We start from the raw sequence: 57,671 nt of genomic DNA on the forward strand, positions 1-57,671 counted from the left end.
ATCTGTGATATTCCCAATATGCGAACCTCTTAAAATTCCAATTTCATTGTTGTATTGGCTAAAGAATACATTTAAGCCAAATTTTTCCCTGTTGTATCCGGCTCCTCCTGAAAAATTTAATTCATTTAATCCTGTATTGGTGAGAAAATAATCTGGGGTATGGAAATCTCCAGCTTTTTTACCACTTCCCTGAATTCTCCAGCCAAAACCTTCCATATTTTTAATCCCCCCTTCAAGTTTACCAGCAACTACTCCCTGTCTGCCATTGGTAGAGCCAGACAGTTGAACTTCTCCCTGTAATCCCTTTTTTCTGGGAAGTTTAGGTGGATTTAAAATAATCACTCCTCCCATGGCATCAGCTCCATATTTAACAGATTCGGCACCTTTTATTACCTGAATATTTTCAGAAACAAAAGGATCAATTTCAGGAGCATGTTCTACTCCCCACTGCTGTCCTTCCTGCCGGATACCATTATTTAAAATTAGAATTCTGTTGGAATGCAGGCCATTAATAATTGGTTTGGATATTCCCGGACCTGATTTTAAGGTATTTACACCCGATATACTTTCAAGTGTTTCACCAAGTGATTTTCCACTTTTTTGGTCAAGTTCGAACCCTGAAAGAGTAGAGTAAGAGTTCATAGTCTCTGCCTGCCTGACTCCTTCCACAGTTATATCATCAAGTAATTGTGCTGCCTTTTCCAAATGAAATGTTAGTATTTCATTGGAAGGAACTGCTATTGTCGTTTCAAAAGATTCAAATCCGAGGTTGTTGATTTGAATGGGGTAGTTACCTTTAGGCAGGTTTTTTAAATAAAAATTACCATTCGTATCACTAATAGCCCCTTCATTTATGGCAGGAAGCCATATCGTGGCTCCAATGATAGGGTTTTCTTCACTATCCGAAAGTCTTCCCTGCAAGGAGTATGTGTTTTGTGCTGTTGTTTTTAAGGGCAGCAAACCTAAAATTAAGCAAATTAAAATCAGGCCTGTTTTCAATGATTCCATTGACCAAAAATTTGGGGGTGGAAAATATTTTTTACCAGCTTATTTCCATACTAATTTTTAGGAAAATCAAGTATTAAGGCTGGGTTTTAGGTCAGGAAATTAAGGCGAAGGGTGGGGCGCGACTGCCGGCTTTAATTAAATTACAGGAAGAAATAAATTGGATACAAAAGGGCTTTGCTTGAATGAGATCCTTCTTTACCCCATTTAATTGAACATTATTTACAATACTTACCTGAGAAAAAAAGTAGTCACAAAGATTACAATGATCATTCTCAAAACTTGCAGGTGTAACCAAGGTATTCAAAGAGCTACCCTTTTCCAGGTGATTGGAAATATAGGTGATTACCTGATGATCATTATGAATATCCTCTAAAATCTGGTGAATTGGCAAAAAGGCACACTGCTGGAAGATAATCAACAATGTGACTATCCAGGAAATAAAGATATGTTGTTTTTGCTTTTTCATCCAGATGCAAAAGTATTGCAAAAAGCATCTTAAATCAAATGACTTCTGAAAAAACAATTTTTTTTAGGCGTGCGCTAAATTTTCCAGTATCCAAAATCGCTATGGTTTGTGTATCGGAAGTGAAACAGGACCTGTAACAATATTGATACACTAAAATATTCAACTAATGTAAAGATATATGGGTAAATTATTGATTTGTAATTAGTTATGAATGGTGGATTTAGGATTGTACCTTTAGAGAAGAATTAAGAGACAAGTAAATAAGGGAATCAAATGATTTGGCATACCATCCGATTTGTAATAAGAATACTATTAAGGCAAAAGTTCTATACCATTCTCAATATTCTGGGTTTGTCTGTAGGGATTGTAAGTTGTATTCTTATTTTATCTTATGTAAATGATGAGCTGACATTTGATCAGTTCCACCAGAATTATGAAAAAGCATTTCGGGTAAATACCTTTTGGGGAAATGATCCTTCCACGGATATTTTTGCTACTACTCCGCCACCCTTAAAAGAAGTTATTCAAACACAAATTCCAGAAATTGAGTATGTAGCCAGGGTAGCAAAATCTGGAGATATTACCATGCGGTTTCCTGAAATAGATGGAAATAAGTTCTCAAATCAGGTTTTTAGAGAAACTAATGTTTTTAATGTAGAAAAGGATTTTTTAAGAATTTTAGATTTCAATTTTATTCGTGGGGATATTCGCACTGCTTTGTCTCAACCAGAATCCATGGTAATTAGTAAAGCTACCGCCTTAAGATATTTTGGGCAAGAAAAATTTGACAATCATGAGATTGTGGGTAACAAGATAGAAACAGGTGGGGATGGTAATTTAAAAGTTATAACAGGGATAGTTGATCCACCGGAAAACACTCATTTTTCTTTTGATTTTTTGTGTAGTGTAGATGGGAATAATGCAATTATGAATAATGACTTGTGGGTTTGGAATATCGTTTATACCTATTTTAAATTGAAGCCTGAAATTGAAACAGCAGCTTTAGGAAAGATACAAAATAAACTGGATCAAATTGCAATGGAATATTGCCGCCCTGCGTTTTCCAAAAATTCTTCTGGTAAAGATCCTCTCCATGCGGAAATCTCTGGTATCACTTACCAGCTGCAGCCGGTAGCAGATATTCATCTTCATTCCCATTACCTTAGGGAATTAAAAGCCAATGGAAATCTACTGATGGTAAATGCCTTAATTTTAATTGCATCTATCATTTTAATTTTAGCCGTAATCAATTTCATTAATTTATCAATTGCGCAATCTTTGAAAAGATTAAAAGAAGTTGGAGTAAAAAAAGTTTTAGGTTCCGGGAAACCAGCTTTGGTCTTACAGTTTTTGGTTGAATCAGTTTTACTAACTCTTTTAGCCACTGTTCTGGCTTTTGGAATGGCAGAGTTGTTAAGAGTGCCATTTAATGGTTTAACAGGAAAAAATCTCTCTTTTAATTGGATATCAATTCCTTTATTTTTTCCCGTGATGATTGCTGTTTCTGTGATAATCGGACTGCTCGCAGGAGCGTATCCGGCAGTTTTATTTTCAGGTTATTCACCGACAAAGATCCTAAAAGGAGTGTTTAAAAAGCATAAAAGTGAAAGCCATTTTTTGAAAAGTGGATTGGTGGTCTTTCAATTTGTAATCTCCATTGGTCTTATAATCTGTACTATGGTAGTTCAGGATCAGGTAAAATTTATGTCTCAAAAAGACCTGGGCTTTGATAAGGAAAATGTAATTATTATTAAAAATGATATGGAAATTGACGATGGGTGGGAGGAATTTAAAGATTACCTCAAACAAAACCCAGCAATTAAGGAGGTAAGTTTTGCCACAAATTTTCCTACAAAGTCAAATTTACCCATACGTGATTTTTTAGTTGAAGAAACAGGGACAAGAACCGGAATAAACTGGACTTTGATTGATGAAGATTATCAGAAAGTACTAAAAATGGAAATGATTTCCGGAATGAGTTTTTCTAAAAGTGAGGCTTTAGCAAAAAATGGGTTGATATTAAATGAAAAAGCTGTAAGCCTTTTAGGTTTAAAAAATCCCATTGGAAAAGTGGTGATAAAAAATCCAGGGGAAAATGATGAGGAAAGGCTTGAAGTAATTGGTGTAGTAAAAGATTTTAATTTTGAATCATTTCGTGAGGAAATTAAACCGCTGGCATTCCAGTATTATCGTCCTCATTTCCTGAGTGATTTTATTGCAGTAAGGACAGCTCCCAAATCCCCATTAAAGCAGTCTTTAAATTGGATAGAAGAAGGTTGGAAGGAATTCCAGGAAGAAGATCCTTTTGTGTATTCCTTTTTAGATCAGGATTTTGATTATCAATTTAAGTCTGAGAAACGGTTTGAAAGTATATTAGAATTTTTTGCAATTTTGGCAATTTTCATAGCTTGTCTTGGGTTATTGGGGTTATCCTCATTTACAATTAAGCAAAAACAAAAGGAAATAGGGATTCGAAAAGTTTTAGGGGCTTCTCCCTGGCAGCTTATTTTTTTACTATCGGGGAATTATATTAAGTTGGTCCTTTTGGCATTTTGTATAACCATTCCTATGAGTTATTATCTAGTCACATTATGGCTTGAAGGTTTTGCTTATAAAGTTCCAATAGATTTTTCATTATTTATGCAGGGAGGCATTTTTACCATGATTTTGGCATGGCTTACGATTGCTTTTCACTGTGTAAAAACAAGTCAAATGAATCCTGTAAATGCCATCAAAGCAGAATAAACAAGTGATATTTTGAGATAAATAAACGTGGTTATACTTCGCTTGATTCCAGTTTTCCGTTCAACCTGACCGTTAGGTTATTGTTAAGTTTTTTTTCCAGTGAATTTTCTGATTTCCTAATAATTTTTTTCCAGGCTAAATATCCACCTCCTAGATTTTTGATAGAAGAAAAATGATTGCTTGCTAAAATTAAGGCTGCCAGATATCCTCTTAATCCCCTTTGGCAATAAACTATTGTGGTTTTATCGACATCCAGAAGTTCAATATTTTCCCTAAGTTGGTCCAGTGGAATGTTTTTAGCCTGGGGAATTTGACCAAATTTCTGCAACTCAGAGGGTTCACGTACATCTACCAGTTGATAATCTTCCTTTGTGGCCTTGAGAAAAGAATCAAGTTCACAAGCATTCCATTCCTCAAAGTGAGTAGAGTTGGCATTATCTGCAATATATCCTGCTACAATAACAGGGTCCTTTGCTGGGGAATAAGGAGGAGCATAGGCTAAATCCAGGTTTGGTAAATCATCAATTTTCAGTTTTGCATAGATACAAGTGCTCAGTACATCAATCCTTTTATCCACCCCGGATTCTCCAAAAATTTCTGCTCCAATTATTTCTTTCGAGTCCGGATCGTGATAAATTTCAATGAATATGTCTTTGGCATTTGGATAAAACCCAGGAGTAGATTTGGCGATAAAAAAATTGGATTTGAAAGGGATTCCATTTTCTTTAAGTGATTTGGCATTTAATCCGGTTCGGCCAAGCGTATAGTCAAACACCTTTACAATACCGGTGGCGTATCCTCCTTTGTAAGAATTATTCCCTCCAGCTGCGTTGGTCCCTGCCGTTCTCCCCCCTTTATTTGAGTGAGTACCCATGGGAAAATAATCTTGTTTTCCGGTTATTTGGTTTTTTATACTAGCACAATCTCCGGCCGCATAAATATTTGGAATACTGGTTTCCATTTTTTCATTTACAACCAATGCCCCATTTTTCAGGTGCTCAGCACCTTCTGCTAACAACAAGTCGGTATTTGGTTTTACCCCTACACTTACAATAAGGTAATCACAATTAATTTTTTCGCCATTATTTAATAATATTTCTCTGGTGTTTTTTAAGAATTCAACAACAAACACATTGGTTTTTACAATTACGCCATGCTCTTCTAAAACTGATTTAGCCATTCGTCCAAACTTGCTTTCCCAAATTGGCAAAACCTGCCCGGAGAGCTCAATTACAGTCACATTTTTCCCTGCTTTTACCAGGTTTTCGGTAACTTCAATGCCAATTAACCCGGCCCCAATGACTACAACATTTTGTGAGTTTTCTAAAACTTTATCTGCAATTATTTTATCAAAATTTTCTATGGTTTTGCAATGAGACCAGTTTTGAGAAGTTTCTATACCTTTGATAGGGGGAGTGTTGGCGTTGGTTCCAGTGGCAAAAATTAGTTTATCATAAGGGAATTTATCTCCTTTTTGGGTTATTATCTCCTGAGCTTTGGAATCAATGTCTATTATTTCTTCATTTAAATGTACTTCTATTTTGAACCTGTCCCTCAGTAATTTGGCACTAACCACCATCAACTCTTCTCTTGATTTAACCTTACCTGAAAGGGCATAGGGAATTCCGCAGGTAGCATAGCTTAAAAAATTTGACCTTTCAAACAAAATAATCCTGCTGTGTTCATTAGTACGTCTGGCCTTGGCAGCAGCAGAAGGACCAGCTGAAAGCCCTCCTATAATAATGATCGTTTCCCTTTTCATGGTTCAGAAAAATTGATTATAGATTCTGGTAAAGGAAAAAATATTTTAGCCGGATTTAAATGATAATTGTCATACTAGCAGATGATTTTTAAGAAAGATCAATTATTGTTTTTACACTGAATAACAACATGTGAGGGAGATAATAATGAATGGTAATAATTTTTTTAATTTTTTTTAACAATTTTGCAGCGTTTCAAAAAAAACCACCGTAGAGATTGAAAATTTGGCTTATTATAATTTCAACCTGCTATTTAGAAAATAATTTTTTAGATGTGTAAAATTAATTTTTGTACCATAAATTACATGAACGTAATGGACGTGCATATTTCAAAAACTCTCCATTTGCTATTTTACAGGCTATTTCAATTTTTTTTTATGCTAAAAAGAGGAATTACCTACATGCATGCTGAATTTTTAAAATTGAAATTAAATCAAAACTATTTAGTTAATAGTTTTGAATCGATTTAGGAGAAGAGGAGCAACTTCAAATTTTTTAAACAAAGAAATCTCATAAAATTAACCTAACGCTGTGCCACAAAAATTTACAAGATACTCCAAGTACATTAGGTATATCCAAACCATTGTTGATGCTTTTTTATTAAACTTGTCTTTTTTTATTGCTTACCACTACAAATTTGATGAGAGTTTTAATTGGACAATTAGCAATGAATACTTTAGGCTGTTAGTATTTTTTAATATTGTTTGGGTGTTGCTTCTTATAATTTGCAAGCCTTATAACATTTCACGTATTGCAGCCAGCATTGTTTCAGGTGTCTATGGATCATCTATTACCTTGGTAGTGCTACATGCTCTGGTGGTGGTTTCCTCGTGGGTTGTCTTTAAAACCTATTATTTTTCAAGAGAACATTTATTTCTTTCATATTTTGTTTTTCTATGTTTTCTTTTAGTATGGAAATTTTTGTTTGTTTATAGTCTTAAATATTATCGCCTTAAAGGGTATAATAATCGGAATATCTTAATATTAGGAGGTGGTCAACTGGCGGATGAACTTAACATGTTTTTCAGGAGGCATCCAGAATTAGGATATAAAGTGAATAAACTGGGTATTGGAGGAAGTGAAAAAGATTTTAATCTTGAGATGATTAAAGATTTTGCTGAAAAAAATGAAATTCATGAAGTTTATTGCTGTTTGCCTCAGCTAGAACATTCTTTAGTTCAGCAGGTGATAGATTACGGAGAATCGAACTTCCTTAAAATTAAATTGATCTCAGATTTTAGAGGGTTTATGGCTAAAGGAATTGATCTTGAATATTTAGATTACATTCCTGTATTAAATATTAGTAAATCCCCACTTGAGGATTACAAAATCCGATTCGTAAAAAGGTCTTTTGATATTATTTTTTCCTTAATGGTTTTAATCGTTGGTTTTCCTATTTATTTGTTGGTCGGTATTATTACTGTTCTAACTTCGGATGGACCAATGTTTTATAAACAAGAAAGAATAGGGCGATGGGGCCAACCTTTTATGATATTTAAGTACAGGAGCATGTACGTGGATTCTGAAATTCAGGGTCCTAAACTTTCTTCTGATTTTGATCCAAGGATTACACCTTGGGGAAGGTTTTTAAGAAAAACAAGATTAGATGAAATACCTCAATTTTATAATGTGCTTATTGGCGATATGTCCATTGTTGGTCCCAGACCAGAAAGACAACATTTTATCGATCAGATAATCAGAATTGCCCCACATTATAAAAAACTACATGCCGTGAAACCAGGGATTACTTCAATTGGTCAGATCATGTTTGGCTATGCCGAAAACGTAGAGGAAATGGTGAAAAGGTTACGGTATGATATTCTGTACTTAAATAATATTTCTATTGGTTTCGATATGAAACTTGTTTTGCTTACTGTGAAGGTAATGTTTCAGGCCAAAGGAAAGTAAAATACATTTTTGATTTTGGGATTTAATGCAACTCACTTTTGGGTTGCTTTTTTTGTTTCAAAGAATTTGGGAATTATTTCTTGCTTTAAAAAATAGATAAATATTAAACTCGTTTATCATAAAACTTTTTAATATTCTAACTAATATTTTTTTTGTCTAGGAAACTCAAACCCATCTGGATTTCATGCTATTCTCAGTTCTTCAATCATTAATTGCACTGGTTTTAAGTTTAGTGCTTTTCCCTTTTGCGATAAAATTTTTCAAAAATTCATTAATTCTCGATAAACCCAATGAAAGAAAAATTCATACTGTTCAGAAACCTTCTATGGGTGGAGTGGTCATTTTCTTTACTGCAATTATTACAATTCTAATATGTAATGATTTAAATACAATCTATGAATACAGGAATATATTGATTGCCTTATTTATCGTGAATCTTACCGGGATTTTTGACGATTTATATAATTTAACTGCTCGATACAAATTATTAGGCTTAGTCCCAGCAGTTATTCTTGTAGTGGTGGTTGAGGACATAAGAATTAGCTCATTCTATGGATTATTCTGGTTAAATGAAATTCCTTTATGGGCGAGTTATATGCTCACTATTTTTACGATTATTACCATTACAAACGCATTCAATTTAATTGACGGGCTTGATGGGCTTGCAGGAACTCTTGCAACTGTTGCTTTTATCACCCTGGGGATATGGTTATATTTTTCAGGGGAGACTTTTATGGCTACTATATTATTAGTTTTTGCAGGAGGAATAATTGGCTTTTTAAGGTATAATTGGGAACCTTCAAAAATTTTTATGGGGGATACCGGGGCATTGACACTTGGCTTTTTGCTTACAATATCCTTAATCTCCTTTATCGAGAAAAATCAATTACCAGGAGTAGAAAATACTTATTTATTTAATAATGTAGTTACTGCCGCAATTTGTGTGATCATAATTCCATTTTTTGATACACTCAGGGTTTTTAGTATCAGAATATTTAATGGCCGGTCGCCATTTTCTCCCGATACAAATCATTTGCATCACCTCACCATGAAATTAGGGTTGGGACATGCATACTCAACTTTAGTGCTGGCTTTTACGAATATTTGTTTTATCATTTTAGCCATTTACTTTAAGCATGTTGATGATAATTTTTTCTTTTATTTTATCTTTCTTTTGGGGCTTAGTGCGAGTTTATTACTCCATTTTTTGAGTCAAAATTCAAAAAGTGCTACCAGCCTGAAGAAAACAGAAAATACTGCTGTATTTGAACCTAAAAAGAAAGTAGCTTAAGAAATTAACCTATAAATTTATTTAATAGCCATTCATAAACCTTAAAGGGTAATAATGCTCTTATCCAAAATTGGGGACTGTACCTTGACCCCACTTTTGTTCTGAGTCTTTTAATTTTACCTTCAGTGATTTTGGTAATTATTCCGGTTACTTCACTGACTTTGCTTTTTAATCGCTGATTTCGCTTTTCCACAAGCTTAAACATTTTACTAGTATAAGTATAATTTGCTCTGGATTCATCCATGACATGTTTTCCTATAATCATGTTTTCCCCAATAGCTTTTGTTGGAAAAGGGCCTGGTTCTACCAAAAATACTTTTATGTTTTGGAAATTTAGTTCGTAGCGTAAACATTCTGAAAATCCTTCCAAAGCCCATTTACTGGAATTATAGGCAGAACCACCCGGAACAGCATTTAATCCGGCCAAACTGGAAATGTTTATTATTTTAGCCTGAAGTCCTTTTTGAAGAAGTGGAAGCATTAATTTAGTGACATTGATTACCCCAAAATAATTGGTTTCCATTTGCAATCTGTATTCCTCCAAAGTTAATTCTTCGAAGAAACCTGCTACCCCAAAACCGGCATTATTAATCAGCGTATCTAACCTTCCATATTTGGTTTGGATATAAGTAACAACTTTCTGTATACTATCAAGAGCTGTCACATCAAGTTGCATCACTTCAATATCCAGATCATTTTCTTTTATTTTTTCAACTAAAGCAGTTTTTTTCTCCAAATTACGCATGGTTGCAATGACCTGATGCCCTCTTTTGGCTAGGGTAATTGCAGCATCTAAACCAATTCCGCTTGAACAGCCTGTAATTAGAATTATATTTTTCATACTTTAAAAAGTAAATGATTGGTTGGTAATAACAAACTTACAATTTGTTACAACTGATTGATACGGAGATGTAATAACTCAATATTAAAAAAGTACTGGAACTTAAAAAAGGGAAATTAAAAGGAGAATTTTCTAATTCTTCCAATTAATTTCCCTTTTTAAATACTTGTGGGTCATTTATAATTCTAAAAAATTGAATACAATTTTTCCAGAGTAAGTTCTCTAAAATCATCAATTACCAAATCTGTATCAGCAAGTTCCTTGGCACTATGTGTAGTGGCTAATCCAACTACCTTTGCCCCAGCTCTTTTTGCAGATTCAACTCCTGGCAAGGAATCTTCAAATACAATACAATGTTCTGGAAGGTATCTTAGTGCTTCTGCTGTTTTAAGATAAACCTCAGGATCTGGTTTTCCTTTGGAAACATGAGAAGAATCTAAAATAATTGGATAGTATTTTTCAAGATTAGTCATTTTTAATGTGAAATCAACATTTTCTCTTGGAGCAGAAGTGGCGACTGCCTTTGCAATACTATTCGATTCTAAAAGTTTTAAAAAATCTTCTAAACCGGGGAGTGCTACAATATCATCTTTATAGATTTCGCGAAAAAGTGCTTCTTTCTCTACACTGTATTTTTCGATATCTTCTGCAGAAAGATCTTCTCCAAACAGGTAGGGAATCCATTCGCTGTTCCTCCTTCCATATAAATTTTGTCTCAGCTCTTCCTCAGTAAAGGTTTTACCATATTTTTCCGAAAATTGATTAAGGGATATTTTATGAAAGGGATTGCTATCTACAATAACACCATCCATATCGAAAATTGCTGCGAAATCCTTCATTATTTTATTGTGAAATTTGATGAATTGGTTGCAAAAAACAAATTTTAACTTGAATTTTACAACTCGAAATTAAATTTAATTGTGGTTTTTTTAATTGGTTTTATTTGTACTTTTACGCAGGTATAATCAATAATTCTCATTTTAAAACTTGTATAAAATGTCTGAGATTAAGGTTGCTATTAACGGATTTGGTCGAATTGGAAGATTGACTTTTAGAGCACTTTTGCAAAAAGGTGGTGTGGATGTAGTTGCGATAAACGATTTAACTGACACAAAAACACTTGCACATTTACTTAAATATGACTCTGCTCATGGTTTATTTCCAGGAACAGTTGAACATACTGAAGATAGTATTGTTGTAAATGGCAAATCAATTAAGGTTTATGCAGAAAGAGATCCAGGTCAATTGCCTTGGGGATCATTAAATATAGAGGTTGTTTTAGAATCAACTGGAATTTTTACTAATCCAGAAGGTGCCGGAAAACATATTTCTGCCGGAGCTAAAAAAGTTGTTATTTCTGCTCCAGCAAAAGGTGACATCAAAACTGTAGTATTAGGTGTTAATGACGAAACATTAACTGATGATATCAATATCATGTCTAATGCTTCATGTACTACCAACTGTCTTGCTCCTATGGCAAAAGTGCTTGACGACACTTTTGGTATTGAGAAAGGATATATCACTACAACTCACGCATACACTGCTGATCAGAGAATTCAGGATGCTCCTCACAGAGATTTAAGAAGAGCAAGAGCTGCTGCTCAATCAATTATCCCTACTTCTACTGGTGCCGCAAAAGCTGTTGGTTTGGTATTACCTCATCTTCAAGGAAAATTGGATGGTATTGCCATGAGGGTGCCAACCATCACTGGTTCTGTAACAGATTTAGTGGCAATCGTAAAGAAAGAAGCTACTGCTGAGGCTATTAATGCTGCAATGAAAGCTGCTGCTGAGGGCCCATTAAAAGGAATATTACAGTATACTGAAGATCCTATAGTTTCTGTTGACATTATTGGAAATACTCACTCTTGTATTTTCGATTCTGGTTTAACTTCTGCTCAGGGAAATTTAGTAAAAGTTATTGGATGGTATGACAACGAGGCAGGTTATTCTAACAGAGCTGCAGACCTTATTTTAAAAATAGGTTAATTTTTGTCGACATACACTAGCAATATGGGAGGGAGACTTTTTGGTCTCCCTTTTTTTGTGGAATTTTTGAATAAATATTGAATCTATTTGGCCTCAAACCGGTTTAAGCCAAGAAAACATTAAATCACTTTATGAAGAATTTAATTTTATTACTGGTATCTGGAATATTTTTCATTTCCTGTTCGAATGAGCAAAAGGGACAAAATGGTAGTCAACAGGTGAAGGAGAATAATACAACTACAGATTCAAAGGCACAGGAAATAGTAGATAAAGCCATAAATACTCATGGTGGAACTAAAATTACAAACTCCATTATTTCATTTGATTTTAGAGATAAGCACTATGTGGCCACCAGAAATGGAGGGAGTTTTACGTACGAAAGAATATTTGAGGATTCTGTGGGAAATAAAATCCATGATGTTTTAACAAATGATGGATTCAACAGAAATATAAATGGCCAGTTAGCAAACATCACTGAGGAAAGAAAGTCTGCCTATTCCAACTCGGTAAATTCAGTGATTTATTTTGCACTGTTGCCTTATTTTTTGAATGATGGGGCCGTAAATAAGGCTTATTTAGGAGAAGGGGAAATTGCAGGTGAAACTTATCAAAAAATAAAAATTACCTTTGGAAAAAAAGGAGGGGGAAAGGATCATGAAGATGAATTTGTTTACTGGTTCCATAAAGAAAGCAATACCATGGATTTTCTGGCATATAATTATCAGACTGAAGGAGGTGGGGCCAGATTTAGAAAAGGGTATAATATGAGGACCATCGAGGGGATACGGTTTGCTGATTTCGTAAACTATGCTCCCAGGGAAAAAAGGATGGATGTTGAAAATTTTGATTCACTTTTTGTAGGAGAAAAATTAGATGAATTATCCCGAATTGAATTGAAATATATCAAGGTTTCTGAGATGCCACAATAAAAAATTGATATAAATTCTGATCTAATTTTTAGAGTTCTATATTTGCATAAAAGATTAATTTAAAAGGTAATTTATTTAACATGGCAACTGACTTAAAGTTTGATGAAAAACCAGGAGTAATTACTGGTGATGGCGTTCAGAAATTATTTGCATTTGCAAAAAGTAAAGAATTTGCACTTCCAGCTGTGAACGTAATCGGTACTAATACTGTAAATGCAGTAATAGAAACTGCCAGAGATTTAAACTCTCCGGTAATAGTTCAATTCTCAAATGGTGGAGCTCAATTTTTTGCCGGAAAAGGGCTTTCAAATGAGGGCCAAAGATCTGCAATTGCTGGTGGAGTTTCCGGTGCTCATCACGTACACGCAATGGCTGAAGCTTATGGGGCCACTGTAATTCTGCATACTGACCACTGTGCCAAAAAATTATTGCCATGGATTGACGGTTTGCTAGATGCTGGTGAAGATTTTTATAAGGTTCACGGCAAACCATTATATAGTTCTCATATGATTGATCTTTCTGAAGAATCACTTGAAGAAAATATTGAAACTTGCAAAAGGTATTTAGAAAGAATGAGCAAGTTGGATATGACTTTAGAAATAGAACTAGGGGTTACAGGTGGTGAAGAAGATGGAGTAGATAACACTGACGTAGACAGTTCAAAACTCTATACTCAACCTGAAGAAGTTGCCTATGCTTACGAGGAGTTGAAGAAAGTGAGCCCAAGATTCACTATTGCCGCTGCTTTTGGAAATGTACACGGGGTTTATAAGCCTGGTAATGTGAAACTTACACCAAAAATTCTTGATAATTCTCAAAAGTATATTCAGGAAAAATTTGGTACTAAAGAAAAGGAAATTGATTTTGTTTTCCATGGTGGTTCAGGATCAACTGTAGAGGAGATCAGAGAAGGGATTTCTTATGGGGTAATAAAAATGAATATTGATACCGACCAACAATGGGCTTTCTGGGACGGAGTGAAAAATTATTATAAAGATAAGGAAGGATACCTTCAAGCGCAGATTGGAAATCCTGAAGGAGATGATGTTCCCAACAAAAAATTCTATGATCCTAGAGTTTGGTTAAGAAAAGGAGAGGAAACTTTTATTGCCAGATTGAAAAAGGCATTTGAAGATTTGAATAATGTAGGGACTTTAGGATAATTTTTTAAACTATTATTTTTTTAAGCCGTGCATTATTTTGTACGGCTTTTTTATTTATCATTTTGAGGTATTTTTCAATTATATTTCTTTTTGTTATTAGCCTTTCTGGTTTTGCACAGGAAAAAAAAGAATTTTATGAAGATGGGTCTCTTAAAGCAGAAGGCTACCTGAAAGTTGGAAAAAAGGAGGGCAATTGGAAATTTTATTACCCTGATGGAACCCTAAGTGCTGTTCAACAATTTTCTCAAGGTAAATTAAATGGAGAATGTCAATTTTTTGACTTTGAAGGAAATTTACAAACCAGGGAATCGTGGGAAATGGATGTGCTGGAAGGAGTCTATACCGAATTTTATCCTAATGGGCAGGTGAAAAAAACAGGAGAGTTTGTGAATGGGGTATATGAAGGACTATGGCTATTCTACTTTCAAAATGGAAATAAACGGCAGGTTGCCCAATATAAAAATGGGCTTCCTCATGGAGAATGGGAAATTTTTAATGAAAAAAGGATATTAATTCAAAAAGGAAATTACACAGAAAATAAAGAAGATGGATTCTGGCAGTTTTTTAATGAAAAGGGATCACTGCAATTTGAAGGGAATTACGAAATGGGTGAAAGGGTAGGAGATTGGTATGAATATACCCGAAAAGGGAAAAAGAAACTAATGAAATTTTAAAAAGAGACTGAGTTAACTAATTTCAGCCTCTTTTTTTATTTAAAATTTTATAGTTTGGATAGATCTATAGGGTCAAATGAGGTAAAGTAACTTTCGGGAAGTGTTTCAAATACGTAAATCTCACTCAGTTGCCTGGGACCACGATCCCCTGAAAGTTTTATTTTTCCAAATTCCTTATAATTAGCCCAGGGTAGGGTAAAACCTGGTTTTTCGTCATCATAATTTTTATAAAAAGCCCATTGATTTACTAAGTTTGTTTGATTATCGACAAAAACGTGATATTTATTTTGAGGAGTTACCCCAACTTCTTTAAAAGTCAATTCTAAAACATCAGATGGATTATTCATTACCGTATCAATTCCAAGATATTTTAGAGTTACACCTGAATCTTTTAATTTAAAAGGCATTACTAACCAGTAAGAATCATTTATCCAGATTTCTTTTCCCCTTTTCAAATATTTTGATAAAGAATCAGGATGCGTTTGTTCCATTCCGTCTTTAAACACTTTACCCTCCATATTATGGATGTTTACCAGGATTTTGAGGTCATTATTTTGGTTTTCAACTCTTACATTTCCCGTAAATTTATCCCACAATAATTTTCTAAAACCTAAGAAGTTCCAGGCAATGTATCTGGTATTATCCCAGTTTTCTCTACCACCCATCGCTTTCATTACCTTATCGGCAATTTCTATGGCTTTTGGATCTGAATTTGTGGCATCGAAACCCTCCATAGGAGGATTCCCCTTTATTTTTCCTGTAGATTCCTGAATTTTCTGTGCATCTGAACTTTGCTTGGTTTTATTACAAGCGATAATACTAAACAGGAGGAGGGTGGCAATTAGCCATTTTTGAGGAGATAAATTGGTCATGTTAGTATTTTAAATCTTAGTTTAGAAAAAATATCGGAACTGTCAATCCCGTCTAAATGTAGTTTTGAAAAGTAAAATCAATAATTAAAACTAACCATCCAAAAGTTATTTCGGATATTCCTCAAATATAAAAAAAACCACAGTAAAAAGTTTCTACTGTGGTAATCTCATATCGTTCAATTGGAAAAAAAGATTAATCAATCGCGTAAAGTTTGGTTTTGATCAATTCCATGTTAAGAATCTTGAGTTCAGCCAATTCAAAATTCTTTTCTTCTATCCATTTTGTTTTTGGGTAATTGTCATTTGAATGTACCGAATTATAGCTAATATATTTGGTGCCAAGTTCCTCAAATTCCAACTTTAAAATATCCTCAATAATTACAAAATTCATTTCGACATTCGAATTTAACTCTTTTAAAACTTTTGAATCATCGAGTATGTGTCCTTCGAGGTTTTCATGAAATGCTTTGTATTCCATTTCAAGAATTACTTTTTGATTTTCATTATAATGGTGGTTTTCTGCTACTTCATTCCAAATTTCCTCAGAAAGTGGATTTTCGATTGAGGTTGTTCCTAAAGTACTTGCCCACTGAACAATTAATTTTTCGTCCGTTTCATCCAGAGAGTTGAGATCCTTGTTAAGATAAATAGCCCATAAACGCATATCTTTGGGGTTTTCTCTAATTTTTGCCCAAATTTCCGGGTTTTGAAGAGGATCGGAAACAAGGTTTGAACTTTCGGATTGAGCACTTGCTAAATTTAAGGAAATAATGGAGAGACAGATCAAAATGATCCAGGAAATTGTTGGTCGCATAATAGTAGGTTAATTGTTTAAGGATTATCAAAGTTCCTGAAAATATTATGCATAAATAATTAATACTACCTTCTAGTCAATGAATGGTGATTTTGTAATATGTAACAATAACCCTATTCTCATCAATAAAAGACTTTAAAAATTTATATTTTTTCTTTAATTAGTTATTGAACTGGGAAAATTTTTCGCCTCAAATTACCAATCATGTATTATTTGGGTAGTTTAAATATTTATTTCACCAATTATAGAATAAATGTAATATTATGCCCAATATCAAAGACTAATTCACCACTTTTGAATTCCAAAAACTAAAATTATTATCCATCAATTGAATCATTTCTATAAACCATATCCTTTTTTGGGAATTTTTATCCTGCCAATTAAATTACTATATCATCTTTTATAAGTGATTCCAATTTTTATTATTTTTATAAGTACAATTGAGTTTTAAGAAACTGAAATTTTCGTTTGTACATACGAAAGTGGATATTGTCAGAATAATTATTCGATTTCCTAAAAAAAACAATTGGATTTAATTGATATAATTGGCAGTTTGTTGTTTTTAGAGATATAGGATAGAAAGAAGAAAAAAATGTTAGACAGAATTAAAAACCTACTAAGGGCTGAATTAAACGATAAATTTGAAAACTTTTCAGGTTTTAAAGAAAAATTTGAAGACCTGGAAATTGATGAAATTTTAAAAAAATTCAGTAAGCAAGAGGCGAAGGAGCAAAAGCATGAATCTAAGCAGGAAGATTACTCGTACTCAAATACAGATGATTATCAATACCAGTCTTCTCAAAGTTATACAAACAACAGTCAAAATCAGCTCGAATTAGAATATTATAAACGGTTGGAAATTCCATATGGATCTCCTTTTGTGGAGATTAAAAAAGCCTACCGAAAGCTGATGAAAATTTACCATCCCGATCTTTATCACAATGATCAGGAAAAATTTAAAATGGCTAAAGAAGTGTCTCAAAAATTAAATGAGGCCTATGTTTATTTTGAAAAGAAGCACAAAAAATAGTATAGAATTTTAATTTAAGTAATTGTCGATTAAATTTAGGAAAACAAAGAAAATAAGTAAAACGATATGTTTGGTTGGTTAAAAAGGTTATTTGGAATTGCTCAGGCTGAAGCCCATTCTGCAATTAGTAAATTGGAAGATCCTGTTAAGATGACAGAGCAGGGTATCAGAGATCTAAAAAATGATTTAAATAAAAGTTTGCAAAGTCTGGCTGAGGTAAAAGCCATGCACATAAGAGGGAAAAAAGAACTGGAAGTTGCTATTCAGCGTGAACAGGATTATGAAAATAAGGCTATTTTATTACTTCAGAAAGCAGAATCTGGGGAGATTACTCCTGAAGAAGCCGACAGATTGGCCTCTCAGGCATTAGCTAAAAAAGAGCAAGTAGGAAAAACAGTAGCTGCTCACAAGAAAAACGTACAGCAATATGCTCCAATGGTGAAAAAAATGGAGACTAATGTGCAGCAACTTAAAGATCAGATTTTAAGTTGGGAAAACGAATTGAAAACCCTTAAAGCCAGGTCAAGAGTTAGTGAGGCCACTAGCAAATTGAATAAACAAATGGCCCAGATCGATTCTACTGATACTATTGCCAGGCTGGAAAGGATGAGAGAAAAAGTTTCGGAGCAGGAAGCATTGGCCGAATCATATGCAGATATTGCTGATGCAAATACCAGTATAGATGATGAAATTGACAAGGTTTTAGGTCCTGGAGCAGGAGAAAATTCTGATGCTTTGGCTAAATTAAAAGCTAAAATGGCTACGGAGAGTTTAAAAAGTGCGGGAAATAAATCAACTGAAAGTACCTCTGAGGGTGAAAGCGCCAATCAGGGAAGCCCTTCAGGTGAATTAAGTGATCTTGATAAACTGAAAGAGAAACTAAAAAATACCAAGGAAGGATAATTCTATTTGGTATCAGAAGAGTAAGTCATTTAGTTTTTCTGATTTTGGAGAATAAAAAAGGAACCATCTGATTTTCAGGTGGTTTTTTGTTTTTAGGATTGGATTTATAATTTCTTTCGTAACTTTTCCTTTAAGTTTTGATTCCCGGTAATTTGGCTAAAACAAAAAAGTCATCAAATATAAAAAATAACTCAGGTCAGTTTTATTTTGCTCAATGGATATAAAAATATTCTTCAGCAAACGCCATTTTATATAGTAGATGTTAGGATAATTTGAGGCTGATTTCAAATGGTTTTTTTAAGAAAAGATGAATAGATTATGATTGCTAAAAATATTCTTTAAATAGTCAGTTTGGATAATATCCTGTTGTTTGTTTATCAAGAAAAGAAATATATCGAATCCAATTACCAATTAATGATAGATTATTATAAAATTTTAGGAGTAGGAAGTGGTGCTTCTGGAGCTGAAATTAAGTCGGCTTATAAAAAATTAGCTATGGCTTTTCATCCGGACAAAAATCCGGGAAATTTGGAAGCTGAGGAAAAGTTTAAATTAATAAATGAAGCCTACCAGATTCTTTCAGACCCTGATAAAAAAGGACAGTATGATTTGAGCCTGGCGTTTGGGTTTGATGAAAATATCAATTATTACCCACCTAAGTATAAAAATTACACTCCTGCTCAAAAAGTAGCAAAAACACCCAGAAAACTTAACTACTTATATGTTTATATTTTTTTGGGGTTTGCAGTTTTTATTTTTGGAGGGTTTCAATTTTTTACCTTTATGGAAAAGAAAGCCGCTGAAAGTTTTTATAATGATGCTTTGGCTTTTTATGAGAAAAATAAATTTTTAGAGTCTTTAGAAAACCTCCAGTTTGCATTGGGTAAAAATGAGGAATTGGCTAAGGCTCAATTTTTATATGGAAAAATATTATCTGAGGAATTTAATAAGCAGCCTGAAGCGAATCTGTTTTTTGAAAATGCGGTAAATTACTCAGAAGAAGAAATTCCAGAATATTATTTGGAAAGAGGAAAGTCGAGGGATAATTTGGGGTGGTACCATCAAGCTGTTTCGGATTATAAAATGGTTATTTCTCTCAACCCTGAGATTAAGGAAACTTACCTGCTTTTGGGTAGGATTTATCTTTATAAATACCTGGATTTAAATAAGGCAGAAAAATTCCTGAGCAAGGCGCTTGAGTTTTACCCTAATTCATTATCTGCCAACCTGGAAAAGGCGATATTATTCCAAAGAATGAATGAATATGAAAAGGGGTATGATTTGCTTCAGAAGGCATTAGAAATAAATCCAAAGGAGAGCAGGGTATATTATTTTATGGCTCAGCATTACCTAGAGTTCGAAAAGGATACACTCTCTGCATGTAATTTTTGGGGAAAAGCCATTGAATATGGTTTAGGAGATGCCAGAAACCAGATTTCTAAATTTTGCGATCAAGAAAAAACAATACCTGAAGGTGTAGAGTGGAGTTTTTAATTCTTTTGAGTTGTCCTTTTCATGGTTTAAACTTATCTTTCCTGTAAGATGAAGTTAAAAAACTGACACAGATCATTGAGCTAGTTTTTTGATTTTCCATAGTAAATTATACTTGTCTTTTCCTACCAATTGAGTTTTTCATTTTGTCTTAAAATAAAATGTAATGTTTTTAAATCCAGAAAATTTTGTAAGTGCATTGAGTTTTTTGGGACTTTTCATATTTACCTTTTTAGTGGCCAGGTGGGTAATTTCAATAATTTCCCCATTTAGTATTAACGAGGAGATAACCAAAAATAAAAATGTAGCCTTGGCCATTAGTCTTTCGGGTTATTTTATTGGAATGACTGCTGTTTTTATCGGAGTATATGACCGGCCTTTTTCAGGAGAATGGATGGATGATATTCAGCACATTGGCGGGTATTCTTTGTTAGGGGTAATTCTGCTAAATATTTCTCAGTTTATAAATGATAAACTCATTCTATATCAATTTTCTAATCACAAGAAAATAATTGAAGACCGTAACCTTGGCACTGGAATAGTTCAGGCTGCTTCATACATTGCCTCCGGACTTGTAATTGGGGGAGCCTTAAATAGCCCGGGAGGAAACATTATTACTTCACTTGCTTTTTTTGTTTTTGGTCAGGCTTGCCTGGTTTTATTTTCTCTTCTTTATGAATGGCTAACTCCATATTCTGTCCACAGAGAAATTGAGGAAAAGAATACCGCTGCAGGCCTGGGGTTTTCAGGAGGGTTTATTTCTATTGGAATCATTGTCATGAAGGGTGTTTCCGGAGAGTTTTTAAGCTGGTCGGATAATCTTTCTTTATTAGCTTTTAATGTGGAAATAATTTTTATTTACCTCATTTTTGTAAGATTCTTTTTCGATAAAATAATTATCCCGCACGTAGATTTGAACAAACAAATTTCAGTAGAAAAAAATACAGGTGCCGGTTTATTGGAATTTATTATCAGTGTTAGTTTTTCCCTGGTACTTTTTTATATCATCAACCATTAAAACGGAAAAAGCCAATGGTTTAGAACCCTATAAATGAGTTTGCATTTAACTGGCTTCACTCACCCCAGCACTTTCAAAACTTGCCATATCATTTAAAAAATTAACCGAAGATTGAATTAGTGGAAAGCAAACTGCCGCCCCTGTACCTTCTCCAAGCTTCATTTCTAAATTTAGAATAGGTTTCGCCTTAAAAAATTCCAGGAGTTTCTGATGGCCTTTTTCTGCAGAAGAATGGCAAAATATACAGTATTCTAAAACTAAAGGGTTGATGGCATTTGCGGCCAAAAGAGCTGAGCTTGCAATAAATCCATCAACCAAAATTACCATTCCCAAACTGGCTGCTTGTAGGAAAGCTCCGGTCATTGTGGCAATCTCAAATCCTCCAAATGTTTTCAAAATATTTAGTGGATCAGTTAAGGGTTTATGTTTGGATAAACAATTCCCAAGGATTTCAGTTTTACGGTTAATTCCGGGTTGACCCAGTCCGGTGCCACTTCCAACACAATCAGGTAAAGGTACTTGGGTGAAAAGATGCATGAGTAGGGCTGCAGATGATGTGTTACTAATTCCCATTTCTCCAAACCCTACTGTATTACAGCCATTTTGGTGGATTTCAGAGATAAGGTTTGCTCCATTATTTATCGCTTTTTCACACTCCTCACGGGACATGGCTGGATTGTTAAGGTAATTTTTGGTGCCATAAGCAATTTTTAAATCCCTAAACATTGGATATTCTTTTCCAAAATCCGAAAAATCGAAATTAACTCCGGTATCAGCTATTATTAATTCTAATTGATGTTGTCTGGCAAATACGTTTATAGCAGCGCCTCCTTTTAGAAAATTCATAACCATCTGGTTTGTAACTTCCTGCGGATAAGGGCTAATTCCTGAATTGGCAATACCGTGATCACCGGCAAAAACAATGATATGAGGTTTATTGAGCTTTGGAGTAAGACAGTTTTGAATACACCCCACCTTTAGGGCAATTTTCTCAAGCATTCCCAATGCTCCCAAAGGCTTTGTTTTAATATCAATTTTTTGTTGAATTGTTGCTTCAATTTCTTTATTTACTGGAGTTATTTCAAACGTTTGGTCCATCAATGCTTTTCCTTTTTATATAATTTTTTCCAATATTATTCTGGATTCCTGTTGGTCTTCTTTTTCCTGAAATCCAACCACCTGAAATTCATTTTTCAATCCAAAAATAAACATTGGTTTAAATCTGTTTCTTGTTTTAAACCTGATACTTCCATATCCTTTTCCCTTAGCCCACTCTATCTGATAATCCATTAGTTGTTGGGCGATACCCATTTTCCTGAATTGAGGTAGTACAGCCCCAACCCACGAATAAAAAGAGCCATCATTGTCTTTCTGATAACCAACTTTAAATCCTGCAGGAATTTTGTCCACATAAGCGATTAAAATTAAATGATCGCTTGAATCCAGACGCTTTTTATAAGTTTCTTCTTCCGGTGGGTTTACGAATTCAGGAATATGTCCTGACAAAAGCACTATATCTCTTATGCTTCCTTTTTTTATTTCAATTTTCATGTTTTCTGAAGGTTAGTGAGTGTTTTTTATCAAGTTACGATTTGAAATTCAGGTTTGACTTATTTTAGCTTTACCTTTTTTCAAAAAAGGCTCATTTGTTCGTATTTAAACTGGGGAACCTGTTCGTGAATCAATAGCCATTTTTTTCTCCAAACCCCACCAGCATACCCAATTAAATCATAGTTTTTTCCAATAACCCTATGGCATGGTATTACGACAGCGATTGGGTTCTGGCCATTTGCCCCACCTACAGCTCTGATCAGTTTTTCATTGCCCAAATCATGAGCTAATTCTTTATAAGAAATGGTCTGACCAAAGGGGATTTCATTAAGCTGATTCCATACTTTTAATTGAAAATCCGTACCTGTAGGGTTTAATTTCAAATCGAAGGATTTACGTTTTTTTTGAAAATATTCATTCAATTGAATATTGGCTTCTATCAAGCAATCGGGGATAATATTTTGTAGCAAACTGCTGTGATTTTCATCTCCATTCCCAATAAAGGAAATTTTCTGAACACCCTGATTATTCCCGGTAATTTCTATTTTACCTAGAGACGTATTTAAATAAGAAAAAAATAATTTGTCCACCAGCTTTATGAGAAAATGTTAAATTTAATTTTCATAAAATAAGATTACTTGTTTTTTTAGAAGTATAGTGATAATCTTATTTGGTTTAGTGATTGAAAGTTCCATTTTTCATTCAGTTTACTGAACTGACCCCTCAAATTAGTAAAAGTAAGCAGGTAAATGAAATTCAGGTTTTTCTTTTTTTTAATATTATTCTTTTATGCTTTCGGAGGAATTTCCCAGAACACCAAGAAACCAAAAGTAGGTTTGGTTTTAAGTGGAGGAGGAGCAAAGGGTGTGGCCCATATCGGGATTCTAAAAAAATTGGAAGAATTAGATTTAGTCCCTGATATCATTACTGGCACGAGCATGGGCGCCCTGGTTGGAGGGCTTTATGCTTCCGGTTATTCTTCTGAAGAGCTTGTGGATATTGTCGATGGAATTAATTGGGATGAACTCCTTTCTAATCAAACAGCATGGAGTCATATTGTAATTGAAGAGAAACCGTATTATGGAAGGTATATGCTAAAATTACCAGTTGATGAAGGTAAAATAAATGTACCTGCCGGGATAATTGAAGGACAAAAATTAAGTGAATTATTTAATTATTTAACCCGGGGTGTTCATAATATTAACGATTTTGAAAAATTACCCATAAGTTATAGTTGTGTGGCAACAGATGTAGTTACAGGAAAAGAAGTAATCCTAAATAAAGGTTCTTTAGCCGAAGCTATGAGGGCCAGCATGGCTATTCCTTCATTTTTCACACCAGTAGTTATGGAGGATTATATCCTGGTCGATGGAGGGTTGTTGAAAAACTTCCCTGTTCAGGAAGCCATTGATATGGGGGCAGATATAATTATTGGAGTAAATGTAGGAGGTGGATATTATGAAAAAGAGGAGCTAAATAATCCTGTGACTATTTTGACTCAGGCGGCAATGTTTAAGAGCCTGGCTGATGCTGAAATGACGAAAAAAATATGCCATGTTTTTATTGAACCCGATTTGCATGGCTATAGTACCGGGAGCTTCACCAAAGAGGACTGCACCGGCATTCTTGAAAGGGGAGTAAAAGCAGGGGAAGCATTTCATCAGCAGTTAAAATCATTATCAGATTCTTTGAAATCGCTGGGAAGACAACCAAAAACTGTTCAAAAACCTGTTCTGGAGGATACTGTTTTTATCCAGAAAATAAAGGTGATTGGGCATGATCATATTCCAGCGGATTATATAAAAGGCAAATTGAGAATTGCAGAAAATAGTTTGTTGACCTATAGCGAAATTGAATATCGAATAGATTTGTTATTTGGAACGCAATATTTTGACAAAGTAAACTATGAAGTTAAGCCTTATGAAAATGGAAAAGAATTAATCATTAAAGTAAGGGAGAGTTCGGAAGGTAATTTGAAGTTTTCCATGTTTTATGATACAGAAAAAAATGGAGGAATAATTACCAACCTTACCCTAAGAAATTTCCTGCTTCCCAGTTCGAGGTTTTTATTTGAGGCTTCTATTTCTGAAAACCCGCAACTAGATTTCAACTATCTTAAGTATTTAGGGTTTGAACAAAATTTTGCCGGAAGTATTGGTGCTTTTTATCAGATAAATGAAGTGGATCTTTATGACAATAATCTCCAAAACAGATTGAGTGTTTTTTCAAACCAGTTTTTGAGTGGATTCATTAGAATTCAAACCACTTCAAGGAAAGATTTTTCAACAGGGATTGGGATTGATTATGAATATGATGTATTGAAGCCAAAAATTGGAGGGGAAATAATTGTTGATGAAGAAACAGGAACCACAATTGATGTGAATTCAATAAAAAGTATTGCCTCCAGAGAATTCAACTTATCTTATTTTGCCGCATTCAATAATATGGACGATATTTTTTTCCCTTCCAGAGGATGGAATTTAATAGGGAGAATTAAAGGCGTTCCACAAACTCATACTTCCCTCACTTTTTCAGATAATTTCTTAAATGAATTACCGGAAGAAATCCGCGAAGAAATCAAAGAAGCCGGTAAAAATGCTTTTAATGCTGAACGGTATTTCCAATTTTATCTAAATGTTCATAAAAACACCCCGATTTCCAAAAGACTAAGTTTCCTCAAAGAGGGTGCAATCCTTTATTCAGGAAACAAGGAAATAGGAATAAATGATAAATATTTTGTTGGAGGGTTTGCTTCAGTATCGAGGAAAACTTTTAGTTTGTGGGGATCCAAACCTTATGATTTCCATTTGTCGAATTTTTTGTTCCTGAAATTAGGTTTACAATACCAAATGTGGAAAAAGTTTTACCTTACAGGTATTGGCAATGCCATTACTACCGAATTGGTGGAGCCTGAAGCTCAGCCATTTGCAAACCAAACTTATACTTATGGTTATGGAGTGGGAATTGGCTACAAATCGAAAGTTGGAAATTTAAATTTTGCAATAAGTAAGGGGGAAATCAGGAAGGGCATTATTGCGTACTTTTCCGCAGGATTTATTTATTGAATTCCAAATAAACGGCAAAAAAAAGAGGAAGAATCTAGCTTTTTATGCTTCATCTTCCTCGTATAAGTTTTTTTACTCTTTACCACTCTGGTTTTTAGTGTATTAGAGGCGGCTACTTTCACCGATTGAAGGCTGTTATAATCCTTCTTTTTTCGTGTTTTCATAAGTTTAATTATATAAATTTTTCACAAAAATATTAATAAAAAACAAAATCAATCAAAATTCAGTTTAATTCCACTGTTTTCAAAGGTTATTTTATACGTGTATAAACAAAAAAAGTGAATCAAAAAAGATTCACTGTAGGTCGATAATTTTCTAAAATGATAGTAGGGGGTGCTTCTTTTTCCTAGCTGGCTGCACCGTATAGTTGGCTTATGTCAATTCTTTCAAAATAGGTATATAACAAATCGTAGTCTGTAATTCTTACAATTTTTTCTATTGATTTTTGTTCAGGGGAATACCACACTTCAAAAACGTAATGGTCCAGCCTGAATAAATTTAATTTAAAACCCTGATAAGTTTTACTGGAAATAAACTCACCATTGGCAAATAGTATGTTTCCTTGTTCGTATTTATTAGCTCGGTTGAATTCTTTTAAAATATCCATATCAAAAAATCTTGTTTCGTCTCTTAACTCCAATATTATAGTTTTATGATGATGGGTAATTAGTAGATGGGTAGTGGTTGTAAGTAATATTATTCCATAAAATGGTTATTAATCTTTATGGAAATTTATCAGGTAAACTAATCCAACATAGGATTGGTTCAATTAAAATACAAATATAAGTCCATTTATGTGTTTGGAATTGAAATGGTTGCTCAATAATCTGTTAAAATACTTATGAAAGAAATTAGTTGTTTTTCAATATTTATATTTTCTGAGTAAAGCTTAGGTTTTCTAATTCCCAGCTTTTATCGTGGTCATAATGTAAATTTCCATTTTGTATTTTTAGAGGAGATGGAATATTGTTATGATATAACTGACCAGTTCCAAGTCCCTGAGGAATTTTAATATTATAGTTTCCGGTAAATTGACTTATGGCATTCAATCCAATGTTTGATTCAAGTGCAGAAGTTATCCACCAGCCAATATTTTTTTCTTCACATTGGTTTATCCATTCTCTTGTTGATTTAAATCCCCCAATAAGGGAAGGTTTAAAAATGAGATATTGTGGTTGAATGAAATCCAGTAAATCCTTTTTCTCTTTCATTTCTATTATCCCAATTAATTCTTCATCTAGAGCAATTGGGATTGGGGTATTTTTGCAGAGGTTTTTCATTGCCTCCCATTGTTTCTGTTTTATGGGTTGCTCAATAGAGTGGATATCGTATTTTGATAATGTTGAAAGCTTTTCAATGGCATTTTGAGGAGAAAAAGCTCCATTTGCATCCAGTCTGATTGTTAATTCATTTTTACTAAACTTAGATCTAATATATTTTAATAGTTGCACTTCCTCCTCAAAATCAATAGCCCCCACTTTAATTTTTATACAAGTGAATTTTTTGTTTATTTTTTCTTTCAGTTGTTCAAGCATGAATTCATGACTTCCCATCCAAACCAGGCCATTAATGGGAATGGGAATTTCCTTTTCAGAAAAACTATTGACGAATACTTTTCTCTTTCCTCCATTTTCTAAATCAAGAAAAGCAGTTTCTAACCCAAAAATAATACTTGGGTAATTTTGTATTCCCTTAATTTTATAAATATCATCTATGGATTTTAGGCGAGTACTTTTTCTTAAAAATGGTACTAATTTATTTTCGTAATCCGAGGTGTGATCGATACTCAGACCTGGTAAGGTACTGCATTCTCCCAATCCGTAAATCTCGGGATTATCCTCATTCGAAATTTTAATGATAAAGGTTTCCTTTGTGGAAATAGCTCCCCTGGAGGTTCTGGCATCAAATCTGAAAATTAACTTTAATGGAAAAAAATGAATATTGTAGGGCATAAATTTTAAAAAATGCAGTTTTAAGATGGTGAAATTGCTGAGAAAGGCAATTCTATAATTCCGGATGTAATAAAGAAATACAATTTAAAATTTATTTCAGGTACAAAGCCCGGAAATAATGCGTTAAAAGTAGAGTTTTTAAAAATGCAAGTTTATGCTTTTTAAAGGAAATATACTGAATAAAAGTTTTAGCTTTATTCAGCAGGACTTTAGAAAGTTTTTTCTGGTAATTCCTATAATAAATTTCAACTAAATTGAACTTCATAAAAACATTGTTTCTAAAAAATAATATCATGAAAAATTTTCTTTTTGCCTTTTTAGTAATTGTAGGATGTGGGATGATGTCAAAAGCCACAGCTCAGTGTAATTCCGATTTGTACAGCGAAAAGAGTATGAAAAAAATTGCCCCGGGCTTTCTGTATGAAAAGAGTTACAGAGTGGATGGTAGAGACGGGCGTGCCCAAAAAGTAGAATATTCTTGTATTCTGAGTAAGGATACAAATTATTCATTTACAATGAATACAAAAGATGGAGGGTCAGAAGGGTTAGTCTTTAGTTTGCTGGACCAAAGAAGAGCCCAGGTAGCGACCAATTACGTAAATAATAAATTTTTTACAGGAATTCACTATAAATGTAAATCAACAGGACTTTACGTGCTTAATTTTACTTTTAAAGATTCCAAAAGTCATTGTGGTGCTGCTGTACTGGCATTCAGGAGATAAAGCTTTAATATAATTTGTTATTTAAGCCGGATTTTTCCGGCTTTTTTTATGCCTTTACTTTACTTGTCCTTCTGATTTATTTGGAACCCACTCTGCTAGAGTTATACCACTTGATTTTTTTGAAAATATATTTTTTTGTGGAAGTGCCCTTTTAAAAAGCTTAGATTTGTAAAAAGGTTACCATAAGCATCTTTTAAAGATTATTTTCATTAATTCCATTTTTTATGTCCACCCCGAATAAATTAATTAAGGAAACTAGTCCATATCTTCTTCAACATGCATACAACCCAGTAGAGTGGTTTCCTTGGGGCCGGGAGGCTTTAAACAAAGCCATAGCTGAAGATAAACCAATTATTGTGAGTATTGGATATTCGGCCTGCCATTGGTGCCATGTAATGGAAAAGGAATCTTTCGAAAATGAGGAAGTAGCGACTATCATGAACAAATATTTTATTTGTATAAAAGTAGATAGGGAAGAAAGGCCAGATATCGATCAAATTTATATGGAAGCCATCCAAAATATGGGTATTCAGGGTGGTTGGCCTTTAAATGTCATTTTGACTCCTGATGCCAATCCATTTTACGGAGGCACTTACTTTCCTGCAGAGAATTGGAAGAAGTTGATGTTGGGGGTTGTCTCAGCTTTCAGGGATCAAAGGGAAGCCATTAATAAATCAGCTGATGAATTTAAAAACTCATTAAATATCAGTGAAGTTGATCGGTTTGGATTAAAGTCTAATGAGAGTAGTTTTTCAATTAATATTTTAGATGAAGCTTATGGCAAAATTGAACAAAAGTTTGATTTAGAAGACGGTGGTTTAAAAGGTGCCCCAAAATTTCCCATGCCGTCCATCTATAGTTTCCTGCTGGATTATTATGCTTATTCTGAAAATGAAAATGCATTAAAACATGTAGTATTTACACTTGAGAAAATGGCTAATGGTGGAATTTATGATCAAATTGGCGGGGGATTTTCTAGGTATTCTGTTGATAACGAATGGTTTGCTCCACATTTTGAAAAAATGCTTTATGACAATGCCCAGTTGATTAGTCTTTATTCAAAAGCCTATACTATTTCGCAATCGGATTACTTTAGAAGGGTCGTTGAAGAAAGTATTACATTTATTGAACGAGAATTAACCAGTACAGAAGGAGGTTTTTATTCTGCACTGGATGCTGATAGTGAGGGAGTTGAAGGGAAGTTTTATACATGGGAATTTAATGAACTTGTTAAACTTTTGGGAGATGACATTTCATTATTTGAGGAATATTACAATGTGAAGATTCAAGGGAATTGGGAAGATGGGACCAGTATCCTGTATAAAACAATATCCGATGAAAAGTTTGCTGAAAAACATCAATTCTCTAGGGGAGAATTAAATGACAAAATAAATTATTGGAAAAGAGAAGTTCTGGAAGAGAGGAGTAAAAGAGTAAGGCCGGGATTAGATGATAAAATTCTTGCTTCCTGGAATGGGCTCATGCTTAAAGGTTTGGTTGATGCTTATGCTGTTTTTGGAAATGAAAAATTTTTAGAATTAGCCTTAAGAAATGCCTCATTTATTGAAAAAAATATGATGAGGGAAAACAGGTTATTCCATTCCTTTAAGGAAGGTCGGGTACTTAATTCGGCATTTTTGGAGGATTATTCATCTATTATCAATGGATTTTTAGCTTTATTTCAAATATGTGGGAATAAAAAATGGCTGAACCTGTCTAAAAATCTGCTTGAATATGCCATTGAAAACTTTTTCGATAGTGAAGAACATTTTTTCTTTTTCACTGATAAAAATGGAGAACAACTTATTGCAAGAAAAAAAGAGATATTCGATAATGTAATTCCATCTTCCAACTCTATGATGGCAGAAAATTTACTTGTATTTGGGGAGATTTCTGGAAAGAAAGCATATCTGGAAATGGCAAAAAAAATGACTATTCAGGTCGCACCAATGATTGAAAAAGAACTAAGATACCTTACGAATTGGGCAAGGGTTTATGGATTATTAATAAAAGACATTATTGAAATTGTAATTATTGGAAAAGAGGCTTTTTCTTTTGCAATGGAAATTCAAAAGGAATTTATTCCTAATAAGATCATTTTAGCCACGGAAGGTAGGTTGGATTTACCATTATTTAAGAAAAGAGAGGCTATTGATGGGGAGACTACAATTTATGTGTGTCAAAATAAAACTTGCCAACTTCCTGTAAAGTCAGTGGCTGATGCACTTGAACAAATTAAAAAGTTTTAGCAAAAGTTTTGGCTTGTAAATTAGATAATAAACAATAATAAGGTACAAAATATAGCTAAAATTATGACGCCTAAAATGGCTAGGAAGCCATTACTCAAAATAGCTTTTCCTATATTTACCTTTTTGGTAATTTTTAAATTTGGTTGATTAAATTCTTTAAATCTATTAATGGAATCGGAAGCTTTTTTATTTTTTCCTTCCAAAAAGAAGTTGCTGGTTTTTACAAGTTCCAAATCTTCAGCTAATTCTTCATCCACTTCCAGACGTTGATAGAACTCTGCTCTTTCTTTTTCCGAAAGTTTTCCATTAAGATAAGATTCAATAAGAACCATATTTTGCAAGGTGAACTCTTCAATCGTTTTCATTAAAACAAATAATTAAATTTTACTGGTTAAGTCAAATGTTTGAAAATCAATCATTTGGCAGGAGAATGCGATTTTAATTAAAAAATAGTTTTCTTGTTAATAAAGTTAGTTGAATTTCCTGAAAATTGACAGACCTAAAAAAATATTTTTAGAAGTTTAAAATTAAAGCATTTTAGCCTTTTTTTAAGTATTTGTGTTTTTGGAGAAAATATTTTTTTTGAAATTCAGGTACCTAAATATATAAAAGTATTTTCAGGAAATTGGTTTAAAAAAATTAAAATAAATTCATAAAAAAATAAAATTAAGGTAATCTTATTCCTCTATTCCTCTATTTCACTGAATTCTATAATCTCTTACATGTTTTTAGCATAATACTGCCAAACTTTATAGACTAAAATAGGGTAATAGTTATTCTCTAAAAGGATTTTCCCATAAGTGGAAAATATTATTGACAAATTAATCCTTTTAAGCATGACTAAACTAAATACTAAACCCACAAGTCCTCCAATTGTTCCTCCGGTTGAAGAGGAAAATACTTCCCAGAAACCACAAGGGGCAAGTGCGAAAAGAAATCAAATTCCAGATGCAGGTTATAATTATATATTAACTGAGGTTAGTAAAGAACGCTATGATAACAAATTAGAGGAGGAAAACATAGAAGCTTTAGCAAAATTAGAAATTTTAAAAAAACAAATTTTTCGAAAAATCCAGTTTTATACCAGGGAAAGGAGGAAAAATAAATTAAGAGCCTTTTCTTTTAGGGTTTTATCCACTTTTCTGGCAGCAGTTGTAACAATTTTATTAGGATTAAACTTTGAAGGATTTGAAAAACTTTTCAACACTTTAGCCTTGATAATAAGTGGTTTTATTACAGTGATTGGAATTCTTCAAAAATTCCTCGATTCCAAAGATTTATGGGTAAGGTTTACCGAAACAGTGGGTAAATTAGAAGCCTTACAATTCTCTATCAATTATCTTCAGGAAAGTAAAGGCGCAATCAAACTAAAGGATGTAGAATATATTAAACTAAAATATGACAAAATAATGGAGGAAACAGTCAGTTTTGTGGTGAATGTTAGAGCCGAAGATGGCCAACAGGATTGAAAATCTGTTCATATAAATTTTTTTACAAAGCCTTTCCAAAAGAAAGGCTTTTTTTATTTAGAGGGTATTTTTAGTATATGATATTTTAATTCATTTACTTTTACCATATCATTAACCAGAAAAATAAAAATGCAGCATCCTAAGTTTTTTCCAGCATCAGAGCTAATTCTTAATCCGGATGGTAGTGTTTATCATTTAAATCTTTTACCGGAAAATATTGCTGAAAATATAATTACTGTAGGTGACCCGGATAGGGTGGGGCAGGTTAGTCAATATTTTGATTCTATTGACTTTAGAAAGCAAAAAAGAGAATTTATCACTCATACGGGAAAATTTAAAGGTAAACCTATTTCAGTAATCTCAACAGGAATGGGAACAGATAATATTGAAATATTAATGATGGAGCTGGATGCCCTTGTAAATATTGATCTGGTAAAAAGGACAGAGAAGAAGGATAAACGTAAATTAAATATTATTAGAATTGGCACTTCTGGAAGTTTACAAAACGAAATCCCTTTGGATAGCCATTTGGTATCTGGAAATGGAATTGGGTTTGACAATCTGATGAATTTTTATGATTTGTCAATGGATGACCAACAATTGGAAATTACTTCTTTAATACAAAGTAAATTGGGGTTATCTTTTCGGCCCTATCTGGCCCAGGCTTCCTCAAGGTTGATAAATCAATTTGCTTTTGATATGCTTAAAGGCAATACGGTTACATGCCCGGGATTTTATTCTCCTCAAGGGAGAGCCTTAAGGTTGCCTCTAGCTTTGCCTAATTTGATTGAAAATATGAAATTATTTGATTACCAGGGTTTTAAATTGACTAATTTTGAGATGGAAACAGCTGGGTATTATGCATTAGGAAAATTACTAGGACATGAGGTTATTTCGCTTAATGCCATAATTGCCAATAGAATTACCAATCAGTTTTCCAGTAATCCCAGTGAAGTAATTGATGGGTTGATCAGAAAAGTTTTAGATCGGATTTGATTATTACTGAAATATTTTATTTAAGAATGTTATCTGGAAGACGTTTTCGGCTGGTTAAACTTGATTTGTTTTAATTTTAGTTTGCCTAGTTTTTTTAAGTTATTCATCCGCAAAAAATAAATAAGAGATGGAAGTAAAGGAAAGATTGTTCAAGTCTTGTCAGGATTATGTATTGGAAAGAATCGATTATATTAAAAAGGCGATGGAAGCAGCTCAGGCTGCCGCTAATGAGGAAGGAAAAAGCAGCGCAGGGGATAAATACGAAACCGGACGCGCCATGATGCAGTTAGAGCGAGATAAAAATGCAGGCCAGTTGGCTGAGGCTATGAAATTGCAACAAGTGTTGAGTCAATTTTCTCCCCAGCAAAAATTTACAAAATCTGGATTGGGAGCCCTTGTGGAAACTAACCAGGGGAAATATTATTTGTCAATCAGTATTGGAAAAATTGTATTTGATGGAAATGAATACTTTGCCATCTCTCCTGGTTCGCCAATTGGGGTTAAACTCAGTAATTTGGAAAAAGGGGATTCAATTAATTTTAATAATAAAGTTTATGAAATTCTGGCAATTTCCTAATAGTTATAACTTTTAGAGAATTTTCTGTCAAACTTTTGATTAATTAAAATTGAACTTTTTATTGCTTCCTCTAAAACTTCCTACCAAGTTGATTACAAAGCGCATATTTATATTTTTTTATCAATTAAGCTTCATGCTGATTGAAGCCTTATGAATAATAATATTGTAGAGATGAAATGTGAAAGTTTAAACAAAGCTTCTATTTTTGGATAAGCTCCTTTTTATCTTTGGACTATACCATTTCAAAATTAGGGATAATCAATTTCGATAAACTGTCAAATCACAATTGGAAAAAATACTACTGATCATTCAACGGGAATATTGGACCAGGGTAAGAAAAAGATCATTTATCATTATGTCAATTTTAGGCCCGGTATTAATTGCTTCTGTTTATATTGTTCCGGCCTGGCTTGCTATTTCAGGAACTGAAACTCAAATAATAGAGGTTTGGGACGAAAGCGGGTTATTTGAAGGGAAGTTTCAGAATTCTGATAAACTTTTCTACATTTATTCTGACAGGAGAAATTCAGAATCTAATTTTAGTTTTTTACAAAATGATTCTATAGACGCCCAGTTAATTATTCCTCCCATTCAATTGGAAAATCCTGAAGGGATAAAATTATTATCGAGGTATGGAATTTCTGCTATCACCCAAAGTCTGATTACCAATACCATAGAAAAGGAAATTGAAAATATTAAATGGGCTCAATCAGGAATTGATAAAAAGATTGTAGATCAAATAAAGACAAATATTCAAATTTCTATTATTAATCTCGGACCAGAAAATAAGGAAGAAGAGGTAAATACAGCCGCTTCAACTGCAGTTGGCATGGTAGGAGGACTGCTGGTTTATTTTTTTACATTTTTATATGGGGCTCAGGTAATGAGAGGAGTGATTGAAGAAAAAACAAACAGGATAGTAGAAGTGATCATTTCCTCTGTGAAACCCTTTCAGCTAATGATGGGTAAAATAATTGGAATTGCTGGGGTGGGCCTGACTCAACTCCTGATTTGGATCATTTTGGGTATTTTTAGCATCATGATTTCCACCCTATTTCTTGGTTTTGATCAACAAACCATTTCACCAGGAAGTACCTCAGCAATTGTGGTGCAGGGAGATTCACTAAATAAAAACGGAGAACCTGCAGTTCCGGAAAATGAGTTTTTATATGCCTTGAAAAACACCATAGATTACCCTTTAATTATTGGAAGTTTTCTGTTTTTTTTCCTTTTTGGGTACCTTACTTACGCTGCACTTTTTGGAGCAATTGGAGCGGCTGTGGATAGCGAAACTGATACCCAGCAGTTTATGTTACCCATTACCATTCCCTTAATCCTTTCAATTGCAATGTCTGGGGCGGTGATTGCTAATCCTAATGGCGGTATAGCCTTTTGGTTGTCTATGTTCCCACTTACTTCACCTGTAATTACCATGATCAGGTTACCTTTCATCGGTGCTTCATGGGAATTATTTTTATCTATGGGAATTCAGGTAATTGGTTTTTTAGCTGCAACCTGGATGGCCGCAAAAATTTACAGAGTAGGCATTTTAATGTATGGCAAAAAAATCACTTATAGGGAATTGTCTAAATGGTTATTTTTTAAGTGATAATGAAAATTCACACTATAAAAGTTTTGTCAGACTAATTCGGTCTTTTACAATATAGGGTATTGGTGGGAATTTTTTTGCAATGATTGGTTGAATTGAACTTAATTTTTGTATTTTTCCTTAATGTAATTCCTGGATTGATTTTTCTGAAAGTAAAAATATTATGAATCCTTAGATAAAATAATGTGGTAACTAACTGATATTGAATGTAGGACTTTCCAGACTCTAAACAAACTAACTTTATTAAATTTATGTATCTAAAAGATGTATCCATAGAGATCATTAACCAGCTTATTGATGTGACCAGGCAACTACAACCTGGTGAGTTTTCTCTTCCGCTTGAACTTCTCTCTGGCAGTAGCATTGGGAAACATCAGAGACACGTAATTGAATTTTATCAAATTTTACTTTCTAATTATAAGAAGGGAAAATTATCTTACGATAAAAGAGCTCATAATGGGGAAATGGAAAATAATAGAGATAAAGCTATAATGGCCCTTCAAAAACTGAAAGATTCTCTTCAATTATTAAAATCTGATAAAGCTTTGCTTTTAGGTGCTTCTTACTCCACAGACAAAGATGAAAAAATTTATATGGAATCCAGCCTTGCCAGAGAATTGGCTTTTAATCTGGAACATGCTATTCATCATATGGCCATTGTGAAAATTGCAATTAAATTAAATTTCCCTCATATTTCCATCCCTAAGAATTTTGGAATAGCTTATTCTACTCTACAATATGAAAAGTCTAATGAGGATAAAAAGGAAACCTTTGTACTTCAGCCCAAGGTATAAAAAAACCGCAACATATAATGGTGCGGTTTTGACAATGGTTAAGGTTAACGGTTAAACTTTTAAACGGTAATTGTATCTTAAAGTTCTGACCATGTATAGATTAAAGATCATCAGTTATAATTATTGAACAGCCTTTAAAAAGGATATTCATTCTTTTCTAACATGTGGTCTGCGATTTCTCTTCTTAATTCATGGATGTTTAACAGATTGATTTTTGTAAATCGCTTAAGGCCCATAAGCATTACTTTTTGCTCATCTCCGGTGGCAATTGCTGCAATGGCCTCCTTACCTGAAATATTTACTTTGTCCACAGCTTCCTGGAGGTAAACCATAGCCATTTTTTTATAAAGTTCACTAGCCTTTTCATCTTTTATGTTCATGATTTTTTCGGCTCTTAAAAGGGTTGATTCAGCCGCATAAACTTCAATTAACATATCAGCTGCATTCATTAATATCTCTTGCTGATCGTTTAAAGCCAACCCAAATTTTTGAGCAGCCTTACCTGCTACCATCAAAATGGCCTTTTTGAGGTTTTTCAGTACTTCTTTTTCTTCGGCAAAAGGAGCTGACTTATCAATTGTGGCAAAGGAAGGAATAGAAGTCAATTCTTTGGCTACAGCCATTGCTGGCTCCATCATTTCCAATTCACCTTTCATAGCTCTTTTAAGGGCCATACCTACAAGAAGCATTCTGTTAATTTCATTGGTTCCTTCGTAAATTCTGGAAATTCTGGCATCTCTGTAAGCTCTTTCCATCGGAGCATCAGCAGAAAATCCCATTCCGCCATATGTCTGTACGCCTTCATCCACAACATAATCCAACACTTCCGACCCGTGTATTTTTATGATTGCACATTCGATTGCAAACTGTTCTGTTGCTTTGAGTTTAGCCTCATTCTCATCCATTCCACCATCCATCAATTCATCTATCAAATCCTCGATATCCTGACCAGCTCTGTAAGCTGCAGATTCTGTGGCAAAAGTTCTGATAGCCATATTGGCCAACTTTTGTTTAATAGCCCCGAAGGTCCCTATACTCGTTCCAAATTGTTTTCTTTCATTAGAGTAGTTTACTGCAAGAGAGGCAACTTCTTTACAACCACCTATTACACCTGCTCCTAATTTAATTCTACCTATGTTGAGAATATTGACTGCTATTTTAAATCCATTTTCCCTTGTGGAAAGCATATTTTCAACAGGTACCATACAATCATTGAAAAATACCTGCCTGGTGGATGAACCTTTAATCCCCATTTTCTTTTCTTCATCATTCATGGTAATTCCACCAAATGACTTTTCGATAATAAAGGCAGTAAGGTTTTTATCGTCTTCGATTTTGGCAAATACTATGAACAAGTCTGCAAATCCCGCATTGGAAATCCACATTTTCTGTCCATTGATTTTATAAAACTTACCATCTTCGGTTAATTCTGCTTTAGTTTTTCCAGAATTTGCATCGGAGCCGGCATCTGGTTCTGTAAGGCAATAGCAGGCTGCCCATTCTCCAGAAGCGAGCTTTGGTAAGTATTTTTTCTTTTGATCTTCATTGCCGTAATAGAGAATTGGTAAGGTGCCAATACCTGTGTGTGCACCATAAGTGGTTGAAAATGAACCCGCTGATCCAATAACATCGGCAATAAGCATAGAGGTGTTGAAACTCATTCCCAGTCCTCCATATTCCTCCGGAATTGAAATTCCAAGTAATCCAAGTTCTCCTGCCTTATTTAAAATTGACCTCATCAGGCCATCTTTCAGACTATCAATTTCTTCTACTTTTGGAGCGATCTCGGTTTCAATAAAATCTTTGGTGGCCTGGGCCATCATATTTTGTTCTTCGGTGAATTCTTCAGGAATAAAAATTTGGCTGGCTTCTGTTTCTTTAATTAAAAATTCACCACCTTTTTTGGCTTTTTTACTGATTGATGCTTCCATGTCTTCGTAATTTATTTGATATCTATATTAACGTTCTGGTAAAGGAAAATGTTATGCATGCATAACATTTAAAACAAATATAAAAATTATTTTAATATTATGCATGCATAACAAACTATTTTTTAAGAAATAGTTTTCAGGGTTCTTTATGAAATTTAAGGCTTAGAAAATCAGGTGGGATCGTAGTCTGGGAAAATAAACGAACATTGCCAATATAATTGGTGGAAAGGAATGGAGAAATGCATGAGAAGGGGCAAGGTTTAAGTGCCCCAAGATTAAAAAAATACCAGATCTAATTATTTGGCTACCAGAATTGGGGTATGGGCATGGAATGCAAGCTTTCTGGATAGGCTTTTATGAAATATTCCTTCTATAAAGCCTCTTTCTTTTGGAGTTACCACTATAAGATCAATATCATTTTTTTCGATATATTCCTGAAGCCCATGTTCTACTTTTTCATCCGAAATAATCTTGAAATTTAACTGATCAACCGGAGTGAAAAAATAATTTCTCTTAAGGGCATCAAGCTTTCCTTCTTCTTCCTCTACTTTGGAAGGAGAGGTATTGATATGCAGACAGGTAATTTCAGAATTAAAGTATTCCCCAATATTTTGCAGGGTATCTATTATTTCAATGTCTTTGTCATCAAAATCTGTGGCATAAACTATTTTTTCCAATTGGGAAAATTTGGCATCTTCTGGTACCACGATAATAGGAATTTTCACCTTTTCCATTACGGATACGGCAATACTGCCAAGTAGAACTTCTTCTAGTCCAGAAGCTCCTTTGGTTCCCATCACCAATAAATCAAAGTTAAACTCTTCTATCATTAATAAAATACTATCAGCCGCTACACCCTCTCTTACCTGAAGTTTAAAGCGGATTAATTCATCCGAATCTTTATAGGTTATAGTTTTATAGCTTGATATTATTTCGTTTAATCTTTTTTCTCTGTCAAGTTTCACCTCGGTGTTCAGGGATTGCATATATGCACCTGATGAATATTCCATTGCCATGGGCACATCTATTGGATAGCTATTGAACAGGGTAATAGTGCTGTTTAACTCTTGGGCCAATCCAATTGCATAATTTAATGCATTCATGGAATTATCAGAAAAATCTATCGGGACCAGTATACTCTCCATTTTAGTAATGCTTCAGGTTTAAAAAATGAATATTTAAATTTCTAAATTTAAGAATTTTTATTATTCCTAAAAATAGAATATTCGGCAAAGTTTTATTTATGATATAAGTCAATAAAATTACTGGGAGAAAGTCATTTTTACTTATTCAGGCAGAATTTAATTTGCAGATATATTAGAAAGCGAAAAAACATATTTCATTCCTGGATTATTTCACTTTTTATTAAAAAAGTTGAGAAGCTGAGCGAAATAAATATAAAAGATTTATAGGAGTAATAGAAGATTAGTAGCAAGTTTTTTAAAGACTTGGTTTATGTTAGTAATTTTAGATTAAATTGAACTTACACCCTTGGAATTTTATTCTAAGGGTGTTTTTCTTTTATAAGAAACATAAGCTTAATATCTAACCCATTTTTATTTAGTTTTGCTCAAAGTTCCAAAGAACATAAATAATATAATGAATAAAGAAAGAATACTTGATGTGCTGGTGATTGGAGGAGGGCCTATAGGAATGGCCTGTGGTATTGAGGCAAAAAAAGCTAATCTTGATTATAAAATTATTGAAAAAGGTTGTCTGGTAAATTCCCTATATAATTATCCGGCAAACATGACCTTCTTCTCTACATCAGAACTTCTGGAAATAGGAGGGGTCCCGTTCATTTCCCATTACAACAAACCTACAAGAAGTGAAGCCCTGGAATATTTTAGAAGGGTTTTGAATAAGTGGGAATTGGACATGAATTTTTATGAAAAGGTACTAAATGTTCAAAAAACTCAGCATGGAAATTTTAAGGTTGAAACAAGTAAGGGAAGCTATCTGACTCATTCGGTAGTGATTGCCACAGGTTTTTATGATATCCCAAATAAAATGAATGTGAAAGGGGAAGATTTACCAAAAGTTAAGCATTACTATGGTGAGCCACATCCTTATGCAGGTCAAAAAGTGGTAGTGGTGGGGGCTGCAAATTCAGCGGTGGATGCTGCCCTGGAAACCTACCGAAAAGGGGCAGATGTTTCCATTATCATTAGGGGAGAGGAGATAAGCCACCGGGTAAAATACTGGATTAAACCGGATATTGAAAACAGGATAAAAGAAGGCTCGATCAAAGCATATTTTAAATCTACACTGGAATGGATTTCAGAAGATGAAGTAGCAATCAATACACCTGAAGGTTTAAAAGTTATTGCCAATGATTTTGTGTTGGCACTTACCGGTTACATGCCGGATTTTGACTTTTTGAAAAAAAGCGGAATTACTCTGAGTGATGACAACTTACTTACTCCAACCCATAGCAAAGAAACCTACGAAACAAATGTGGAAAACCTCTACCTGGCCGGAGTGGTTTGTGGGGGAATGAAAACTAGTACCTGGTTCATTGAGAATTCTCGTGAACATGCCACTTTGGTCATTAATGATATCAGCAAAAAACTGAATAAAACTCTCGCTTAAAATAGCGGCTAAAACCTTCCAATAAACATAACTATCGGGATTAACATTAAGGAAAACCTCTTTAATTCATATTTTAGAGGGTGTTTCTTGTGATTGCCCAATATTAAAAACACATAATAACTTAAACTAATGTTTAAAATCTATTTAATTTCTACTTTACTCACTTTTGTACTCTTTTTTAATCCAATATTTGCCCAGCAAGAGGCTCCTGAAAGGGAGTTAAGGGGAGTGTGGATTGCCACAGTCTTGAATATTGACTGGCCTGAAAACGGTGATTATAATAGTAAAAAACAAAGATCAGCCTTTACAAAAATTCTTGATCAACATACTGACCAAGGCCTGAATGCGGTATTTGTACAAATAAGACCAAATGCCAATGTTTTTTACAAAAGTAAACTTGAACCATGGTCGGAATGGCTATCCGGACAGCAGGGAAAAAAGCCAAAACCTGGTTATGATCCTTTAAAATTTATGCTTGAAGCATGCAGGGAAAGAGGATTGGAATTTCATGCCTGGATTAATCCTTATCGAGTGCTGACAAACAAAAACACTAAAAACATTGATAAGGATAATATTATTCATAAAAAGCCTGAATGGATTGTAACCCATGGTAATTTGAAAATGTTGGATCCGGGTATTCCTGAGGTACAACAGTATATTGTTGATATAATTGAGGAAATCCTGGATAGGTATGAGGTAGATGGGATTCATTTTGACGATTATTTTTATCCTTATCCCAAAAAGGATGAGCCTTTCCCCGATGATGAAACTTTTGCAAAATACAAGGAAAGCTTTACGGACAAAGGTGATTGGAGGAGAAATAATGTTAACAATCTGATCAAGAATGTTTATGCCTTAATAAATAAAAAAGACCCAAGGGTAAAGTTTGGAGTGAGTCCTTTTGGCGTTTGGAGGAATTCTGCTTCCGATAGCCTTGGTTCAAAAACCACAGCAGGTGCACCATCGTATGATTCCCTTTATGCCGATACGAAGGTATGGCTGGAAAAAGGATGGGTAGATTATATGGCTCCTCAAATCTATTGGGCTAAGGGCTTTAAACCAGCAGCTTACGATACGTTGGTGAATTGGTGGGCTAACATTGATACTGACAGGCATATTTACATAGGGCAAGGTGTTTATAAAATTAATAATAATTATGATTCGGCCTGGTTTAAACCCAATGAAATTCCTGATCAGATAAGGTATAACCGCGGTTTTTCTGACAAAATACAAGGGAATATATTTTACAATTCTTCCTCAATCAGAAAAAATCCAAACCATGTGGTTGATTCTTTAAAACAAAATCTTTATTCCCATCGAGTTTTACCCCCTGAGATGCCCTGGAAACCCAAAGAACTGCCTAATTCACCTCAACAGGTTACCTTGAAAAAATCTGATGCGGGTAACCTGGTAAAATGGAAGAAAAGCTCGAAAACCGCGAAGGGAATCAAACCTTTTTATTATGCTGTTTATAAAATAGAAACTACTGGAGAATGTGGAGTTTCTAAAAATCTAATTGCTATACTGCCTGAAAAAAGGCGCAAATATTTTGACCCAATGGGGGAGAATAGTCAGGGTATTAGTTACCAGGTTGTTGGCCTTGATAAACTTTATAATGAGGCTGAAAACTAAAATTATTAATATCAGGGCTTAATTAGTATTTTTTAGGCCCTGATTTATTGCTGTAATGAAATAGAAACTTTTCGAAGAACTCTATATGTTAAAATTCAGTTCTTAGTAAAATTCGAAAAGATGCATTGGGTTTAAAAAGGTAGTTTCTCTTTTTTTGTCTAAATACTAATATTCCGAATAAAAATTATGACCTTGAAAAATTCTACAATTTTATTTGTTGTATTTTTGATGTTTAAAAGCTATTCCGGGTATGGTCAACAACAGCCTCTGACACCAGATTATAAGGAATCACAAAACTGGATTGCTTTGCCTCAAATGGAAGACCCTGCCGATGTTGTCCCTTCAGAATCAGATTTTACAAATAATCAGGAAAATGCAAAAGTGGATGTTTTTTATATTCATCCAACGACTGCTTTAGGGCTTCTGAAGGTGAAAAATGCAGATTTAAATACCAAAAGGTTTAATAAAAGATCTGATTTTGTGATCATGAATCAGGCTTCTGTTTTTAATGGTTCCTGCAAAGTTTATGCACCCAGATACAGACAGGTTTCATTGGGAACATTCTTGAAAAAACAGAGCCATAAAAACAGAACAGAGGTTTTTAACCTGGCTTATAAGGATGTGAAAAATGCCTTTGAATATTATTTAAAAAATTACAATAATGGCCGACCAATTATTATTGCAGGTCACAGCCAGGGAAGTTACCATGGTTTGAGATTAATAGAGGAATATTTTGAAGGAAAACCCCTGTTCAAGAAGTTGGTAGCTGCCTATTTAATAGGAAATGCCTCAGCAATTCCGGAGGATAAATTCAAAAAATCTTTTAAGGATATTCAACCATGCAGTTCAGCTTTACAAACAGGTTGCATCATTTCATTCAATACTCATGGGGGAAAAATAAAAAAGAAACCTCCATTCTATTTTAGAAATGATTTGATGTTTTATGGAAAATATGGGGAAAAGTTTGAATCTAATGCACAAAAAAAGTTTGTGGGTACAAATCCTCTGACCTGGACTATGGATGAAGCATATGCCCATTATGACCTGAATCTTGGGGGAACTAAATTTGTCAGGAAATCAAAAAAATTTAAAAAGATTGATAAAAATGTAATTGATGGGCAGCTTGAAAATGGAATTCTTAGGGTGGGTAAAATTAAAAAAAGCGGATATAAGGCGTTTATACTAAAGGATTACCATGTATTTGAATATAATTTGTATTATTCGAATATCAGAAAAAATGTTGCCGAAAGGGTAGATGCCTATTTTAAGCAACATAATGGAGCGGGGATTGGAAATACAAGATAAAAGACTTTATGCTATATACAAGGATTCAATTGAATAGGACTTTCCCCAACCAGCCTCCTCCCAATAAGGCCAGTATACTGATGATAATGCTACTCAAAATATAAAAAATACCATATTGCCAGTTTCCCTCTCTCAGCATAATGAGAATTTCATTGCTAAATGTAGAAAACGTACTAAATCCCCCACAAAAACCAACCAGGAATACAGGCCTGAGCCAGTCTCCAGCATGAATCTTAGAAAGTAGAATATAGGCTACAAGTCCTAATACAATGCAGCTTAGAAAGTTTGCTGTAAGTGTCCCCAATGGATAAATTTTAAAGACAGGATTCAACCATTTCGAAACAAAAAACCTACATAAACTTCCCAATCCTCCACCACAAAATATGAGTAATATTTCCTTCATTTAATCCCCGCTTCAATAAGATAGTATTTAAATTATAATTCTGGTGGAAATATAGATAATTGATTTTAAAACCTGAATTAATTTTAGGGTTGTTGAATTCAAATCCCCATTCAATTAAATTAAGTTTGTATTATCTCGGAGTGGAAAACTTTTATATTTGCAATGCATGAAACCTCCTTGGATGATGGATGTTTTTTGCTGAAAATTGAGATGTAAGGGGAGTTTTTGAAGAATAGAAATCTTAACCAAACTGAATATGAATAACATAAGTGTAATTGGAGCGGGAACAATGGGAAATGGAATTGCCCATGTATTTGCTCAAAATGGATTTAAAGTAGCCTTGGTAGATATTTCGGAAGAAGCCCTGAAAAAGGGTTTGAGTACCATTTCAAAAAACCTGGACAGACTTATCAAGAAAGAGAAAATATCGGAAACAGATAAAACAAAAACTTTAAGCAACATTGAAACTTTCTCTGCCATTTCCGAGGGTGTGAAAAATGCAGATTTGGTAGTAGAAGCGGCAACAGAAAATCAGGAACTTAAATTGAAAATATTTTCAGAGCTGGATAAACAAAGCCCTGAAAATGCAATTTTAGCCTCAAATACTTCTTCAATTTCCATCACAAAAATTGCTTCTGCTACGAATCGGCCTGAAAAGGTGATTGGAATGCATTTTATGAATCCGGTACCTATCATGAAGCTGGTAGAAGTAATTAATGGATATTTAACAGATAAAGCAACTTCCAGCGCGGTGTTGGAAATCTCAAAAAAGCTGGGAAAAACGCCTGTATTAGCCAATGATTATCCAGGGTTTGTAGCCAATAGAATTTTAATGCCTATGATTAATGAAGCTATATTGTCATTGCAATCCGGAGTCGCTGGGGTACAGGAAATTGATGAAATCATGAAATTGGGTATGGCTCATCCGATGGGGCCGCTTCAATTAGCCGATTTTATTGGTCTGGATGTTTGTCTATCTATTTTAAAAGTGTTGCAGGATGGTCTGGGAGATGATAAATATGCTCCAAGTCCTTTGTTGGTAAACATGGTAAATGCAGGCCAGCTTGGTGTGAAATCCGGTTGTGGGTTTTATTCCTGGGGGCATGGTACTAAAGATTTGATTGTTGCACCTCAATTTTCCGATAATTGAGGTGATTGTTTAAACATAGCATGAATAAAGGGTGATTTTTGAACTTGGAATTTCTCTGGCCACAATCCTGTATTGTGGCTTTACTTTTTTTTTATTTTACCACTGGAAAAAAATTGACGTTTTTGAAGGAGAACAAAATCCCGATGAAGATAACCAGAAAATTACAGTTATCGTGCCTGTTCGAAATGAAGCGGAAAATTTGCCTTTATTACTTCAAGATTTTGAAAATCAGTATTTTAGGTTTTTTGAGGTAATCATAATAGACGACCATTCTGAGGATAATACTATTTCTGAAATTGAACAGTTTAGGCAAAAATCAACTCTTGAAATTCGTGTTCTTTCACTTCCTTCTGAAAGGAAAATTCCATCACATAAAAAGGCGGCTATTACACTTGGTATCTCAAATTCCTTAGGAGAAATTATAGTAACCACTGATGGAGACTGTCGTGTTGGACCCAATTGGCTTAGGCATATCCATAATTCTTTTGCTTCCCAAAAAGCAGTGTTTTTAAGCAGCGGGGTTACTTTTCTGCCAGAAAAATCATTATTTGAAAAGTTCCAGACTATTGAATTTATGAGTCTTGTGGGTTCTGGTGCTGCATGTATGCAGGCTGGAATTCCCAATATGTGTAATGGAGCCAATCTGGCATACAGAAAAGAAGTATTTAAAGAAGTGAAAGGCTTTGCCGGTGTGGAACATATTCCTTCCGGAGATGATGAGTTTTTAATGCATAAAATCAGTGAAAAATTTCCAAAAGGTGTCAGGTTTTTGAAGGATGATCAAACGACAGTGACTACCGCAGCTAAGCCGGATTTTTGGTCATTTTTCCAGCAAAGGAAAAGGTGGGGGGGGAAGTGGAGTTATTATCAGGCCAGGTCACCAAAACTGGTGGCTTTGGGAATTTTTTCTTATCATTTTTTATTTGTAGTGGCTTTAATTTCAGGTTTTTGGGGAATACCAGACCTGAAAATTCTAATTGCCATAATCTTGCTTAAATTATTTTTTGAATATGCTTTTTTGAATAATGTACTGGGATTTTACAAAAAAAGGTATTTATCAAGGTTGATTCCTATCCTGACCATTATCCACCCGTTCTATATTGTAATCATGGCAATTGCCGGGACATTTGGTACTTATCATTGGAAGGGAAGGACGTTTTGAAAGGAGTCTTGTTTTTAGAAGGGTACTTTGATATATGGTTGTTTTTTGCACCTAATCAGCCAGATAATTAATAAAAATACTCTTGTAAATAGAAAGATAAAACTTGTTCAAATTAGTAATTTAGAAATTTGATTAAATAAAGATTGGAAATATAATTAGCGGAAAATAATTGTATTTTAATTCGTTTAAGTGATTGAAGTTTAAACTATTATAAAGAAGATAAAGATGACTGACATTGAATATGAAGTTTTGGATGAATTGTATTTTGTCATTTCTTATTCAGATTTAAAAGAACAAACAGGAATAGGTGATGCTGAATTAAAAAAATGTTTAAAGCAGTTATTTGATAAAAAATGGATTGTTTGCTTTAAATCGGTTTCGGAAGAATTGCCAGTTGAAGAGGTTAATTTAAATGACTATAGTGAAAAGTATTTTTATCTGGCCTCAAAAAAAGGACTTTTTGCCCATAATAAATCTTGATTTTTCGGTTTTAAAATAAGAATAAAAGGCTATCACAACTAACCCTTACAAATTACAGCTTTTACAAGTATTGGTATTGAATGTCTCAACAACCTAATTATAAAACCCCTTTTTATTACGCAAGAAAGCGACTATTTAAGAATAAACCAGCGGTTTTTGGGTTTATTCTGATTGTAATTGCTCATTTAGTTGCAGCTTTAGGTTATTTGATCATGCCAGATAATACTCCATTTGCCAATGATGGGGCTGTTCAAATTCAAAAAAAGACTCCGGGCTTTTCGGTTGGAATTTTAAAAATTCGGAAGAATATGGCTGTTGAAAAAGCCGGTATAATTGACCGAATTTTAAATGGACAGGAAAGTGAGTATACCATTGTTCCGATTATTGGAACTCCCAAAATTTTAATGGATAGTATTTATTTCCGTCCTTATGGAAGGGAAAAAAAGGAAGTTGATCATTTATTACTTAATTGTGTGAAACCTCTTTTTGTAGGTCCTTCCAACAAATTGGGAAAGGATTATAATTACAATTATAAAAAAGAAGGGGACAAGATTATTTACCTGGATTCTGAAGAAAGAGTTTGTGAAATTACCCAGGAGGAATTGGAAAAGGAATTTTGGGAGAATAATGTAGAAAAAAGAACATATTTACTCGGAACCGACAAATCTGGTAGGGATATGCTGAGCAGGCTATTATACGGTACCAGAATTTCATTATCAATTGGTTTTATTTCGCTCCTGATCTCACTAATGGTGGGAGTTACATTTGGGGCAATTGCCGGTTTTTTTGGAGGAAAAGTTGATCATTTCATCATGTGGGTCATGACGGTCATTTGGTCCATACCGACTATCATGCTGGTTATTGCCATTAGCCTTGCCCTGCAAAATAAAGGAGTCTGGGTTGCATTTGTGGCTGTAGGTTTAACCATGTGGGTAGAATTCGCACGAGTGGTGAGAGGGCAAATTATGGGAATAAAACAAAAACTCTATATTGAAGCTGCCAGAGCATTGGGCTATTCTAACAAAAGAATTATTTTTTATCATATTCTACCAAATATTATTGGACCTATAGTAGTTATCAGTACTTCCAATTTTGCAATGGCTATTTTAATTGAAGCCGGTTTAAGTTTTCTGGGATTGGGAGTTCAGCCTCCTACGCCTTCCTGGGGAATGATGATTAACGAAGGGTTTAGAGCCATTGGAACAAGTAACAGTTGGCATTTGGTATTGTTACCTAGTTTGTGTATCAGCTTTATGGTGCTGGCATTTAACCTTTTGGGCAATGGATTAAGAGATGCATTTGATCCCCAGGGCTTAAAGTAAACTTAGTTTCATATTAAGTAATTAAGTTTCATTTTCCTTTCTTTCCCTATTTTTCTACAAATTATAAAGATATTATTCATTTTAGGTGTTCAATTCCATTCAAATTTCTAAATTGGAGAACTTTTTCAAAAAATAATTTTTAGTGCATCAAATTTTTGAAAAAGAAGAATTAATCATGGAAATAATGTTTGATTTCGGGGGCTTTTTCTCGATTTTAGCTCATTATTTAAAAAATAAACCGGATTTTATTTCAAATGGCATTAACCGTTGAAACTAAATTAGAAATTAAGGAACTTGAGCTTAAGTCTTTATTTGAAACAATTAGAGCAATCAACTCCAATTCTTCAGAGAGGGATTTATTTAAAATTTATAAATTCATCATCAGGTCCAACCCCAATATAAATAAGCTCGCCTTATATGTATTGGATGAAGAGTGGAACTGCAAGACTTATTTTGGTACTGAAAACGATTATTCTAATATTCCCCTTGATGAAAAATTATTAGAGATAACAGGAATTGGAGAATATACAAAAGGAGTTGAATTTTTTGAGGAGTTTCAGAAAGTTATTCCTATCAAGCATAAACAAACTGTTTTAGCCTATGCTTTTTTAAGTGGATCCGAAAATGTGGAGGATGAAGATATTCTGGAACTGGATTTTATTGATGCACTTAGTAATATTATTCTGGTTGCGGTCGAAAACAAAAAATTAGCCCGGAAGGAACAAAAACAGCAGGAATACAAAAAGCAGCTGGATATTGCCAAGGATGTGCAATCACTTTTATTTCCCAAAGAATTGCCTTATAATGATGATTTAAAAATCATGGCGAGTTATCTTCCTCACCATACTATAGGAGGAGATTATTACGATTATATACCTATTAATGAAAATAAGTTTTTGATTTGTATCGCGGATGTTTCAGGAAAAGGCGTTCCTGCTGCTATTTTAATGTCTAACTTTCAGGCTGCCCTGAGAATTCTTACCAGAAGAACCGATGACCTAAAAATAATTGTAGGCGAACTGAATCAACTTGTGATGCAAAATTCATATGGTGAAAATTTTATTACAGCCTTTTTTGCATTATATGATAAGGAAAGCAGAAAGTTTAATTTCATAAATGCAGGACATAATCCGCCATTCTTGTTTATGAATAATAAGGTAAATGTACTGAATGAAGGGACTACTATTCTGGGAGGTTTTAAAGATTTACCGTTCCTGAATATGGGCAGTTTTGAAGAGCTTAGTAATTTTCTTATTTTTTGCTTTACTGACGGCTTTATCGAAACTTATGATGAAAACGGGGAAGAATTTGGAGAAGAATATTTAATGAAATTTCTCCAGGAAAATTTAGGTTTGGATCAAAAGGATATTCATTCCAAGCTTATTTCCCTTTTAAATACCTTTAAGGGGAAAAATGCTTATGTAGATGATATTACTCTCCTTTCTTGTAAAGTGTCCTCCTCTAAAAATAATTAATAAACTTTATAAAATGCAGGACATTTTACCCTGTCTCTGCCTGTAAGAGTAACCGGTTCCAAAACAATAGATATTTCATGAGTCCCTCCTGATCTGCCTGATAAGCCAGAAATACTGATGTCATAACTGTATCCGAACCAAAAGGATTTATACTGGTATCCAGCCAAAAAAGCAATGGCATCCTGGCTTACCTGATTATTTATATCTCCCTTAAATGGATTTCCTCTATACCAAATGCCCGCCATTACAGGCTTGTAGAAGTAATTAAACCCTAAATCTAACTGGCTAAATAATCCTTGATGTTGGTAGATAAAAGCCGGAGAAATTGAGGTCTTTTGTCTGTCATACAAATCCAGAGGAAAACGTGCTCCTCCCTGAATGGAAAATCTGCTATCAATGGAGATTTCCCCCTCAGGCGTTGATTTTCTGGGTTGATTGATATGAAACATGGAGGCACCAATCCAGTATTTTTCACTATAAACCACAAATCCTGTAGAGAAATCTATTAAGGCGGCATTAAAATTATTGATGTTTTCCAAAGTATTTCCTCCTCCATTTTCAATCTGATCTCCAAAAGTTAATCTTGATACATCTGAGTTTTTGAAAATATAGCCAGCTTGTAACCCGGCCCTGGCAGTTACTTTTTTGCTAAGGGGAATTTTATAAGAATAGGAAGCTGCTATCTGGTTGGTCTTTAAATCCAGGGCATTAGTCCTGTCATTCAGGAAATAAATTCCCACACCACTGTTCATTTTGGACAAATTGTAATCGAAAGAGACAATATTGGTTTGAAAAGAACCAGGGATTCCTGTCCATTGATCTCTATAAGTTGTGGCCACTCTATAGTCCGACACTTCTCCAGTAAGTGCGGGGTTTAGGTAAAGTGGTGAGGCATAAAATTGAGTGAAAAGCGGATCTTGTCCCCAGCTGATAAGAGGAGAACTGAAAACTGCTATAAAAAAAGTTAAGTATATAAAGATTCTGGTTGATTTATTCATAATACCTGATCCCGGATTTGACCATAACCTGTAGCTAAGTTTTAGGGTAATTATAGTCATATTATTCCTTTTCCAAATAATTAATTTAAGCTGATAGGGGTAAAAAAAGGTAATTATCTTATCATCTTCAGGTCAAAGTTAATGTAAGGTTTTGAAAAAAAATGAAAATTAGGTTATAGAAACAATCATTCCAATATTCTATTGTTAAGGAAATTAAAGCAAAGTTTTTCAGGGAAGTTGTCTGAGTTTTTAAATTTTAGCCAAAAATGGGAATATTTTGACTGTTAGAAGGTCCTTATTTGGACGGAAAGTATTTCTATTTAACAAAAAAATATTCGAAATAAAGGCAAAATAACCCATTTGCAAAATGATGTTTTCACTTAAAACAAGTTCATTAATTACAAAGTAAATATTTTAAGGAAACAGGAAGTTTTATTTTTGTTGGAAAAAAAGTTCAATTTTTATGGAAAAAATCACATCCATTTTTTCTCCTTTCCGTTGTAAATGATTGTGAATAAAACCAACGATTTGTTATTCTGTTTTATCATCAACTTTATTGTATTCTAACTTAGCATTTTAGTGCTTGAGGGTTTTATATTTCTGTCCTGTTATATTTTTCAGGCAGAACATTTATTAAAGCATTAAATTGAACATCAAATAATCCAATAGTATAAATTATTTTTACCATACCTTAAATTTTCGATGGCTAATATTTTAACTCAATTTAGAGGCTGTTTTTTCTTAATAATTTCTTCTCTTTTACTTTCTTCTTGTGCTACAATTTTTAGTGGTACAACCCAGAATGTAAAAATCTCTACAAATCCCGGTGGGGCAAGGGTTTTTCTGAATGGCAATGATACAGGTGTGAATACCGAAGGCAAAATTGTAGTAAGAAGGGCCATCAGTTCAACACCTAATAATAATACTAATGAGCAAAATTATGTGCTCAAAAAGGATGGTTTTGAAGATGCCATAATTAAGGATCGAAGAAGGGTAAATGGCTTGGCCCTTGCGCTGGATTTTTTATTTCCTCCTTCCTTAATCGTGGACTTTTCAAATGGCTCGATTTATAAATACCGTCATAAAATCAGGGTGGATATGGTGCCTTTAGAAGTTGAAGAAAAGGAGCCAGTTTTAATTACCCCGACAGAGGAAGTGCTTCCAGATCCTGTCAATACCGGTTTATCTTCAGTGGACATCAACATACCTGAAACGGGTATCGTGAATGAAGATGCCATTGCTATTGTAATTGGTAACAAAAACTATGAGGGCAAAGATATTCCAGCAGTAGATTATGCTACAGCGGATAGTAGGTCTATGAAAAACTACCTGATCAAAACTTTTGGATATAGGGAAGGAAATATTATTTACATTGAGGATGCTTCATTAGGGGATTTTAATAGAATTTTTGGTACAGAAACCAATCACCAGGCAAGGCTTTATAATCTGGTAAAACCTTACAAATCGGATGTTTTTGTTTATTACAGTGGTCATGGTGCCCCTGATATTAATTCTAATGAGGGATTTTTGGTGCCAACTGATTGTGAAGATGTTTCTACTTTAAGTTTTGAAGGTTATCCTATTGACAGATTGTATAAAAACCTATCCAGTATTCCTTACAGAAATTTGACAGTAGTGATAGATGCCTGTTTTAGTGGAAATACTGAAAGTGGTATGTTAATAAAATACGCATCACCAATTCATATTCAGGCAAAAAGTAAGATTCTGTTAAATGATAATGCCACAATATTCAATTCTTCGGCAGGAAATCAAATTTCTTCCTGGTACACGCAGGAATCCCATTCCCTTTTTACTTATTACTTTTTAAAGGGCATTCAGGGATTTGCCAACGATGGAAAGAAAAACGCAGCATTGGATGTCAATAGATTAAAAGAATACATCAATGACAATGTTCCTTATATGGCAAGGAGGTTACATAATCGTACTCAGACCCCCGAAATTTTTGGTTTGGATTCAAAAGTGATACTAAAATTTCAATAATTTGAAACAGGATTTCATTATTCTACTTCATTTTTAATAAACCATCCAACTCTGTATTGGAAAGTAAAATTTCTGTAGGTCCCATGGAATATGGTCCAATTTCATAATTATTATAATAAAATAAAATTCCATCATCTGTAATGGCAAAATTTTCAGAAGCGTTTATTTTTTCCTCAAATAAACCTTTCTTTTCTTTTAAATTATCCTGTGCAGTAAGGTTATTTTGAGAGCGGTATTTTTGATCTACCAATTGGTCCAGTTTTGATCGGTAATCTTTGGAAATAATATTATCAAGATTAATTTTTTCCCCATCCTCCAAATCAATATTTAAAAAATTGACCAGGTTGTTAGGGTGCGCACCACCTGTATATTCATTGGATTGAACTTTTAATGATAATAGATCATCAGTCTGGTTTACAATTTCATAATTAATTTCTTTATTCCAAATTTGGTCAGAATCGGGGAAATCATCCTTAAACTCCTGATAATTTCGAAGGAAGTTAATCATGGAAGCATCAAATGCTCCTACTATTTCTGCATCAGAAAAATAAAAGTTGAAAATTTCTGATTTTACCAGTTCATTTATTTTTTCAGCATTCTTTCCAACCAATTCGGGGTAATTGATTTCAATATAGGTACAGTTTTCAGTTTGGATATCACAGGCTTCAAAACTTTCAATCAGTGTCTTTTTATTTATGGCCAAAGAATTGCCTTCAGGTGAACTTGTTTTTGTAACAATAGGTTTTTGGTTACAAGCATGGCATAAAAATAGTGCAATAGTTAATGTGTTGAGTATAGATCTGTTCATTTTTTTATAGGTTTAGTTAAAAAATGATAAAAAATCAAATTCTGACTATAAATTTAAGATAATTGTGAACTTTACTCAAATGTAATGGTTTCTTAATAGTAAATTTTGATTCAAGTTTGGCTTCATCAGGGAATTATTATGGTTTATCGGATATTTTTCCTGTTCACTCCAAAATTGTTTGGAAAACCCTTGAAGAAAGGCACATTTGTATCAGATGTTTTAGAGTAATTAATGTTTAAAGAATAGAAATTTCATAACTTAAATAATCAATATGCGACAATTAAAAATCACACAGGCCATTACCAACAGGCGAGAAAGTGAATCACTTGAAAAATATTTCACGGAAGTAAGCCGTGAGGATATGGTGACCGCTGAGGAGGAAGTTGAGTTGGCCCAGAGGATCAGAGAAGGAGATCAGGTTGCATTAAACAGGCTTGTAAAAGCTAACCTTAGGTTCGTAGTTTCGGTAGCAAAACAATACCAGAATAAAAGTATGTCCCTTAATGATTTGATAAATGAAGGGAATTTAGGGCTGGTGAAAGCTGCTCAAAGATTTGATGAAACAAAAGGTTTTAAATTTATTTCATATGCAGTTTGGTGGATCAGACAGTCAATAATGCAGGCAATAGCCGAAAATTCAAGAATTGTGCGTCTTCCAGTAAACAAAACAAGTTCGATTAACAAAATCAGGACAGCTTTCTCTTCATTGGAACAGAAATTTGAAAGAGAACCAACAGCAGAGGAATTGTCAGAGATTTTGGAAATGCAACCCGAAGAAATAAGAAATACAATGGGGGTGGAAGTGAGACAAACCTCTGTAGATGCACCATTAAATAGCGAGGATAGTAATTCTTTGCTTGATGTGATGGTTAATAAGGATATTCCTGCAACTGATGAACACCTGGAGTATCATAACTCACTACAGGTAGAAACCAGTCGGGTACTTTCAACTTTGAGTTTCAGAGAAAGAGTAATCGTAAAAATGTCATTTGGAATTGGTGAGGAGCACCCAAGATCGCTGGAAGATATTGGAGAAGAACTGAACCTTACCCGGGAAAGGGTTAGACAAATACGAGAAAAAGCTATTAAAAAACTCAAAGGAACCAGAAGTAAGGATATTTTGAAAGCTTATGTAGCTTGAAGATAAATTTTGAAATAAAATTTAAAGCTCCGCAAAATTGTGGAGCTTTTTTTATGCTTAAAAAAAATAAAGAAATGATATAAGTTATTGAATCTCCATCAATTCACGGGCACTTTGATATGCGGTTTCAGTTGGGTTTGCTCCTCCAATCATTTGTGCCAATTCCTTAATTCTTTCCTGCGGGGTTAGTTTCTTCAGGTTACTAACCGATCTTTCAAAAGAATCATCCTTATAAACAAAATAATGCTGATCCCCCTTTGCTGCAATTTGTGGGAGGTGGCTTATAGCGATCACCTGATGCCTATTACCCATTTCTTTCATCATTTTGCCCACTTTCATAGCTATTTCTCCGGAAATTCCTGAATCTATCTCATCAAAGATTATCGTTGGCATCTGGGTTTTACTTGCCAATAAATATTTAATCGAAAGCATTAATCTGGAAAATTCACCGCCAGAGGCTACATTTTTAAGTTCCTCTGGTTTCACGCCTTTGTTGGCAGAAAAAAGAATCTTAATACTATCCATTCCAAACTTATCCAGGTCAATGTTTTTGTGGAAAATGGAATTTGAAGCATTTGGCATTCCCAGCTGGGCAACAAGGCCGTCCAGGTTTTGAGAAAGAGTTTGGAAAATTGCCTTTCTTCTTTCTGAAAGTTGATTGGCCAATTCAAAAGCCTTTTTATAGGCTTTTTCTTTCTCTGCCTTTGCTGCCTCAAGTTTTTCATCAAAGTTGATTACCTGGTCAACCTTTTCCTGCAGTTCTTCTCTGATGGAAATCAGCTCTTCAATGGTATGGACATGATGTTTTGCTTGTAAAGAATACAGTTGATCAAGTTGATCTTTAAGAAACTGAATTTTTTCGTGATCCAGAAAAAGTTCGCTTTCTTCACTTTCTATCTCTGAAGCTATGTCCTGTATTTCAATCTGAGTACTTTTTAGCCTTTCCTTTAATTCTGCATATTTATTAGAAAATTCACCCAGGTGGGCAAGCGCAGTCATAGCAGATTTTATTCCCGATTCTACCGAAAACTCTGTTCTGGAAAGGTATTCCAGTGCTGCATTTAAATTTGCTTTTATATTTTCTGCATTTTCCAGTTTCTCTAACTCCTTTTCAAGCTCCTCCTGCTTAAATTCCTCTAGTTTTATCTGATCTAATTCTTCAAGCAAATGGCTGTTATAGTCAAAAGCCGTTTTAAATTCTTTGGATTCATTGATGAGCCTTTCAAGTGTTTTAGAAGCCTTTTTGTATTGGGAAAAAGCTTCCTGATAATTTTCCAAAAACTGCTGGTTTCCGGCAAAAAGATCAATAATTTCCAACTGAAATTCATTTGACCCTAATTGGAGGGTTTCATGCTGAGAATGAATATCTACCAGTTTGGTAGAAATGGCTTTAAGTGTTTCAAGGTTAACCGGAGTATCATTTATGAAAGCCCTGCTTTTTCCTTTTGGGGTAATTTCTCTTCTAATTACGGATGTTTCATCATAATCCAGGTCCTGGCTTTCAAATAATTTTTTTAATTTATAGCCCGACACATTAAATTCACCTTCAATGATGCATTTTTCTGCCTCATTTAAGAGTACTTTGGTATCTGCACGATTACCCAAAAGAAGCCCAATTGCCCCCAGCATAATTGATTTTCCAGCTCCTGTTTCCCCTGTAATTATATTTAAAGAAGGAGAGGGGGCTATTTCCAGGTGGTTGATTAATGCATAATTTTTAATGAGAAGGTGCTTTAACATTTTTAAGCTTGAGTTTTATATTTGTTCGCTTTGTTGATCAAATTTATCAGTTTCCCGTTTGATAAAAAATTTGGGCAAAATTAATTCAGAACAAATTTGGAGGAGCATATTTTTAATAAAATTTAATGGTCAAAATCATAATTCTAATTGCAAACCATCGTAGGCCAACCTGATGCGTGCAGGTAAATACTTTTCTACATCTGCATGAAATCCCAATTTATAACTGATGTGTGTGAGGAACGCTTTTTCAGGTTTTACTTTTTCTATGACCTGAATGGCTTCCTCAAGTGTAAAATGAGAAATGTGTGGTTGGGTTTGTAAAGCATTTAAGACCATGATTTTAGAACCTTTCACTTTTTCCAGCTCTTCTTCGGCAATATAATTTGCATCAGTGATATAAGTAAAATCATTTATTCTAAACCCAAAAACAGGCAGCTTGTAATGCATAACCTCAATTGGAGTAATAAGAGTGTCATTCACCCTAAATGGCTTGTTCTTTATTTCCCTGATGTCAACGGAGGCTACTCCGGGGTATTTTTTATCCGCAAACATGTAGGAAAATTCAGTTTTTAAATGATTGATTACTTGTGTCTGTGCATAAACCGGAATATCAATTTTTTGTTTAAAGTAAAAAGCCCTGATATCGTCAAGTCCGGCTGTATGATCTTTGTGCTGATGGGTAAAAAGCACTGCATCCAAATGATCAATTCTTTCTCTGAGCATTTGTTGTCGGAAGTCTGGCCCGGTGTCAATTACTATTTTTTGACCATCTACTTCTACAAAAATTGAAGACCTTAGCCTTTTATCACGAAAATCAAGAGATTGGCATACCGGGTCTGTTGAGGCTATGACCGGGACTCCCTGAGAGGTTCCAGTTCCTAAAAATGTGACTTTCAATTTTTGTTTTTTTTTGATTTGATAAGAGAATTAGAAATATTCTCAGTTGATCTACAAGTTCTTTTAAAATTAGTCAGGCGGATTTAGTTAAATAGAGTTTTCCCTTCTTCCTGTTTAGCTGATCTAATCTCAATAAACAATTTTTTATTCTTCTCAGAAAGGTCCTGAGGATTAATTTCTATTTCCTTTATGATATCTACCAGAGAGTTAATTCTTCCTTCGAGTGGAAAATATTTATTGATTATTGCCACCTTGTTATCCTTAAGCAGACAATAACCTGACTTGAAGTTCCCTTTTTCATATCTGAGGATATAGGTGGTTTCGGAAAATAAGTCCTCCAGTTTAGCCAGAAAATTTTTAGTGTATTTTATTTCCATAAAAAAAATAGTATAAATATTCTTTTGACAAAATAAATAAGCCCTTATAAAAGGGCTTAAAATCCAAACAAAAATAATAATAAATGACTAATTGCAAGATGTAAATCTAAATCAAACTTTCCGGGAAAGTAACCAGGTTGAATCTAATTGTTCGTAAGTCGATTTACAGTAGAAACAAGCGTGTCAAAATTAAGAGGTTTAGGTAAAAATTCATTTATACCTACTGCTTTAAAGTCGTCTTCAGTGAAATTTTTTGCATTTCCGGTTATGGCAATTAGAGGAGTTTTTGCCTTTGTCTGGTCGGGTAAATCCCGGATTTGCCTGGCACATTCCATTCCATCCATAATGGGCATATTGATATCCAACAGAAT

General features: G+C 33.9%; 51 protein-coding genes (2 of these 51 cut by a window edge). 29 read left to right on the plus strand and 22 right to left on the minus strand.

The window, feature by feature from the left end; all coding sequences use genetic code 11:
• Together A3EM_RS0105635 and A3EM_RS0105640 are read right to left on the minus strand one after the other, a co-directional pair.
• Positions 1–1,008, minus strand: partial view of a TonB-dependent receptor gene (locus A3EM_RS0105635; RefSeq protein ID WP_020527199.1) — the 5' portion only. 1,305 nt of this gene lie to the left of the window's left edge; the window shows 1,008 of its 2,313 coding nt (coding positions 1–1,008); the start codon lies at positions 1,006–1,008; its stop codon lies off the left edge, out of view.
• Positions 1,009–1,099: 91 nt separating this feature from the next.
• Positions 1,100–1,474, minus strand: coding sequence for a hypothetical protein (locus A3EM_RS0105640; protein ID WP_020527200.1), 375 nt, complete (start codon positions 1,472–1,474; stop codon positions 1,100–1,102).
• Between the two features lie 273 nt (positions 1,475–1,747).
• On the opposite strand from A3EM_RS0105640, the gene A3EM_RS0105645 reads away from it, so the two are divergent.
• Positions 1,748–4,219 carry an ABC transporter permease gene (locus tag A3EM_RS0105645; protein WP_020527201.1) on the plus strand — a complete coding sequence of 824 codons (2,472 nt, stop codon included), beginning with the start codon at positions 1,748–1,750 and terminating at the stop codon, positions 4,217–4,219.
• Between the two features lie 31 nt (positions 4,220–4,250).
• Here A3EM_RS0105645 and A3EM_RS41635 read toward each other — a convergent pair whose 3' ends face one another.
• The gene (locus tag A3EM_RS41635) at positions 4,251–5,981 is read right to left on the minus strand and encodes an FAD-dependent oxidoreductase (protein ID WP_020527202.1); all 1,731 of its coding nucleotides are present in this window, start codon (positions 5,979–5,981) and stop codon (positions 4,251–4,253) included.
• A gap of 529 nt (positions 5,982–6,510) precedes the next feature.
• Between A3EM_RS41635 and A3EM_RS0105660 the strand changes: the two genes are divergently transcribed.
• Complete coding sequence (locus A3EM_RS0105660; RefSeq protein WP_020527204.1) at positions 6,511–7,887, plus strand: sugar transferase; 1,377 nt, start codon at positions 6,511–6,513, stop codon at positions 7,885–7,887.
• Between the two features lie 184 nt (positions 7,888–8,071).
• Positions 8,072–9,178, plus strand: a complete 1,107-nt coding sequence (locus A3EM_RS41640; RefSeq protein WP_020527205.1) for an MraY family glycosyltransferase — start codon at positions 8,072–8,074, stop codon at positions 9,176–9,178.
• Between the two features lie 4 nt (positions 9,179–9,182).
• Here the strand turns inward: A3EM_RS41640 and A3EM_RS0105670 are convergent, their stop codons facing one another.
• Both A3EM_RS0105670 and A3EM_RS0105675 read right to left on the minus strand, forming a co-directional pair.
• Positions 9,183–10,019 (minus strand): SDR family NAD(P)-dependent oxidoreductase, encoded by an 837-nt coding sequence (locus tag A3EM_RS0105670; protein ID WP_020527206.1) that lies wholly within the window; start codon positions 10,017–10,019, stop codon positions 9,183–9,185.
• 185 nt (positions 10,020–10,204) lie between these two features.
• Positions 10,205–10,858 (minus strand): HAD family hydrolase, encoded by a 654-nt coding sequence (locus A3EM_RS0105675; protein WP_020527207.1) that lies wholly within the window; start codon positions 10,856–10,858, stop codon positions 10,205–10,207.
• Between the two features lie 157 nt (positions 10,859–11,015).
• On the opposite strand from A3EM_RS0105675, the gene gap reads away from it, so the two are divergent.
• The 4 genes from gap (at position 11,016) to A3EM_RS0105695 (ending at position 14,774) form a co-directional block, all read left to right on the plus strand.
• Complete coding sequence (gene gap, locus A3EM_RS0105680; protein ID WP_020527208.1) at positions 11,016–12,008, plus strand: type I glyceraldehyde-3-phosphate dehydrogenase; 993 nt, start codon at positions 11,016–11,018, stop codon at positions 12,006–12,008.
• 131 nt (positions 12,009–12,139) lie between these two features.
• Positions 12,140–12,937: a DUF6503 family protein gene (locus A3EM_RS0105685; RefSeq protein WP_020527209.1), complete on the plus strand. Its 798-nt coding sequence runs from the start codon at positions 12,140–12,142 to the stop codon at positions 12,935–12,937.
• Positions 12,938–13,017: 80 nt separating this feature from the next.
• Positions 13,018–14,100, plus strand: coding sequence for a class II fructose-bisphosphate aldolase (gene fbaA / locus A3EM_RS0105690; RefSeq protein ID WP_020527210.1), 1,083 nt, complete (start codon positions 13,018–13,020; stop codon positions 14,098–14,100).
• A 62-nt stretch (positions 14,101–14,162) separates the two neighbouring features.
• Entirely contained in the window at positions 14,163–14,774 is a 612-nt protein-coding gene (locus tag A3EM_RS0105695; RefSeq protein ID WP_020527211.1) for a toxin-antitoxin system YwqK family antitoxin, read from the plus strand.
• Positions 14,775–14,821: 47 nt separating this feature from the next.
• On the opposite strand, the gene A3EM_RS0105700 is transcribed toward A3EM_RS0105695, so the two are convergent.
• Together A3EM_RS0105700 and A3EM_RS0105705 are read right to left on the minus strand one after the other, a co-directional pair.
• Positions 14,822–15,646 (minus strand): hypothetical protein, encoded by an 825-nt coding sequence (locus tag A3EM_RS0105700; protein ID WP_020527212.1) that lies wholly within the window; start codon positions 15,644–15,646, stop codon positions 14,822–14,824.
• A gap of 193 nt (positions 15,647–15,839) precedes the next feature.
• Positions 15,840–16,460 (minus strand): hypothetical protein, encoded by a 621-nt coding sequence (locus A3EM_RS0105705; RefSeq protein WP_020527213.1) that lies wholly within the window; start codon positions 16,458–16,460, stop codon positions 15,840–15,842.
• Positions 16,461–17,052: 592 nt separating this feature from the next.
• Between A3EM_RS0105705 and A3EM_RS0105710 the strand changes: the two genes are divergently transcribed.
• The 4 genes from A3EM_RS0105710 to A3EM_RS0105725 all read left to right on the plus strand — a co-directional run bounded on the left by A3EM_RS0105710 (position 17,053) and on the right by A3EM_RS0105725 (position 20,902).
• Positions 17,053–17,490 (plus strand): J domain-containing protein, encoded by a 438-nt coding sequence (locus A3EM_RS0105710; RefSeq protein ID WP_020527214.1) that lies wholly within the window; start codon positions 17,053–17,055, stop codon positions 17,488–17,490.
• 66 nt (positions 17,491–17,556) lie between these two features.
• Complete coding sequence (locus tag A3EM_RS0105715) at positions 17,557–18,393, plus strand: PspA/IM30 family protein (RefSeq protein ID WP_020527215.1); 837 nt, start codon at positions 17,557–17,559, stop codon at positions 18,391–18,393.
• Between the two features lie 414 nt (positions 18,394–18,807).
• The gene (locus tag A3EM_RS48295; protein ID WP_083925189.1) at positions 18,808–19,887 is read left to right on the plus strand and encodes a J domain-containing protein; all 1,080 of its coding nucleotides are present in this window, start codon (positions 18,808–18,810) and stop codon (positions 19,885–19,887) included.
• Positions 19,888–20,050: 163 nt separating this feature from the next.
• Positions 20,051–20,902 (plus strand): DUF350 domain-containing protein, encoded by an 852-nt coding sequence (locus A3EM_RS0105725; protein WP_020527217.1) that lies wholly within the window; start codon positions 20,051–20,053, stop codon positions 20,900–20,902.
• A gap of 45 nt (positions 20,903–20,947) precedes the next feature.
• Here the strand turns inward: A3EM_RS0105725 and cobT are convergent, their stop codons facing one another.
• The 3 genes from cobT to A3EM_RS0105740 all read right to left on the minus strand — a co-directional run bounded on the left by cobT (position 20,948) and on the right by A3EM_RS0105740 (position 23,043).
• Complete coding sequence (cobT, locus tag A3EM_RS0105730) at positions 20,948–22,000, minus strand: nicotinate-nucleotide--dimethylbenzimidazole phosphoribosyltransferase (protein ID WP_020527218.1); 1,053 nt, start codon at positions 21,998–22,000, stop codon at positions 20,948–20,950.
• A 15-nt stretch (positions 22,001–22,015) separates the two neighbouring features.
• Positions 22,016–22,453, minus strand: coding sequence for a GNAT family N-acetyltransferase (locus A3EM_RS0105735; protein ID WP_020527219.1), 438 nt, complete (start codon positions 22,451–22,453; stop codon positions 22,016–22,018).
• 80 nt (positions 22,454–22,533) lie between these two features.
• Positions 22,534–23,043 (minus strand): methylated-DNA--[protein]-cysteine S-methyltransferase, encoded by a 510-nt coding sequence (locus A3EM_RS0105740; protein WP_020527220.1) that lies wholly within the window; start codon positions 23,041–23,043, stop codon positions 22,534–22,536.
• Between the two features lie 159 nt (positions 23,044–23,202).
• Between A3EM_RS0105740 and A3EM_RS0105745 the strand changes: the two genes are divergently transcribed.
• Complete coding sequence (locus tag A3EM_RS0105745) at positions 23,203–25,518, plus strand: patatin-like phospholipase family protein (RefSeq protein ID WP_020527221.1); 2,316 nt, start codon at positions 23,203–23,205, stop codon at positions 25,516–25,518.
• 346 nt (positions 25,519–25,864) lie between these two features.
• On the opposite strand, the gene A3EM_RS0105755 is transcribed toward A3EM_RS0105745, so the two are convergent.
• Both A3EM_RS0105755 and A3EM_RS0105760 read right to left on the minus strand, forming a co-directional pair.
• Positions 25,865–26,125 carry a hypothetical protein gene (locus tag A3EM_RS0105755; RefSeq protein ID WP_020527223.1) on the minus strand — a complete coding sequence of 87 codons (261 nt, stop codon included), beginning with the start codon at positions 26,123–26,125 and terminating at the stop codon, positions 25,865–25,867.
• 262 nt (positions 26,126–26,387) lie between these two features.
• Positions 26,388–27,470 carry an o-succinylbenzoate synthase gene (locus tag A3EM_RS0105760; protein ID WP_020527224.1) on the minus strand — a complete coding sequence of 361 codons (1,083 nt, stop codon included), beginning with the start codon at positions 27,468–27,470 and terminating at the stop codon, positions 26,388–26,390.
• 293 nt (positions 27,471–27,763) lie between these two features.
• Between A3EM_RS0105760 and A3EM_RS0105770 the strand changes: the two genes are divergently transcribed.
• Both A3EM_RS0105770 and A3EM_RS0105775 read left to right on the plus strand, forming a co-directional pair.
• On the plus strand, positions 27,764–28,192 hold the full coding sequence (locus A3EM_RS0105770) for a hypothetical protein (protein WP_020527226.1): 429 nt from the start codon (positions 27,764–27,766) through the stop codon (positions 28,190–28,192).
• 224 nt (positions 28,193–28,416) lie between these two features.
• The gene (locus A3EM_RS0105775; RefSeq protein WP_020527228.1) at positions 28,417–30,441 is read left to right on the plus strand and encodes a thioredoxin domain-containing protein; all 2,025 of its coding nucleotides are present in this window, start codon (positions 28,417–28,419) and stop codon (positions 30,439–30,441) included.
• 20 nt (positions 30,442–30,461) lie between these two features.
• Here A3EM_RS0105775 and A3EM_RS0105780 read toward each other — a convergent pair whose 3' ends face one another.
• Positions 30,462–30,806 carry a hypothetical protein gene (locus A3EM_RS0105780; protein WP_020527229.1) on the minus strand — a complete coding sequence of 115 codons (345 nt, stop codon included), beginning with the start codon at positions 30,804–30,806 and terminating at the stop codon, positions 30,462–30,464.
• A gap of 471 nt (positions 30,807–31,277) precedes the next feature.
• Here A3EM_RS0105780 and A3EM_RS0105785 point away from each other — a divergent pair, with 471 nt between their 5' ends.
• The 5 genes from A3EM_RS0105785 (at position 31,278) to A3EM_RS41645 (ending at position 35,886) form a co-directional block, all read left to right on the plus strand.
• Positions 31,278–31,910 (plus strand): SLATT domain-containing protein, encoded by a 633-nt coding sequence (locus A3EM_RS0105785; RefSeq protein WP_157637751.1) that lies wholly within the window; start codon positions 31,278–31,280, stop codon positions 31,908–31,910.
• 129 nt (positions 31,911–32,039) lie between these two features.
• A complete protein-coding gene (locus A3EM_RS0105790; protein ID WP_020527231.1) occupies positions 32,040–32,906 on the plus strand; it encodes a nucleoside phosphorylase in 867 nt (288 codons plus the stop codon).
• Between the two features lie 127 nt (positions 32,907–33,033).
• Entirely contained in the window at positions 33,034–33,483 is a 450-nt protein-coding gene (locus tag A3EM_RS0105795; RefSeq protein ID WP_020527232.1) for a hypothetical protein, read from the plus strand.
• A gap of 286 nt (positions 33,484–33,769) precedes the next feature.
• Positions 33,770–35,092, plus strand: a complete 1,323-nt coding sequence (locus A3EM_RS0105800; RefSeq protein ID WP_026210119.1) for an ABC transporter permease — start codon at positions 33,770–33,772, stop codon at positions 35,090–35,092.
• 251 nt (positions 35,093–35,343) lie between these two features.
• Positions 35,344–35,886 carry a hypothetical protein gene (locus tag A3EM_RS41645; protein ID WP_020527234.1) on the plus strand — a complete coding sequence of 181 codons (543 nt, stop codon included), beginning with the start codon at positions 35,344–35,346 and terminating at the stop codon, positions 35,884–35,886.
• A 134-nt stretch (positions 35,887–36,020) separates the two neighbouring features.
• Here the strand turns inward: A3EM_RS41645 and A3EM_RS0105810 are convergent, their stop codons facing one another.
• Entirely contained in the window at positions 36,021–37,817 is a 1,797-nt protein-coding gene (locus A3EM_RS0105810; protein ID WP_020527235.1) for an acyl-CoA dehydrogenase family protein, read from the minus strand.
• 296 nt (positions 37,818–38,113) lie between these two features.
• Positions 38,114–38,962, minus strand: coding sequence for a universal stress protein (locus A3EM_RS0105815; RefSeq protein WP_020527236.1), 849 nt, complete (start codon positions 38,960–38,962; stop codon positions 38,114–38,116).
• A gap of 454 nt (positions 38,963–39,416) precedes the next feature.
• Here A3EM_RS0105815 and A3EM_RS0105820 point away from each other — a divergent pair, with 454 nt between their 5' ends.
• The 3 genes from A3EM_RS0105820 to A3EM_RS41650 all read left to right on the plus strand — a co-directional run bounded on the left by A3EM_RS0105820 (position 39,417) and on the right by A3EM_RS41650 (position 43,346).
• On the plus strand, positions 39,417–40,409 hold the full coding sequence (locus tag A3EM_RS0105820; protein ID WP_020527237.1) for a YpdA family putative bacillithiol disulfide reductase: 993 nt from the start codon (positions 39,417–39,419) through the stop codon (positions 40,407–40,409).
• A 129-nt stretch (positions 40,410–40,538) separates the two neighbouring features.
• Positions 40,539–42,041 carry a glycoside hydrolase family 10-like protein gene (locus A3EM_RS0105825; protein ID WP_020527238.1) on the plus strand — a complete coding sequence of 501 codons (1,503 nt, stop codon included), beginning with the start codon at positions 40,539–40,541 and terminating at the stop codon, positions 42,039–42,041.
• Between the two features lie 186 nt (positions 42,042–42,227).
• Positions 42,228–43,346 (plus strand): DUF3089 domain-containing protein, encoded by a 1,119-nt coding sequence (locus tag A3EM_RS41650; protein WP_020527239.1) that lies wholly within the window; start codon positions 42,228–42,230, stop codon positions 43,344–43,346.
• 25 nt (positions 43,347–43,371) lie between these two features.
• Here the strand turns inward: A3EM_RS41650 and crcB are convergent, their stop codons facing one another.
• Complete coding sequence (gene crcB, locus A3EM_RS0105835) at positions 43,372–43,749, minus strand: fluoride efflux transporter CrcB (RefSeq protein WP_020527240.1); 378 nt, start codon at positions 43,747–43,749, stop codon at positions 43,372–43,374.
• A gap of 256 nt (positions 43,750–44,005) precedes the next feature.
• On the opposite strand from crcB, the gene A3EM_RS0105840 reads away from it, so the two are divergent.
• From A3EM_RS0105840 to A3EM_RS0105865, 5 genes are all read left to right on the plus strand, one after another.
• Entirely contained in the window at positions 44,006–44,899 is an 894-nt protein-coding gene (locus tag A3EM_RS0105840) for a 3-hydroxybutyryl-CoA dehydrogenase (RefSeq protein WP_020527241.1), read from the plus strand.
• A 31-nt stretch (positions 44,900–44,930) separates the two neighbouring features.
• Positions 44,931–46,061 carry a glycosyltransferase gene (locus A3EM_RS0105845; protein ID WP_020527242.1) on the plus strand — a complete coding sequence of 377 codons (1,131 nt, stop codon included), beginning with the start codon at positions 44,931–44,933 and terminating at the stop codon, positions 46,059–46,061.
• Positions 46,062–46,286: 225 nt separating this feature from the next.
• Positions 46,287–46,541, plus strand: coding sequence for a hypothetical protein (locus A3EM_RS0105850; RefSeq protein ID WP_020527243.1), 255 nt, complete (start codon positions 46,287–46,289; stop codon positions 46,539–46,541).
• Between the two features lie 80 nt (positions 46,542–46,621).
• On the plus strand, positions 46,622–47,863 hold the full coding sequence (locus A3EM_RS0105855) for an ABC transporter permease (protein ID WP_020527244.1): 1,242 nt from the start codon (positions 46,622–46,624) through the stop codon (positions 47,861–47,863).
• 254 nt (positions 47,864–48,117) lie between these two features.
• The gene (locus A3EM_RS0105865; RefSeq protein WP_020527246.1) at positions 48,118–49,338 is read left to right on the plus strand and encodes a PP2C family protein-serine/threonine phosphatase; all 1,221 of its coding nucleotides are present in this window, start codon (positions 48,118–48,120) and stop codon (positions 49,336–49,338) included.
• On the opposite strand, the gene A3EM_RS41655 is transcribed toward A3EM_RS0105865, so the two are convergent.
• Entirely contained in the window at positions 49,335–50,396 is a 1,062-nt protein-coding gene (locus tag A3EM_RS41655; RefSeq protein WP_020527247.1) for a PorP/SprF family type IX secretion system membrane protein, read from the minus strand. The two genes, A3EM_RS0105865 and A3EM_RS41655, sit on opposite strands and share 4 nt — an antisense overlap.
• 642 nt (positions 50,397–51,038) lie before the next feature.
• Between A3EM_RS41655 and A3EM_RS0105880 the strand changes: the two genes are divergently transcribed.
• On the plus strand, positions 51,039–52,337 hold the full coding sequence (locus A3EM_RS0105880; RefSeq protein ID WP_020527249.1) for a caspase family protein: 1,299 nt from the start codon (positions 51,039–51,041) through the stop codon (positions 52,335–52,337).
• Between the two features lie 22 nt (positions 52,338–52,359).
• Here A3EM_RS0105880 and A3EM_RS0105885 read toward each other — a convergent pair whose 3' ends face one another.
• A complete protein-coding gene (locus tag A3EM_RS0105885; protein WP_020527250.1) occupies positions 52,360–53,145 on the minus strand; it encodes a DUF3298 and DUF4163 domain-containing protein in 786 nt (261 codons plus the stop codon).
• 271 nt (positions 53,146–53,416) lie between these two features.
• Between A3EM_RS0105885 and A3EM_RS0105890 the strand changes: the two genes are divergently transcribed.
• Positions 53,417–54,286 carry a sigma-70 family RNA polymerase sigma factor gene (locus A3EM_RS0105890; protein ID WP_020527251.1) on the plus strand — a complete coding sequence of 290 codons (870 nt, stop codon included), beginning with the start codon at positions 53,417–53,419 and terminating at the stop codon, positions 54,284–54,286.
• 84 nt (positions 54,287–54,370) lie between these two features.
• Here the strand turns inward: A3EM_RS0105890 and recN are convergent, their stop codons facing one another.
• From recN to A3EM_RS0105915, 4 genes are all read right to left on the minus strand, one after another.
• A complete protein-coding gene (recN, locus tag A3EM_RS0105900; RefSeq protein ID WP_020527252.1) occupies positions 54,371–56,026 on the minus strand; it encodes a DNA repair protein RecN in 1,656 nt (551 codons plus the stop codon).
• Between the two features lie 135 nt (positions 56,027–56,161).
• Positions 56,162–56,923: an MBL fold metallo-hydrolase gene (locus A3EM_RS0105905; RefSeq protein WP_020527253.1), complete on the minus strand. Its 762-nt coding sequence runs from the start codon at positions 56,921–56,923 to the stop codon at positions 56,162–56,164.
• A gap of 83 nt (positions 56,924–57,006) precedes the next feature.
• Positions 57,007–57,300 (minus strand): hypothetical protein, encoded by a 294-nt coding sequence (locus A3EM_RS0105910; protein ID WP_020527254.1) that lies wholly within the window; start codon positions 57,298–57,300, stop codon positions 57,007–57,009.
• Positions 57,301–57,443: 143 nt separating this feature from the next.
• Positions 57,444–57,671, minus strand: partial view of a response regulator gene (locus A3EM_RS0105915; RefSeq protein ID WP_020527255.1) — the 3' portion only. It continues 156 nt past the right edge of the window; 228 of the gene's 384 nt are visible here — the last part of the coding sequence; its start codon lies beyond the right edge, outside the window; the stop codon is at positions 57,444–57,446.

The organism is Flexithrix dorotheae DSM 6795 (genome assembly GCF_000379765.1).
Lineage (GTDB): Bacteria > Bacteroidota > Bacteroidia > Cytophagales > Flammeovirgaceae > Flexithrix > Flexithrix dorotheae.

Bases quoted from the DNA above. Each gene is read 5' to 3' on its own strand.
- A3EM_RS41645 (WP_020527234.1), top strand. From the start codon at position 35,344: ATGTATCTAAAAGATGTATCCATAGAGATCATTAACCAGCTTATTGAT.
- A3EM_RS0105815 (WP_020527236.1), bottom strand. From the start codon at position 38,962: ATGGAGAGTATACTGGTCCCGATAGATTTTTCTGATAATTCCATGAAT.
- A3EM_RS48295 (WP_083925189.1), top strand. From the start codon at position 18,808: ATGATAGATTATTATAAAATTTTAGGAGTAGGAAGTGGTGCTTCTGGA.
- A3EM_RS0105710 (WP_020527214.1), top strand. From the start codon at position 17,053: ATGTTAGACAGAATTAAAAACCTACTAAGGGCTGAATTAAACGATAAA.
- A3EM_RS0105705 (WP_020527213.1), bottom strand. From the start codon at position 16,460: ATGCGACCAACAATTTCCTGGATCATTTTGATCTGTCTCTCCATTATT.
- gap (WP_020527208.1), top strand. From the start codon at position 11,016: ATGTCTGAGATTAAGGTTGCTATTAACGGATTTGGTCGAATTGGAAGA.
- A3EM_RS0105855 (WP_020527244.1), top strand. From the start codon at position 46,622: ATGTCTCAACAACCTAATTATAAAACCCCTTTTTATTACGCAAGAAAG.
- A3EM_RS0105780 (WP_020527229.1), bottom strand. From the start codon at position 30,806: ATGAAAACGATTGAAGAGTTCACCTTGCAAAATATGGTTCTTATTGAA.
- A3EM_RS0105790 (WP_020527231.1), top strand. From the start codon at position 32,040: ATGCAGCATCCTAAGTTTTTTCCAGCATCAGAGCTAATTCTTAATCCG.
- A3EM_RS0105825 (WP_020527238.1), top strand. From the start codon at position 40,539: ATGTTTAAAATCTATTTAATTTCTACTTTACTCACTTTTGTACTCTTT.
- A3EM_RS0105885 (WP_020527250.1), bottom strand. From the start codon at position 53,145: ATGAACAGATCTATACTCAACACATTAACTATTGCACTATTTTTATGC.
- A3EM_RS0105810 (WP_020527235.1), bottom strand. From the start codon at position 37,817: ATGGAAGCATCAATCAGTAAAAAAGCCAAAAAAGGTGGTGAATTTTTA.
- A3EM_RS0105910 (WP_020527254.1), bottom strand. From the start codon at position 57,300: ATGGAAATAAAATACACTAAAAATTTTCTGGCTAAACTGGAGGACTTA.
- crcB (WP_020527240.1), bottom strand. From the start codon at position 43,749: ATGAAGGAAATATTACTCATATTTTGTGGTGGAGGATTGGGAAGTTTA.
- fbaA (WP_020527210.1), top strand. From the start codon at position 13,018: ATGGCAACTGACTTAAAGTTTGATGAAAAACCAGGAGTAATTACTGGT.
- A3EM_RS0105725 (WP_020527217.1), top strand. From the start codon at position 20,051: ATGTTTTTAAATCCAGAAAATTTTGTAAGTGCATTGAGTTTTTTGGGA.
- A3EM_RS41650 (WP_020527239.1), top strand. From the start codon at position 42,228: ATGACCTTGAAAAATTCTACAATTTTATTTGTTGTATTTTTGATGTTT.
- A3EM_RS0105685 (WP_020527209.1), top strand. From the start codon at position 12,140: ATGAAGAATTTAATTTTATTACTGGTATCTGGAATATTTTTCATTTCC.
- A3EM_RS0105735 (WP_020527219.1), bottom strand. From the start codon at position 22,453: ATGAAAATTGAAATAAAAAAAGGAAGCATAAGAGATATAGTGCTTTTG.
- A3EM_RS0105745 (WP_020527221.1), top strand. From the start codon at position 23,203: ATGAAATTCAGGTTTTTCTTTTTTTTAATATTATTCTTTTATGCTTTC.
- A3EM_RS0105760 (WP_020527224.1), bottom strand. From the start codon at position 27,470: ATGCCCTACAATATTCATTTTTTTCCATTAAAGTTAATTTTCAGATTT.
- A3EM_RS0105700 (WP_020527212.1), bottom strand. From the start codon at position 15,646: ATGACCAATTTATCTCCTCAAAAATGGCTAATTGCCACCCTCCTCCTG.
- A3EM_RS41655 (WP_020527247.1), bottom strand. From the start codon at position 50,396: ATGACTATAATTACCCTAAAACTTAGCTACAGGTTATGGTCAAATCCG.
- A3EM_RS0105755 (WP_020527223.1), bottom strand. From the start codon at position 26,125: ATGGATATTTTAAAAGAATTCAACCGAGCTAATAAATACGAACAAGGA.
- A3EM_RS0105670 (WP_020527206.1), bottom strand. From the start codon at position 10,019: ATGAAAAATATAATTCTAATTACAGGCTGTTCAAGCGGAATTGGTTTA.
- A3EM_RS0105820 (WP_020527237.1), top strand. From the start codon at position 39,417: ATGAATAAAGAAAGAATACTTGATGTGCTGGTGATTGGAGGAGGGCCT.
- A3EM_RS0105640 (WP_020527200.1), bottom strand. From the start codon at position 1,474: ATGAAAAAGCAAAAACAACATATCTTTATTTCCTGGATAGTCACATTG.
- A3EM_RS0105850 (WP_020527243.1), top strand. From the start codon at position 46,287: ATGACTGACATTGAATATGAAGTTTTGGATGAATTGTATTTTGTCATT.
- A3EM_RS0105675 (WP_020527207.1), bottom strand. From the start codon at position 10,858: ATGAAGGATTTCGCAGCAATTTTCGATATGGATGGTGTTATTGTAGAT.
- A3EM_RS0105890 (WP_020527251.1), top strand. From the start codon at position 53,417: ATGCGACAATTAAAAATCACACAGGCCATTACCAACAGGCGAGAAAGT.
- A3EM_RS0105715 (WP_020527215.1), top strand. From the start codon at position 17,557: ATGTTTGGTTGGTTAAAAAGGTTATTTGGAATTGCTCAGGCTGAAGCC.
- A3EM_RS41640 (WP_020527205.1), top strand. From the start codon at position 8,072: ATGCTATTCTCAGTTCTTCAATCATTAATTGCACTGGTTTTAAGTTTA.
- A3EM_RS0105770 (WP_020527226.1), top strand. From the start codon at position 27,764: ATGAAAAATTTTCTTTTTGCCTTTTTAGTAATTGTAGGATGTGGGATG.
- A3EM_RS0105785 (WP_157637751.1), top strand. From the start codon at position 31,278: ATGACTAAACTAAATACTAAACCCACAAGTCCTCCAATTGTTCCTCCG.
- A3EM_RS0105865 (WP_020527246.1), top strand. From the start codon at position 48,118: ATGGCATTAACCGTTGAAACTAAATTAGAAATTAAGGAACTTGAGCTT.
- A3EM_RS0105795 (WP_020527232.1), top strand. From the start codon at position 33,034: ATGGAAGTAAAGGAAAGATTGTTCAAGTCTTGTCAGGATTATGTATTG.
- recN (WP_020527252.1), bottom strand. From the start codon at position 56,026: ATGTTAAAGCACCTTCTCATTAAAAATTATGCATTAATCAACCACCTG.
- A3EM_RS0105840 (WP_020527241.1), top strand. From the start codon at position 44,006: ATGAATAACATAAGTGTAATTGGAGCGGGAACAATGGGAAATGGAATT.
- A3EM_RS0105880 (WP_020527249.1), top strand. From the start codon at position 51,039: ATGGCTAATATTTTAACTCAATTTAGAGGCTGTTTTTTCTTAATAATT.
- A3EM_RS0105645 (WP_020527201.1), top strand. From the start codon at position 1,748: ATGATTTGGCATACCATCCGATTTGTAATAAGAATACTATTAAGGCAA.
- A3EM_RS0105775 (WP_020527228.1), top strand. From the start codon at position 28,417: ATGTCCACCCCGAATAAATTAATTAAGGAAACTAGTCCATATCTTCTT.
- A3EM_RS41635 (WP_020527202.1), bottom strand. From the start codon at position 5,981: ATGAAAAGGGAAACGATCATTATTATAGGAGGGCTTTCAGCTGGTCCT.
- cobT (WP_020527218.1), bottom strand. From the start codon at position 22,000: ATGGACCAAACGTTTGAAATAACTCCAGTAAATAAAGAAATTGAAGCA.